Raw genomic sequence first — 56,908 nt, 5'->3', positions numbered from 1 at the left:
GTGTCTGCAGCCATTGCCAGCAGGTCTGCAGTGCGGTGCGCTGCGCCGGCGAGATGGTCAGCAGCGCCGTGAGCTGTGCGGGCGCGAGCTGCGCGCGCAAGGCCGTGGGCGACTGCGCGAACAGCGCCTGCACCGAGCCCGATTGCGCCAGCAGGCGCCGGGCGAGCGTGCGGCCGACCCCGGGCGTCTGCGTCAGCCTCAGCCAGGCCGACAGTTCGTCGCGGTCCAAGGCCAGGGGGTCCATGCGGGTCTGCACGGCGGGCTGCCGTTCAGTGCGGCGCGACCAGATGGTCGCCGGCCACCACGGGACGGCGCACATCGAGGATCAGCGCATACGACACGCGGTCAAACGTGCGAAACACCATCGCCAGGCCGTTGTGCTCGCGCGGCAGTTGCACGCGCTCGCGCTTGCCGCCGGTCTTGTCCACGATCACATCGCCCTGGGTCACGAGTTGCAGCACCTGGCCCGCGGTCATCGCGTCGCGCGTGCCGCGGTTGATCGCCACCACCTGGTTCTGCGCGCCGTACTTGACGGCGGAGTCTCCATAGATCGACACCACCCGCGCCTTCACGTCGGCTGGCGCCGCATGCGGCACATAGTTCGAGTAGCTGCGCCCGGGCGCGGGCAGCAGCCGGTCGCCCGCACGGATCTCGCCCTTGGCCTCGACAATGTCTATGGTCGCCGGTACCTGGGTTTCGCTGACCTTGCCCTTGGCGTCCTGTACGCTGATCAGGCTCTCGCCCTCGATCAGCTCGGCCTGGCCCAGGTACTGGGCTTCGTAGCCCAGGATCTCGCCATTGTCCGGGTCCTTGAGCGCGACGGCGTCACGGAAGATGCGCCAGGCGCGAGTCTGCGCCGAATCCGGCTGCGGCACCAGGCCGTTGCTGCCGCGCACATAGGCCCGGTCGGCGCTGGCCATGATCACGCGCTCGTCGGTGGTGGCAACGATGCGCGGCGCCTGCGCGAGCAGCTGCGCATCGACCACCAGCGGCTGGACCAGGAAAGGCTCGATCAGATGCGCGGGCAGCGTAGGCAAGGCCAGGTCGGCCAGGCTTTCGCTGCGCGTGCGCGGCGACAGGCGCACCGTGGGCATGTCCTGCCCGTCGGCGCCCATGCGCAGGCGCGCAAAGCCATTGCTCTTGTCGAGATACAGCACCTGGCCGGGGTAGATGAGGTGGGGATTGGCGATCGAGTTCAGGTTCATGCCCCAGAGCTCGGGCCAGCGCCAGGGCTGGCGCAGGAACAGGCCGGAAATGCCCCAGAGCGTGTCGCCACGCCGCACGGTGTACTGGTCGGGGGCGGTAGGCGACAGATCGCTCAGCGGCACGCCCTGCTGCGCCACCTGCTGGGCCGTGGCGCGCTGCGTGGCGGTCACCGGATAGCCGCCCTGGGCGTACACCGTGGACAGCGCGGCGAGCAGCACGGCCCCGATGCCGCAGGCCCGCGCATTGGAAAATGCCGTCATCTCAATCCCTCTTTTTGGTCAGGCCGCATGCCTGGCGTGTCGCTGTGGCTGCGCCAGCCCTGCAGGCCGCGCCGTAGTAATACGTAACAAAGCTTCACAGATTCTCGACGCAAGGCCTTGATCAGGCAATGATTATTGAACCAGCGCCCAGCGAATAAGCGCAAAAGTGGCGAAAATAGCGACATCATTTTGTTGGCTGCCATGGCAATTCTTCCCATCCTCTGCTACCCCGATCCACGCCTGCACAAGGTGGCCCAGCCGGTCACCGTGGTGGATGAACGCATCCAGACACTGGTTGCCGACATGCTCGCGACCATGTACGACGCCCAGGGCATAGGCCTGGCGGCGACGCAGATCGACGTGCACGAGCGGGTGGTGGTGATCGATGTGTCGGAAGAACGCGACCAGCCGATGGCACTGATCAACCCCGAAATCCTCTGGTCCAGCGACGACAAGCAGGTCGGCGACGAAGGCTGCCTGTCGGTGCCGGGCATCTATGACGGCGTCGAACGCTCGACAGCCGTCAAGGTGCGCGCGCTTGATGAAAAAGGCCAGTCGCGCGAGATCGACGCCGAAGGCATGCTGGCCATCTGCATCCAGCACGAGATGGACCATTTGATGGGCAAGGTGTTCGTCGAATACCTTTCGCCGCTCAAGCGCAACCGCATCAAGACCAAGCTGCTCAAGCAGCAAAAACTGGACCGGCAATGATTGCCCGCCCAGTGCTGTTCCGAGGGGCGCGCTGGGTAGTCTGGGGGGCGGCCAGCCTCTGGCTCGCCGGGTGCGCGGTACCCGAATGGCAAAAGATCGGCAGCCCACGCGCCGAAGTGCTCGAAGACATGGGCCGGCCCACGCTCACGCACGCGCTGCCCGATGGCGGCGAACGCCTGCTCTACAGCCGCCAGCCTGCGGGCCAGCAGGTCTACCACCTCGACTTCGACGCCCGCCAGCGCCTCACGCGCGTGCAGCAGGTGCTGACCATGGAACAGTTCTTTGCGCTGCGCGTCGGCATCGACACGCGCGCCAGCGTGTTGCAGCAATTCGGCCCGCCAGCGCTGGTCGAGCATGTAGCCAGCTTCAAAGGCGACATCTGGACCTACCGTTTGCTGGACAATGGGGCTGCACGCCAGGCCCATGTACACATCGACCCCTCGGACGTGGTGCGCCGCGTGATGTTCACCGACGAAGTATTCAACGACCGCGACCCCTTCGATTAAGAGGGCCGCACCCTTCCCCCCAGTGATTGCATGAACGTCATCTTTGCCGGTACGCCGGAATTCGCCAGCGTGGCCTTGCAGCGTCTGCTCGACGCGGGTTTTCGCGTGCCCCTGGTGCTGACCCAGCCCGACCGGCCCGCGGGCCGTGGCATGAAGCTGCAGGCTTCGCCCGTCAAGCAGTGCGCGCTGGCGCACGGCATTCCCGTGAGCCAGCCGCGCAGCCTGCGACTCGACGGCAAATACCCCGAGGAGGCCGCCCAGGCGCGCGCGGCCATCGAGGCCGCCCAGGCCGATGTGATGGTCGTGGCCGCCTATGGCCTGATCCTGCCCCAGTGGGTGCTGGACACGCCGGCCCAAGGCTGCCTCAACATCCACGCCAGCCTGCTGCCGCGCTGGCGCGGCGCCGCGCCCATCCACCGCGCGATCGAAGCCGGCGATGCCGAAACCGGCGTCACCATCATGCAGATGGACGCCGGGCTGGACACCGGCGACATGTGCCTGATCGAGCGCCTGCCCATAGGCCCGACCGACACCACGGCCAGCCTGCACGACCAGTTGGCCCTGCTGGGCGGCCGGCTGATCGTCGAAGCGCTCGAAATGAGCGCCTGCGGCGGCCTGCCGCGCACGCCCCAGCCCGCCGAAGGCGTGACCTACGCGCACAAGATCGAAAAAGCCGAAAGCTGGATAGACTGGCAGCTGCCGTCTGCGGCCATAGACCGGCGCGTGCGCGCGTTCACGCCGTTTCCCGGCGCCGCGGGCCTGTGGCAGGGCGAAACCATCAAGTTCTGGGAAGGCCGGCCCGAGGCGCGCAGCGCCGTGGCCGCGCCCGGCACGGTGCTCGCCGCCGATGCCGCGGGCGTGGTCGTGGCCTGCGGTGAGGGCGCGATGCGCTTCACCCAGCTGCAGCGCGCGGGCGGCAAGCGCCTGCCCGCAGGCGACTTCCTGCACGGCTTTGCGCTACCCGTGGGCGTGCAGCTCGACGCCACGCCATGAGCCCGGTTCCCGAGCCCGGCTCCGAACTGCGCGTCGTGGCGCGCCGCGCGCTGGGCATTGCACGCGAGCCGGGCTTTCGCCAGGGCATGCAGGACATGAGCGGCGTCTCGCTGGGCATTGCCGCCTGGGCGCTGGTCACGGGCGTGGCCATGGTCAAGAGCGGCATGACCGTGTCCATGGCCTTGTTCATGTCGTTCGTGGTCTATGCGGGCAGCGCCCAGCTGGCCGTGCTGCCGCTGATGATCGCCGGCGCGCCGCTGTGGGTGGTGTGGTTCACCGCGATCTGCGTGAACCTGCGCTTCGTGATCCTGAGCAGCATGTGGCGTGCGTACTTCGCCCACCTTGCGCGCCGCCACCGGCTGGCCCTGAGCTATTTCAGCGGCGACGTCATCTTTGTCGCGTTTCTCAAGCGCTACCCCGAGGGCCAGCGCAGCCCCGAACAGCTGCCCTACTTCTGGGGCGCGGCGGCGACCAACTGGATGGTCTGGCAAGGCTTCTCGGTCGCCGGCATCTTTCTCGCCGACCAGGTGCCTCTGTCCTGGGGCCTGGGATTCGCGGGCGTGCTGGCGCTGCTGGGCGTGCTGTATTCGATGCTCACCGACCGCACCACCTGGGCCGCGACCGGCGTGGCCGCGGCCGTGGCGGTCGCCGCGTTCGCGCTGCCGCTCAAGCTCAACATCCTGGCCGCGATCGCCGCCGCGGTGGCCGTGGGCCTGATGATGGAAAACACCGAACGCCGGCTGCGCGAGTGGCGCGCCGGCCCCGCCGCGCTGCGCGCGCCCGACCCCGAGCGCGGCGAACGCCACCCGGTGCTGCCGCTCGATGAGGAAAAACGGCCATGATGGACTCCTGGTGGCTTTTTGCCTTGAACTGCCTGGGCCTGGGCGCGATCACCCTGCTGACGCGCGCGTTCTTCATGGTCCCCGCGCGCGAAGTGCCCATGCCGCACTGGCTCAAGCGCGGACTCAAGTACGCGCCGCTGGCCGCGCTCGCGGCGGTGATAGCGCCCGAGCTGGTCATCACCCAGGGCGCGCTGATCCAGACCCTGCTTGACGCCCGGCTGCCGGCCGTGGCCTGCGCCAGCGTCTACTATTACTGGCGGCGCGGGATTCTGGGGACCATTGTCGTGGGCATGGCGGTTTACTTGCCGTTGCATATTGGGTGGGGTTGGTAGTACGGATCGCACGCTGCGCCCTGAAACGCCCTTCGACGGGCTCAGGGCGAACGGAGTGGAAGCACTGGAAGACAGCGTTTTCCGGACATGGCATTCATGCCTCTTTCACCAGTGCACCCTACAATAGCGGCGCTCTTTTAATCCACCGCCACCACTGCCTCCTGGCGAGGCTGATCCGCTGCCATGAACATTCTTCGCTTCTCCGATCTGTGTGCCCAGGGCAAAGCCCAGGGCCAACGCGTTTTCATCCGTGCCGACCTGAACGTTCCGCTGAGCGACACCGGTGAGATCACCGAAGACACGCGCGTGCGCGCTTCGGTGCCATGCATTGAAATGGCGCTCAAGGCCGGTGCGGCGGTGATGGTCACCAGCCACCTGGGCCGTCCGACCGAAGGCCAGTTCCAGCCCGCCGACTCGCTCGCTCCCGTGGCCAGGCGCCTGGCTGAGCTGCTGGGCCGTGAGGTGCCGCTGGTCGCGGACTGGGTCGACGGCGTGCAGGTCCAGCCCGGCCAGGTCGTGCTGCTGGAAAACTGCCGCGTCAACGTCGGCGAGAAGAAGAACCAGGAAGCGCTGGCCAGAAAGCTCGCCGCGCTGTGCGATATCTTCGTCAACGATGCGTTCGGCACGGCCCACCGCGCCGAAGGCACGACCTACGGCATCGCCCAGTTCGCGCCCGTGGCCTGCGCCGGCCCGCTGCTGTCGGCCGAGATCGACGCGCTGCAAAAGGCGCTGGCCGCGCCCGCCCAGCCGCTGGTGGCCATCGTCGCCGGCTCCAAGGTCTCGACCAAGCTGACCATCCTCGAAGCGCTGGCGCACAAGGTCGACCAGCTGATCGTCGGCGGCGGCATCGCCAACACGTTCATGCTGGCCGCGGGCCTGAAGATCGGCAAGTCGCTGGCCGAGCCCGACCTCGTCGACAAAGCCAAGGCGGTGATCGATGCCATGGCCGCGCGCGGCGCGCAGGTGCCGATTCCCACCGACGTGGTCGTCGCCAAGACGTTTGCCGCCGATGCGCCCGCGACCATCAAGGCCGCGACCGATGTCGCCGATGACGACCTGATCCTCGACATCGGCCCCGAGACCGCCGCCCGCCTGGCCGCGCAGCTCAAGGCCGCGGGCACCATTGTCTGGAACGGCCCCGTGGGCGTGTTCGAGTTCGCGGCCTTTGAAAACGGCACGCGCACCATTGCCCAGGCCATCGCCGAGTCGTCGGCGTTCAGCATTGCCGGTGGTGGCGACACCCTCGCGGCGATTGCCAAGTACGGCATCGAAGACCGGGTCGGCTATATCTCGACCGGCGGCGGCGCGTTCCTCGAAGTGCTTGAAGGCAAAACGCTTCCTGCATTTGAAATCCTCGAGAAACGCGCCAACGGCTGATTGCCATGTAACGCCCTGCCCTAAGCCCCGGTCCGCCGGGGCTTTTTGCTTGCCGTGCCTTAAAATCGCGCCCCATGACTTTCCTCGACATGCTGCGCAACGCCGGCTCGCAAAACCAATCCATGCTGTGTGTGGGGCTCGATCCCGAGCCCAACCGCTTTCCTGCCGCGATGCAGGGCGATGCCTCGAAGATCTTTGACTTCTGCGCCGCCATCGTCGATGCCACCGCCGATCTGGTGAACTCGTTCAAGCCGCAGATCGCCTATTTCGCGGCCCACCGCGCGGAAGACCAGCTCGAGCGGCTGATGGCCCACATGCGCGCCGTCGCGCCCCATGTGCCGGTGATTCTCGACGCCAAGCGCGGCGACATCGGCTCCACGGCCGAGCAGTACGCCAAGGAGGCGTTCGAGCGCTACGGCGCCGATGCCGTGACCCTGTCGCCGTTCATGGGCTTCGACTCGGTCGCGCCCTATCTGAAGTACGAAGGCAAGGGCGCGTTCCTGCTGTGCCGCACCTCCAACCCCGGTGGCGACGACCTGCAGGCGCGCACGCTGGCCGATGTGCCGGGCAACCCCAAGGTGTTCGAACATGTGGCCGCGCTCGCGCAAGGCCCCTGGAACCTCAACGGCCAGCTGGGCCTGGTGGTCGGCGCGACGCGCCCGCATGAAATCGAGCGCGTGCGCGAGATTGCCCCGACGCTGCCGCTGCTGATCCCCGGTGTCGGCGCCCAGGGCGGCGACGCCGTGGCCACGGTCAAGGCCGGGCTGCGCGAACACGGCAGCATCATCGTCAACTCGTCGCGCGCCATCCTGTACGCGTCGTCGGGCACCGATTTCGCCCAGGCCGCGCGCGCCCAGGCGCAAGCCACGCGCGAAACCCTGCAGCAAGCCGCTCGCGAAGCGCGCGGCTGACCGGGGGCCCGGCCATGCAGATCAAGTGGCTGGAAGACTTCATCATGCTGGCCCAGGAGCGCAGCTTCACGCGCGCGGCCGAACTGCGCCATGTGACCCACCCGGCGTTCGGGCGGCGCATACGCGCGCTCGAAGCCTGGACGGGCACGCCGCTGGTCACGCCGGGCAGCAGCCCCGTGCGCCTCACGCCCGCGGGCGAAGCCTTTCTCGAGACCTGCGGGCTGATGACGCGCACGCTCGCGCAGTCGCACGAGGAACTGCAGGCCATTGCGGGCCTGCAGGCGCAGACCATCACGCTGGCCACGGGCCGCACGCTGGCGCGCACCATCGTCGCCGACTGGCTGCTGCGCCTGGGCCCGCTGCTGCAGACCAGCCCGCTGACGGTGTTCACGCGCACGCTGCATGAAACCGTGGCCATGCTGGAGCAGGACGAAATCCATTTCTCGCTGATCTACCACCACCCGGCCATCGCCGTGCGGCTCGATGCACGCCAGTTCAGCCATGTGCATATCGCCAGCGACCGGCTGGTGCCGGTGTCGCGCGCCAACGCCGCGGGCCAGGCGCTGCACAGCTTTGCCGCGCCCGGCAGCGTGCCCTATCTGGCCTATCCCCACCGCATGGCGCTGGGCCGCCTGGTCGAAGACCATCTGTCGCAGAACCCCGATGCGCCGCGGCTGCACCGCATTCTCGAATGCGATTCGGCCGATGCGCAGTACGAATACGTGCACAAGGGCCTGGGCGTGGCCTGGCTGCCCTGGTCCATGGCGCACGCGGATTGCAAGGCCAGGCGGCTGGCGCTGGCCGGAAGCCGCAACATGGAAGTGCGCTTCGACGTGCGCATGTACCGGCCCAAGCGGCGCCTGACGCCCGCCGCCGAGGAATTCTGGCGCCGCGTCACTGAGCGATAAGCCCCCCGAGCGGGCGGGCCCCTGCATGGGCGGCCCTTCCTCGGTGCCCCTGAAATGGGACATGCCTGTGTTACGGCTTGAAGACAACACAAGCGGGCAGACTTTTTTCGTGCCACAACAGCACGGCATGGTGCCGTTATGGCACCAAATCGGGCACTGGGTCTTTTGACAATCGAGGTTATCCAAATAAGGAATCACCCCATGCAAAATCGTTCTATCCTGCGCCGCACTGCCCTGGCCTGCGGTATCGCCCTTCTGGCCGCTGGTTCCGCTTTCGCCGACGCTTCGTACCCCAGCAAGCCCATCACCATGGTCATCGGCTATCCGCCGGGCGGCAGCACCGATCTGATCGGCCGCATGGTCGGCACCGAACTCTCCACACGCCTGGGCCAGCCCGTGGTGATCGAGAACCTGGGTGGCGCCGGTGGCGCGATCGGCGCGCAGAAAGTCGCCAAGGCTGCACCTGATGGCTACACCATCATGGTCGGCGCGAACAACGAACTGGCCATTGCCCGCCTGATCAACAAGAGCGTGAAGTACACCATCCAGGACTTCACCCCCATTGGCCTGGTGGCTTCGCAGCCCATGGTGCTGGTCGCTTCGCAAAAGGCCGGTGTCAAGAACACCGCCGAATTCATCGCCTCCGTCGCGAAGAACCCCGGCAAGTTCAGCTACGGCAGCTCGGGCGTGGGCACGGCACTGCACCTCGCCGGTGAAACGGTCCAGGAACAGGGCAACCTGAAGATGACCCACATCCCCTACCGCGGTGTGGCGCCCCTGACCACCGACCTGGTCGGCAACAACATCGAATACGGTGTGTTCGTTCTGTCCAGCGGCCTGCCCCACATCCAGTCGGGCAAGGTGATCGCCCTGGGCACGACCGAAGCCAAGCGTTCGGCCATCACGCCCGACATCCCGGCCCTGTCCGAAAACCCGGCATTCAAGAACGTGGACCTCGGTTCCTGGTTCGCGATGATGGCCCCGGCCAACCTGCCCAAGCCCATCCAGGACAAGCTCAAGAAGGCCTTGAGCGACACGCTGGCGTCGGCCGAATTCCGCAAGAAGCTCGCCGCGACGGGCTCGACGGTCATGGACCAGAAGGTCGACCCCGCCAAGTTCATCGACGCCGAAATCGCCAAGTACGCCAAGATTGTCGAGTTCGCCAAGATCGAAGAGTGAGCGATGAGCGCACTGCACTTTGAACTGCCGGCGCCCGACATCAGCGCCTGGCGCGCGGGCAACACCGGCACCGAAGGCGTCTGGCATTTCGACTCGGGCCTGCCGGGCCGTCAGGTGATGATCTCCGCGCTGGTCCACGGCAACGAGCTGTGCGGCGCCTGGGCGCTCAAGGGCCTGCTCGAAGCCGGCCTGCGCCCGCTGCAGGGCACGCTGACGCTGGTGTTCGCCAACCTCGAGGCGTTCGATCGTTTCGATGCGAACGCCCACGATGCCTCGCGCTTCACCGATGAAGACCTCAACCGCCAGTGGAGCGACGCGCGCATAGACGCCGGCGACACCAACGAGCGCCGGCGCGCCGCGGCGCTGCGCCCGTTCGTGCGCCAGACCGACTGGCTGCTCGACCTGCACTCTATGCACGAGCCTTCGGCGCCGCTGCTGCTGACCGGCGTGCAGCCGCGCAACCTGGTGCTGGCCAAGCAGATGGGCGCGCCCGCGCACATCGTCGTCGACGCCGGCCACAAGGACGGTACGCGCCTGCGCGACTACGGCCGCTTTGGCCTGCCCGACGATGCAGCCGGCGACTCGCGCTCGCTGCTGGTCGAATGCGGCTTCCACGGCGACCCGGCCAGCCGCGCCGTGGCCCAGGACCAGTGCCTGCGCTTCCTGCTCGCGTCCGAAGTCATCGATGACGCCGAAGCCCTGCGCCTGCTGCCCGGCTGGCGCCTGCCCGCGCCGGCCGAGCAGTTCGCGCTGACCGTGACCGGCCCGGTGGTCGCCAAGAGCCAGGGCTTTCGCTTCAACGCACCGTTCACGGGCCTGGAGCGCTTCGCGCAGGCCGGCACCGTGATCGGCGACAACGACGGCGAAGCCGTGTGCACGCCCTACGACGATTGCGTGCTGGTCATGCCCTCGGTGCGCCAGGCGCGCGCGGGCGTGACCGTCGTGCGCTTTGCGCGCTGCGCGCCGCTCTGATTCCAGGGTTTCATCCCCATTCCTTGCCGCCGGCGCCGGCGGCAAGGAACTGTGGATAAAAATGTGGATAACTTTGGAATTTGTGCGCACCGGGCAGGCCTCAGGGCCGCATCCTGCGGAGAAAAGGCCCCCACGCTCCCCTAGCTTCGCAAGGTCCGCTGCCCCCCAAGGGGGCTGCTTTCATCTTGGGGCGGCCCGGCGATGAAAAATGGCCCCCATGCCCAAAGCGTGGGGGCCTTTTTGCTTTCGGCGTGTCTTATTTCACCGTCACGGTCATCGGCCTGGCGAAGATCGTATAGCTGTAGGTGCCGTCCCCCATCTTGTAGGTATGACCGGGCAGCACGGTGGCCGTACCGGGTGCGGTGAAAGTCACGCTGCCGTTGGCTGCGATGGTGTGCGCGGGCGCGCCGTCGAGCACCACCAGCGGGTTGCTCGTGCCGGCGCTGACAGCGCCGACCTGCGAAGTCAGCGAGACCGGAACGCTGAACGCCGTTCCCACCGCGGCCGTGGACGCGCTTGCCGCCGAGATTGCCACAGGGAAGTCTTTCGCCCAATGCGCGTAATCGGTCGTGATGCCGTGCGTGCCATAGCTGTAGAGGCGGTAGAAGTCGTTCTGGTTGTTGATGGTCCAGGGCCAGAACGTGATGCCGCGGTGCTTGGCGGCTTCCATCGTCGCCTGCGTCGGGCCGCTGCCGTACGACGGGTTGTAGGTCGACGAGTAGAGCTGCGTGGCGTTGAGGATGTTGCGCAGGCTCACGCCCACGTCACCGGTGTCGACATTGCTGTTGAGAAAGCCGGTGCTGATCTCGGGCAGCGTCGCGCCCATGCGGTTGAGCTGGTCGCCGCTGAACGAGATCGCGACCACCTGGTCCTTGACGCCGGCCTTCTCGAGTTCCTGCTTGAGCAGCGGGACGATGCCCGCGGTGGTGCTCTTGATCTCGATGAAATGGCTGACGTTGCGGCCCTTGAACGCCTCGAAGAACTCCTGCAGCGTCGGCACGGCGTAGCCGCCGGTCTTGGTCCTGAGCGCCTTGACTTCGGCCAGCGTCATGGTCTCTATGCGCCCCGTGCCGTCGGTGGTGCGGTTGACGGTGTCGTCATGCATGATGACCAGGTGGTTGTCCGTGGTCATGTAGATGTCGTTCTCGACCGCATCCGCGCCCGCGGCGACGGCCGCCTGCGCGCCTTCGAGCGTGTTCTCGTCGGTGGTCGAGGGCATGCCGCGGTGGCCCGTGACCAGCGGCTTGCGCAGCAGCGTATGGGCCGGCAGCTTCTTGAGCACCGCGGTGTAGACGCCGGCATCGGCCGCGATCACGCCATTGACACCCGTGGTCAGCACTTCGGCCGCTTCGGCGGGCGTTGCCGCGCTCGACTTCGCCCAGGGCGTGAGCAGCAGGCGCTGCAGATGCGCGACCGTCGTGCGGTTGGTCATGGCCGGGGGCAGCACCGCGATCTTGGCCTTGGCGCGGTTGGTCGCGCTGACCACCTGCAGGATGTCCTGTGAACTGTTGCCGAGGAAAGCCGAAGCCGAGAAATCGACGGCCGTGCGCACCGACGGCAGCGCGGCGCGGGCGCGTGCGAGCAGCTCGACGTTGTCCGACAGCAGGGTCACGTCGCCCAGGTCGTTCTCGACCGCAAAGGCCGCGAGCGCGGTCACGGTCGCGGTGTCGGCAATGCGCAGCACGGGAATCGTGGCGCGATCGGCCTGGGCGAAATAGTGGGCCAGCGAGGCCAGGCTTTCGCCGCCGTCGCTGCGCAGGTTCAGGCTGGCGTCGATATGGAACAGCGCGTTGCTAGCGCCACTGCCCGCGAGCTGCGTCTGCGCCGTCATCGGCTGCACCAGCGTCGGCGCCATCGCCGCGCGCGTGCCCGTGTCCTGCACGGCGATCACCTTGCTCACGTCGGGCAGTGCGCTCAACTGCTCGGTCACCTTGATGCTGTCGACGCGCATGACGGTGCCGGCCGCCTGCAGGCCGATGCCACCCTTGGCCATCGCCGCGTCGAGCGTCATGTCGTGCGTCAGCGTGTTGTCCAGGTATTGGCGCACGCGGTTGCCGTGGACGATCACGGTCGCGGTATAGGTCTTCGCGGGATCGATGGCTTCGGTGAAGGCCTTGGTGCCCGCGACCATCCAGCCGCCGTTCTTGCGCAGTGCGAACTCGGTGCCGTTGGCGGCCGTGGCATTGGCGCGGATCGCGAACTGGTAGTACGGGTCGTAGGGAATGGCGCCGTCCACGGCCGAGGTGCGGTACATCACGCTGCCCCAGCGCCCGGTGTTGTTGGGCGACTCGAGCGTGAACACCACGTCGATGCGGTAGTTGGTCAGTTCCTGCAGCGACGCGGGCAGGGCCACCGAGGTCATGGCCGTGTCATGGGCACGCGCGTCGATGTAGAGGCTGCCGTCGCGCACGGCCACCGTGCCGCGGTTGGCGGCCAGCGTCGACCAGCCTGCCGGCAGCGCCGTCAGGCCCTCGAAGCTCTCGTCGATGTAGACCTCGGCGACGGCCTCGGGCGTCTCGGGCTCGGGTTGTTCCGGAGTTTCCGGTTGTTCCGGCGCTGGCGTTTCGGGCGTGGGCAGCGTGGGCGTGGTGGGGTCGACAGGGCTGCTGCCCTCGTTGTCACCACCGCAGGCTGCCAGACTGATCGCCAGAAAGGCCGCTACCACTGTCTTCGACGTGTTCATCTCATCCCCGTTTACAGAAAAGGATGAATCTAGAGGCTGCGGATGACAGGCGTATGGCTTGTGTGTGACGGCATCAGCCCTGCGCTCTCCGCCGCGCCCAGAAACCTGTGGATAAAAATGTGGATAAGTTCAATGGTCGTCAGCGCAACCGGGCCGGCGACAGTCTTTCGGGCAGCACGCCCTGGGCCTGCAGGTGCGCGTCGAGCGCTTCGCCGAGCAACAGGTTGCGCGCCAGCAGTCCGGCCGCATAAGCGGTCTGTATGCCATAGCCGCCCTGTGCGGCCAGCCAGAAAAAGCCGGGCTGGCCCGCTGCGGGCGGCGCGTCCCAGCCGATGACCAGCTCGCCGTCGGCAACGAACGAGCGCAGGCCGGCCCAGGTATGCGTGGGCCGGCGGATCTGCAGCGTGGTGTTTTCCTCGATGTGGAAAATTCCCGTGGCCACGTCGATTTCCTCGGGCACCACGTCGTGCGGGGTGGTCGGATCGGCGTTGGCCGGCGAGCCCAGCAGCTGGCCCGCATCGGGCTTGAAGTAGAAGCTGTCATCGACGCCCATGACGGCGGGCCAGTGGCGCGTTTCCACGCCCTCGGGCGGCGCAAACGTGAACGCGCTGCGGCGCTTGGGCACCAGGCCCAGCGGCGCCACGCCGGCCAGGGCCGCAAGCGCATCGGCCCAGGCGCCCGCGGCATTGACCACCTGGCGCGCCGCGATCCGGCTGCCATCGGCCAGATCGATCTGCCAGCAGGCGTTGGCCGCATCGCGGGTCAGCGAGACCACTTCGGCGCCGCAGCGCAGTTGCGCGCCCTCTGAACCAGCCGTTCTCAGTCGCATCCCACGTAAAAAGGCCTGGTGCAGGCCATGCACGTCGATATCGCGTGCGTTCTCGTCGAGAAAGCCGCAGGCGATGACTTCGGCGCGCAGACTGGGCACGAGCGCCAGCAACTGCGCCTGGTCGAGCCGGCGCACGGCCTGCGAATGCCGCCGCGCTTCGGCATAGGCAGCATCGAGCTGCGCGCGCTGGTCGGCGCGCGCCACGTAAAGCGCTCCGCGCGGGCCCAGCACCGGCTCGGGCATGAAGTCCGCGGGCGGCGCGGTGTAGAACGCGCGGCTGGCGCGCGTCAGCGCCTGGACCTGGGGCGGCCCGTAGTGCTCGAGAAACAAGGCCGCTGAGCGGCCCGTGGAGTGGTAGCCCGGCTGGGTTTCGCGCTCGAGCACCAGCACCGAAGCGCGCCCGGCGAGCTGCCAGGCCACGGATGCGCCCGCAATGCCGGCGCCGACGACGACAAAATCAACAGCAGACATCGCAATTTCCTCACTGGAAAAAACCGGCCGGGCCGCTATGGTTGCCTGCGGCGCCCCGCTCGCCTGTCAGCGCGCAGGCACAAGCCAAGCCAGCGGGGGCCGGATCAGCCCAGATATCGCCGCAAATAATGCCCCGTATGGCTGCCCTCGTGCGCGGCAAGCTGCTCGGGCGTGCCCGTGGCGACCACGTTGCCGCCGCCGGCGCCGCCTTCGGGGCCCATGTCGATCAGCCAGTCGGCGGTCTTGATCACATCGAGATTGTGCTCGATGACGACAATGGTGTTGCCCGCGTCGCGCAACTGGTGCAGCACCTTGAGCAGCAGGGCTATGTCGGCGAAATGCAGCCCCGTGGTCGGCTCGTCGAGGATGTAGAGCGTGCGCCCGGTGTCGCGCTTGCTCAGCTCCTGCGCGAGCTTGACGCGCTGCGCCTCGCCGCCCGACAGCGTGGTCGCGCTCTGGCCCAGGCGGATGTACGACAGGCCCACGGCCAGCAGCGTCTGCAGCTTGCGCGCGATGCTGGGCACGTCCTGGAAGAACGCATGCGCGTCCTCGACGGTCATCTGCAGGATCTGCGCGACGTTCCTGCCCTTCCACAGCACTTCCAGGGTTTCGCGGTTGTAGCGCTGGCCGTGGCAGATGTCGCAGGGCACGTAGACGTCGGGCAGGAAGTGCATCTCGACCTTGACCACGCCGTCGCCCTGGCAGGCTTCGCAGCGGCCCCCGGCGACGTTGAAGCTGAAGCGCCCCGGGCCGTAGCCGCGTTCCTTGGCGGTCGACGTCTCGGCCATCAGGTCGCGGATAGGCGTGAACAGGCCGGTATAGGTCGCGGGATTGCTGCGCGGCGTGCGCCCGATCGGCGACTGGTCGACATTGATGACCTTGTCGAAATACTCCATGCCCACGACTTCGTCGTGCGGCGCGGGCTCGTCGCTGGCGCGATAGAGCTGGCGCGCGACTTCGGCGTACAGCGTGTCGTTGACCAGCGTGCTCTTGCCCGAGCCCGAGACGCCGGTCACGCAGGTGAACAGGCCCACGGGGAATTCCACCGTGACGTTCTTCAGGTTGTGGCCGCGCGCGCCGACCACGGTGATCGCCTGCAGCGCGCCCTGGCGCGCAATATGCTCGGCCTGGCGCTCGGCGCGGCGCAGCGCCGCGGCCGAGACCGGAAAGCGCGACTTGGCCGGCGCGGCTGCAGGTTCGGCGGACTTGACCACCGGCAGCCAGGGCGTGCGCCGCGCGGGCACGGCAATCGACTGCGTGCCCGCGAGATAGCGCCCGGTGGGTGAATCGGGGTTGGCGCGCACCTGCTCGAACGTGCCCTGGGCCATCACGCGCCCGCCGTGCAGGCCCGCGCCCGGGCCCATGTCGATGATCTGGTCGGCGGCGCGCATCATGTCCTCGTCGTGCTCGACGACGATCACGCTGTTGCCGATGTTGCGCAGGTGCTGCAGCGTCGCGATCAGCCTGTCGTTGTCGCGCTGGTGCAGGCCGATGCTGGGCTCGTCGAGCACGTACATCACGCCCGTGAGGCCGCTGCCGATCTGGCTGGCCAGGCGTATGCGCTGGGCCTCGCCGCCCGACAGCGTCTCGGCGCTGCGGTCCAGGCTCAGGTAGCTCAGGCCCACGTCGTTGAGGAACATCAGCCGCGAAGTGATTTCGCGCACCACCTTGTCGGCAATGTCGGCCTTGGCGCCCTGCAGCTTGAGCTGGGCGAACCAGGCGTGGGCCTCGGCCAGCGTTGCGCGGCTGACCTCGTAGATCGCGCGCTGCTGCTCGCCGTCACCTATGCGCACCCAGCGCGCTTCGCGCCGCAGCCGCGTACCTTCGCAGTCGGGGCAGCAGCGCGTGCTGCGCAGGCGCGCGAGGTCGTCGCGCACCACGCTGGAATCGGTCTCGCGGTAGCGCCGCGTGATGTTGGGAATGATGCCTTCGAACGGGTGGTGCTTGATCAGTGGCTGGGTCTTGTTCTTGCCGCTGTCGGTGAAGTAGGCAAAGGCAATGGCTTCCTCGCCCGAGCCCCAGAGCACGGCCTGGCGCACATGCTCGGGCAGCTCCTCGAAAGGCGCCTCGATGTCCGCGCCGTAATGCGCGGCCACGCTTTCGAGCATGGTGAAGTAATAGGCATTGCGCCGGTCCCAGCCCTTGATCGCGCCGCTGGCCAGGCTCAGCGACGGAAACGCCACGACGCGCTCGGGGTCGAAGGTCTCGCTCTGGCCCAGGCCGTCGCAGGTCGGGCAGGCGCCCTGGGGCGAATTGAACGAGAACAGCCGCGGCTCGAGTTCAGGCAGCGAATAGCTGCAGATGGGGCAGGCGAACTTGGCGCTGAACCAGTGCTCGACGCCGGTGTCCATTTCCAGCGCGACCACGCGCCCGCCGGCCTCGCCGCCGCCCGCGCGCAGCGCGGCTTCAAAGCTTTCCGCCAGGCGCTGCATCGCGTCGGGGCGCACCTTGAGGCGGTCGATGACCACGTCGATCGAGTGCTTCTCGTTCTTGTGCAGCTGCGGCAGCGACTCGACTTCATGAATCTGGCCGTCGATGCGAAAGCGCACATAGCCCTGGGCCTGCAGCTGCGCGAACAGTTCGGTGAACTCGCCTTTCTTGTCGCGCGCCAGCGGGCCGAGCACCATCAGCTTGGTGTCCTCGGGCAGCGCCAGCGCCGCATCGACCATCTGGCTGATGGTCTGCGACTGCAGCGGCAACTGGTGGTCGGGGCAATAGGGCGTGCCGGCGCGCGCATAGAGCAGGCGCAGGTAGTCGTTGATCTCGGTGACCGTGCCCACGGTGGAGCGCGGGTTGTGGCTGGTGGCCTTCTGCTCGATGCTGATCGCCGGCGACAGGCCTTCGATCAGGTCCACATCGGGCTTGTCGAGCCGGCCCAGGAACTGGCGCGCGTAGGCCGACAGGCTTTCGACATAGCGCCGCTGCCCCTCGGCATAGAGCGTGTCGAACGCCAGGCTGGACTTGCCCGAGCCCGACAGGCCCGTGATCACCACCAGCTGGTTGCGCGGAATATCGAGATCGATATTCTTCAGGTTGTGCGTGCGCGCTCCGCGGATGCTGATGCGCGACTGTGCCAGGGCGTGGCCCAGATAGCGGCCGGAATCTGCGGCGTTTACCTGCTCGAAAGAGGGATGAGTGGGGTCGTTCACGGGCGCAGGCGCTCCATGCGGGGAAACCTAGCATGATAGTGGGGCAGGCCCCGAAAATGCGGCGGCCTGGCAGATCACGGACAATCGAGGTTGTTATTGCGCAGCCCGCGCGTGGAATTTCCCCTGCGCGCCACGCCCGCCCCCTTCCAATCACTTGCATTTTTGCGCGTGCCACAAACGACCACCTCCCTTTCGGCTGCCTCAACCGCCCCTGCCCAGGACTCGTCCACCATGACGCCGCTCGAGCGCCGCGCGAGTGGCGGCCTGGCGCTGATCTTCGCCCTGCGCATGCTCGGGCTGTTCCTGGTCCTGCCGGTCTTCGCCCTCGAAGCGCGCAAATACCCGGGCGGCGACGACCCGGCGATGGTCGGCCTGGCGATGGGCCTTTACGGCCTGACCCAGGCGCTGTTCCAGTTGCCGCTGGGCCTGGCTTCGGACCGCTTCGGGCGCAAGCGCGTGATCGTGCTGGGCCTGCTGGTGTTTGCCGCCGGCAGCCTGCTCGCGGCGCTGGCCGATTCGCTGACCGGCCTGATGGTCGGCCGCGCCCTGCAGGGCGCGGGCGCGGTCTCGGCCGCCGTCACCGCGCTGCTCGCCGACCAGACGCGCGACGCCGTGCGCACCAAGGCCATGGCCATCATCGGCGGCTCCATCGGCCTGATGTTCGCGCTGGCGCTGGTCGCCGGCCCCATGCTCGCCGCCTGGGCCGGCCTGTCGGGCGTGTTCGCGCTGACCTTTGCGCTGGCGCTGGCCGGCGTTGCCGTGGTGCTGTGGGTCGTTCCGCCCGAGCCGCTCAAGCACAAGGACGCGCCGCGCGGCCGCCTGCTCGAACTGCTGCGCCACCCCGATCTGCTGCGCCTGAACCTGGGCGTGTTCGTGCTGCACACCGTGCAGATGGCGATGTGGGTCGCCGTGCCCGCGCTGCTGCTACAGGCCGGTCTGCCGAAGGGCGTGCACTGGCATATCTACCTGCCCGCCGTGCTGCTGTCGTTCATCGCCATGGGCGGCATGTTCTCGCTAGAGCGCAAGGGCAAGCTGCGCATGGCGCTGCTGGGCGCGATCGCGCTGGTGCTGGTCGTCCAGCTGGGCCTGGGCGCCGTGGCCGCGAGCGCCAGCACGCCTTCGCTGTGGCTCATGGGCCTGCTGATGCTGGTGTTCTTCTGCGGCTTCAATATTCTCGAAGCCAGCCAGCCCAGCCTGGTGTCGCGCATGGCGCCCACGCCGCTGCGCGGCGCGGCGCTGGGCACCTACAACACCCTGCAGTCGCTGGGCCTGTTCGCGGGCGGCGCGATCGGCGGCGCGATCGCCAAATGGGCCGGCATGCCGGGCCTGTTCGCGGTCACCGCCGTGCTCACCGCCCTCTGGCTGCTCGTGACCTGGCCGCTGAAGCCGGTGGGCAAGACCGGCACCGGCCACTGAGGCATCGCGCCACGCCCATGCCAATATCACGGGTTTGCCCGTAGTCTTGGGCAAACGGATATGCTCCCGTCTGCGGCGTCTCCGAGGGGGACGCCGCAATCCAAGCATCTGGCACGGGCCCCCTCATCTACTGGCCCGCGCTATCCATTTTTCGAGGTTATTCATGGCATCCGTCAACAAAGTCATCATCGTCGGCAATCTGGGCCGCGATCCTGAAATGCGCGCCTTCCCCAGTGGTGACCAGGTGGCCAACGTGACCATCGCCACCACCGACCGCTGGCGCGACAAGAACACCGGCGAAAACAAGGAAGCGACCGAATGGCACCGCGTGGTGTTCAACGGCCGCCTCGCCGAAATCGTCGGCCAGTACCTGCGCAAGGGTTCGCAGGTCTATGTCGAAGGTTCGCTGCGCACCCGCAAGTGGACCGACCAGGCCACGGGCCAGGAACGCTACGCGACCGAAATCCGCGCCGACACCATGCAGATGCTGGGCAGCCGCCAGGGCATGGGCGGTGGCGGCCAGCAAGGCGGCGGCTACGGCGACGACAGCGGCTACGGTGACAGCAATGCCGGCAATGGCGGCGGCAACAACGGCGGTGGCTACGAAGCCGCGCCACGCCGCCCCGCGCCCGCACCCCGCGCCGCAGCACCCGCACCGCGCATGGCGCCTCCCGCGCCCGCACCGATGGCCCCAGCGCCCCAGCGCGCGGCTTCGGGCTTTGACGATATGGATGACGACATCCCGTTCTGATCCGAAAGCAGAAATCTTCTGCCGGCAAAGGCCTGCATCTCCCTGGGATGCAGGCCTTTTTCTTTGCCGCGACCCGGCTTTCCGTTCTGGCGGTTGCATAGGGACGGCCGATGCACGAGGCCGCCCTCCTACCTGGACGCGCTCCAAAAGAAAGACCGGGCGGCAAGCACCCCGGCCCTTGCCTGGCGCGAACTCGATCGCGTTCAGCTGCGCATGGCGTCAACCTGACTGTCAGGTTGACGCGCAAGGACCACGGCGTCCAGCGTCTGCCGTATGCCTTGCGCATAAGGCGTCTTGCGCACAGGCCCTATCAGCCGCTGCAGCGCCGAGTCGTCCATGATCAGCGGGTCGGTCATCAGGTAGTGCATCTCCACCATTTCGCGCATGAACGGGTTGAACAGGCCGATCAGGCGCAGCATCGCCTTGCCCGCCACGCGCAGCTTGACCTTCGCACCGGTCTGGCGCCCCATCTCGGCCACCAGTTCACGCTGCGTCGTGACACCCGCGCCGGCGAGGTTCCAGATCTTTCCGAACGCGGCGGGAGTGTCGGCCAACCTGGCAACCACCGGGCCGACATCCGGCACGAAGACGAATTCGTGCGGGCGGTCGATAGGCCCGACCATGTCCGCCCTGCCGCCGTTGACGGCAGCCAGCGCCGCGCGGTGCAGCAGGCTGGCCTCGACGCCGGGACCGTAGAAGTCCGGCAGGCGCAGCACGGTCGCGTTGATCCGGCCGGCGGCATGCGCCTGCATCAGCAGATCCTCCTGCGCCTTGCGCATGCGCCCCTTGAAGGTGTGCGGTTCGCGCGGGTGATCCTCACGCACCGGCTGGGTTCTTGCCATGCCGTAGGGGTACACGGTACCGATCAGGATGATGTTCTTCACCCCGGCAGCGATCGCACCGGCAAGCGCCTTGCGCATCAGCTCGGGGTGCAGCTCGAACTGCCAGTAGTTCACGCCGACCATGTAGATCAGCGTCTCGATACCCGTGGCCGCGGCCTGCACGCAGGCCGGCGAGTCGGGGTTCCAGGTGACGATCTCGGCGAGCGGGTCCGCGCCGAAGGCCTGGCGCAGGCGCGCCTGCGTGCGCCCCACCACGCGATAGGCCTGGCCTTGGCCGCTGAACGCGGCGGCGATGCTTTGACCGAGGGCGCCGGTCGCGCCGAACAGGGCTACCGTGGGCATGAGGGCTCTCCTGCGGTGGGGCGGGGCGAAAGACCGCTGCCGCGATCGATGTCTGGGTGGTTCATGGTCGGCTCCGTGGATTCCTGTGCGCCTTTGCGGCGGGGTGACTGCAGTTTGCAGAATCGACGGGCAAATGAGAATTACCTAGAATCGGATTGGATCTATAAATAAATGCATACCATGACTGCGCCTGAGCCGAACTGGGAGTGGTACCGAACCTTCCTGAAGGTCCTGGAGACAGGCTCGCTGTCGGCGGCCGGGCGCGCGATGGGCCTGACACAGCCGACCGTCGGGCGCCACATCGACAGCCTGGAGACTGCGTTGGCGCTCAAGCTCTTCACGCGCTCGTTCGATGGCTTCGCCCCGACGGATGCGGCGCTCGAGCTGCAGCCCTATGCCGCTGGAATTGCCACGACCGCGGCGGCGCTTCGCAGGGTGGCCAGCAGCCACGGATCAGGCGTCCGCGGAACGGTGCGTTTGACGGCCAGCGAGATCATCGGCGTCGAGGTGCTGCCGCCTATCCTCGCCGCGCTGCGCGCCGAGCATCCCGAGCTGGTCATCGAGCTGGTGCTATCGAACAAGGTGGACAACCTCCTGCACCGCGAGGCGGACATCGCGGTGCGCGGGCTCAGGCCGACCCAGGAAGCCCTGGTCGCCCAACGCGTAGGCGGCATCGAACTGGGGTTGCACGCGCACCAGCGCTATCTGGCGGCCCACGGCACGCCCGCATCCATGGAAGCGCTGACCGGCCACGCGCTCATTGGCTTCGATCACGAGAGCGCGTACATCCGGAAGTTCCAGGCCCGGTTCCCTACGTTGACACGGGCCGCGCTGGCGTTTCGCGCCGACAGCGACCTGGCCCAACTGGGCGCCATCCGGGCGGGCTTCGGCATTGGCGTGTGCCAGGCGGCACTCGCGGCGAAGGACAAGACGCTGGTCCGCGTATTGCCGACCGAGTTTTCGCTGACGATGGACACCTGGGTGGCCATGCACGAGGACCTGCGCGCGAGCCCGCGCTGCGCGGCGACCTTCGCGGCGCTCGCGGCGGGGCTGAGCGCGTACATACAACACCGATAAAGCCGCATTTCCTGTTGGACGCCTGCCCCGCGCCGCTTGCCTGGCGCAAGGACGGTTCCCAGCCTGATGCGGTTTCTTACAACCTGCGGCGGCCGGCCATGCCAGCATGGGCGTCCCTTTGCAAAGGAGACTGCCCGTGAAATACGTTGATGGATTCGTGGTCGCCGTACCGGCCGCCAACAAGCAGCAGTATCTTGAGGTCGCCACCCGCGCCGCCCAGGTCTTCAAGGACTATGGCGCCACGCGCGTCGTCGAATGCTGGGGCGACGATGTGCCGGACGGCAAGCTGACCGACTTTCGCGGTGCGGTGAAAGCCGAGGACGGCGAGATCGTGGTCTTCTCCTGGATCGAATACCCGTCGCGCGAAGTGCGCGACCGGGTCAACCAGGAAGCCATGAAGGACCCGCGCCTGGCAGGCATGGAAACGCAGATGCCGTTTGACGGCAAGCGCATGATCTTTGGCGGTTTCGTTCCCCTGCTTGACGACTGAGCCGCGCGCCGCCTGCGGCGTCAGCCGGCCCGCACGCGATGCATGTCGGGCACCGCCGCAATCAGTCCGCGCGTGTACGCATGCCCGGGCGCGGTCAGCACGCGCTGCGCATCGCCCGCCTCTACGAGCCGCCCCTGCTGCATCACCCCGACTTCGCTGCACATAAAGCGCACCACGGCCAGGTTGTGGCTGATCAGCAGGTAGGTCAGGCCGAACTCGTCCTGCAGGTCCTTCATGAGGTTGAGCACCTGGGCCTGCACGGACACGTCTAGCGATGACGTGGGCTCGTCGCAGACGATGAATTCGGGGCGGCTCACCAGCGCGCGCGCAATCGCGATGCGCTGGCGCTGGCCGCCCGAAAACTGGTGCGGATAGCGGCGCAGGTCATCGGGCGACAGCCGCACGCGGCGCAGCGCTTCCTGGACTTTGTGCGCGGTCTCGTCGGGCCCGCTGCTCAATCCCAGCACTTCGAGCGGTTCCGCAATGATTCGGCCCACGCGCCAGCGCGGATTGAGGCTGGCATACGGGTCCTGGAAGATCATCTGGAAGCGCCGGCGCAGCGTCGCGGCCGATGCCGGGTCGGCCCAGCGGTCCTTGCCGTCGATCACGATGCTGCCCGCGGTCGGCCGGGTCAAGCCGGCAATCATGCGCGCCACCGTGGACTTGCCCGAGCCCGACTCGCCGACCAGGCCGAAGCTGCTGCCGCGCGCAATCGTGAAGCTCACATCCTGCACAGCATGCAGCACGCGCCTGGGCTGGCGTGCAATGGTGCGCGCCAGCCAGCTGCCCGAGAGATCGAAATCGCGCGACAGGCCGCTGATCTGCACCAGCGCCGGCCCCTCGGCCTGCGCCCTGGCCACGGGCGCGGCGCCCTGCGGCAGGGCTTGGGCGACCGGCGCGCCGATCTCGGGCACGGGCAGCCGGTGCGTGGGTGCGCTCAGCGAAGGAATCGCGGCCATCAGCGCGCGCGTATAGGGCGCCGCCGGCGCATCGAGCACCTGGCGCACGGCGCCGGTCTCCAGCACCCGGCCCTGGTACATGACCATCACGCGGTCGGCGGCCTCGGCGATCACGCCCATGTCGTGCGTGATCAGCATCGCGGCCGTGCCGTGCTCCTTGCAGACCCGGCGCAGCACGCGAATCACCTGGGCCTGGACCGAGACGTCGAGTGCCGTGGTCGGCTCGTCGGCGATCAGCAGCGCGGGCTCGGCGCACAGCGCCAGCGCAATCGCCACGCGCTGGCGCATGCCGCCCGAGAACTGGTGCGGGAACTGGCCCAGCCGGCCCGCAGGGTCGGCAATCTCGACTTCGGCCAGCAGATCGATCGCGCGCTGGCGCGCCTGGCGCTCGCTCAGCGGCAGATGCTGGCGTATGGTCTCGACCAGGTGCTGGCCAATGGTGAGCACCGGGTTGAGGCTGGTCAGCGGATCCTGGAACACCATGGCGATGTGCTTGCCGCGCAGCCGGCGCAGGTCTTCACCGTGCAGCGTGTCTATGCGCTCGTCGCGCAGAAAGATCCGGCCGCTGCTCAGGCGCCCGGGCGGGGCAATCAGCCCGATGACGGCGTTGCCCGTCATCGACTTGCCCGCGCCCGACTCGCCGACCACGCCCAGGATTTCACCGGGACGTATCTCGAACGACACGTCCTCCAGCACCGTGACCGGGCCGCGGTGGGTATCGAAAGTCACGCCCAGGTTCTGCACGCGCAGCACGGGTTCCCGCAGCAGGCTCTCGGCGGAGGTTTTCATGAAAGCGTCGCGGGCGGTCATTGCAGTTTGGGGTTGAGCGCGTCGCGAAGCCAGTCGCCGACCAGGTTGACGGAAAGTGCGAGGGCCAGCAGCACCAGGCCGGGGAACAGCAAGATCCACCATTCACCGGAAAACAAAAAGCCCTGGCCCACGCGGATCAGCGTTCCGAGCGAAGGCTGGGTCGGCGGCAGGCCGACACCCAGATACGACAGCGTCGACTCGGCGACAATGGCCAGCGCGAAGCTGATGGTCGCGATCACCAGCACGGGCGCGAGCAGGTTGGGCAGGATGTGGCGCACCAGAATACCCGCGCGCGAGCGGCCTATGACCTGCGCGGCCAGCACATAGTCCTTGTGCTTCTCGACCATGACGGCGCCGCGCACGGTGCGTGCGTACTGCACCCACTCGGACAGACCGATCGCCAGGATGATCACGTACAGCGCCATGTCGTCGCGGTAGCTCTCGGGCAGGATGCCGCGCGCAATGCCGAACACCAGCAGCGCGACCAGCAGCACCGGGAACGTGAGCTGCACGTCGGCGATGCGCATCACCAGCGTGTCGAACCAGCCGCCGGTATAGCCCGCGATCAGGCCCAGCGGCACGCCAATCGCCAGCGACAGCGCGACGGACGCACCGCCGACGAACAGCGACATGCGCAGGCCGTAGAGAATCGCCGAGAACACGTCGCGGCCCTGCTCGTCGGAGCCCAGCGGATAGGTGGCGCCGGAGATGCCGGCCTGGCCTGGCGCGGTGAACGCGTCGAGCAGCTCGAGCCCTGCGGGATCGAAGGGATTTTGCAGCGCCAGCCAGGGCGTCAGCAGCGCCGCGCCGCCCAGCAGCAGCAGCACGACCACGGCGGCCTGCACCGTGATCGAGGCCGCGAGCGCGCGCACCACGGCGGAGTCCGACTGGCGCAGCCGCCACCAGGGGAAATGCGCCGGCGCAGGCGTAATGGAAGGGGGTGTTTCAGCCATGTCGTTGGTGTTCTCTGGAATTCGGTCTCAGGCGCGGCGCAGCCGCGGGTCGACCAGCAGATAGGCGCCGTCGACAAGGAAGTTGATGACGATGTACAGCGCGGCGATCAGCATCAGATAGGCGGCGATCACGGGCACATCGACGGCCTGTATCGAGGTGATGAACAGCAGCCCCACGCCCGGCCACTGGAAGACGGTTTCGGTCACGATGGCAAACGCGATCAGCGAGCCGATCTGCAGGCCGGTGATCGTGACCACGGGAATCAGCGTGTTGCGCAGCGCATGGCCGTAATGGATGCGCTTTTCGGGCAGGCCGCGCGCACGCGCAAAGCGCACATAGTCGGTGCGCAGCGCTTCGAGCATCTCGGCGCGCACCAGGCGCATGATCAGCGTGAGCTTGAACATCGCCAGCGTGCACACCGGCAGCACCAGCGACGCCCAGCCCGAGGCCGTGAGAAAGCCCGTGGTCCAGCCGCCGATCTGCACCGTGTCGCCCCGGCCGAACGAGGGCAGCCACTGCAGCTCGACGGCAAAGACGTAGATCAGGCCTATGCCGATCAGGAAGGTCGGCAGCGACACGCCGACCAGTGACACCGTCATCAGCGCGCGGCTCAGCAACGTGTCGCGGCGGATCGCGGTGTAGACCCCGAGAATCACGCCGCCGCTGACGGCCAGCAGCGCCGCGATCAGCGCCAGCTCGAGCGTCGCGGGCAGGCGCTCGGCGATGACATCGACGACCGGGCGCTTGAGCCGGTAGGAAACGCCGAACTCGCCTTGCAGCACATTGCCCATGTAGCGCAGGTACTGCACGGCCACGGGCTGATCGAAGCCCAGCTCGGCAATCACCGCCTCGCGGTCGGCCAGCGAGGCGTCCTCGCCCAGCAGGCTGATCGTCGGGTCGCCGATATGGCGAAAGACCAGGAAGGAAATGAAGGACACGGCCAGCAGCACCAGCACGGACTGGCCCAGGCGACGCGCAAACAATAGGGGCATGCAGGCTTCTCTCGGGTTCTTGCAAAGGAAATGCGAGCGCACAGGGGCATGGAGCCCCTGTGCGCGACAGGTGCCGCGGCTGGCGCGGCGCGGATCACTTCGCGGCAGCGACCGAGGTGTCGACAGGCAGCTGGAACAGCTTGAAGTACGGCGTGTTCGACGGGTTCACCGGAATGTCGAACTTGCGCTTCATCGCATAGGTCTGGATCTGGTCGTGCAGCGGCAGATAGATCAGCTCCTTTTGCACCGTGGTCCAGATGGTCTTGATCGTCGCATCGCGCTTCTTGCTGTCGCCTTCCGACGCGAGCGAGACGATCTGGCGATCGATCTCGTCGTTGCTGTAGCGCGTGGCATTGGTCGCGCCGCGCGCGTTCTTGCCGCGCGTGTGCACCAGGTAGTCGAAGACATAGGCCGAGTCATAGGTCGGCACGCCCCAGCCGTAGAGGTAGAAGTCGGTGTCCTGGCTGTTGATCGCGGCCGTCTGTATCGCCAGCGGTCGCGACACCACGGTGGTCTTCACACCGGCGCGGCCCAGGAAGCCGGCCACGGCCTGGCAGATGGCTTCGTCGTTGAGATAACGGTCGTTGGTGCAATGCAGCGTGATGCCGAAACCGTTGGGGTAGCCGGCGTCGGCCAGCAGCTTCTTCGCCTGGGCCACGTCGGCCTTGCCAACCGCGCCAAAGGCTTTCTCGTAGCCATGCACGAACGGCGGCGCGATGATGTTGGTCGGCACCGACAGGCCGCGCATCACGGCTTTCTGGATCGCGCTGCGGTCGATGGCCAGCTGGAAGGCCTGGCGCACGCGCACATCGGCCAGCGGGTTCCTGTCCTTGACGTCCGAATAGGTCAGCGGCGCCGCGCCCACGTTCAGGCCCAGGAAGATGGTGCGGTTTTCCGCGGCCTGGTTGACGCGCAGCTTGGGGTCGGCGTGCAGGCGGGCGATGTCCTGGATGGGCAGGTCCTGCACGAAGTCGACTTCGCCCGAGAGCAGCGCGGCCACGCGGGTCGCGGGCGCCTTGATCGGCAGGTAGATCAGCTCATCGATCTGCAGCGGGAACAGCCCGCGCCCCCAGTAGCCGGGGAACTGCTTGAGCACGGTGCGCGCATCGGGCTCGCGCGACACCAGGGTGTAGGGGCCCGTGCCGTTGACATTGCGCGTCGCGTAGGTCTCTTCCTTGGCCGTGGGCTTTTGCGGCGTTTCCACGCCGTGCTTTTTGGCCCAGGCCGCGCTCAGGATCTGGATATTGATCAGGTTGTCGGGCAGCAGCGGCGTCGTGCCCGAAGTCTTGATGTGCACGGTGAACGGGTCGACCTTCACCACGTCGGTGATGGACACCAGCAGCGAGCGCATGTCGGACGACGGCGAGCGCGCGCGCTGCAGCGAGAACAGCACGTCGTCGGCGGTGAACAGGCTGCCGTCATGGAACTTCACTCCCTTGCGCAGCCTGAATTCCCAGACCGAGGGGTCGCTGGTCAGTGCCCAGGACGTGGCCAGCGTGGGCTGGAGCTTGCCGTCGGCGGTGCGGATGATCAGCGGCTCATAGACCTGGTGCAGCAGGTTGTGGTTGGGGCCATTGTTGAGCGCGTGCGGATCGAGCGTCGATGCGTCCGTGGAGCGCGCCCAGCGCAGCGTTTCGGCCTGTGCCGAAGCAGCGCCCATCAAGGCCGCCAGCAGAACGCAGGCCATGGCGCTGGCGCGAAAAGGGGCGCAGAAACGGGGGGAAAGGAGTCGTTGGTTCATGGGGCGAAAGCGCTGGAAGCGGTGCGAAAGACAGACGTGCGGTGCACGCGGTGAGCAGCCGATTCTCGGCAGCCCCCGGCGCGCGCACAACGCATGAATCCGCATAACCAAATGCGCTTTCTCGCCCGGAAAAACGCCGTGGCTAGCGCGGCGCGAAGCGCTCGGACAGCAGGCTGAACAGCGCGCGCAGACCCTGGGCTTCGCCGCCCTTGGGGCGCCCCGGGCGGCCCTCCTGATTCCAGGCGTAGAGGTCCAGATGCAGCCAGGAAACATGGGCCGGCACGAAGTCCTCGAGGAACAGCGCCGCGGTGATCGCGCCCGCCAGCGGCGTGTTCGCGGCATTCATCGTGTCGGCGCTGTCGGATTGGAGCAGCCGGCGGTACGGTGCCCACAGCGGCATGCGCCACAGCGGGTCGTGGGCGCGCCGGGCATGGGCCAGCAGATCGGCGGCCCAGCCCTCGTGGTTGCTGAACAGCGCGGGCAGTTCGGGGCCCAGCGCCACGCGCGCCGCGCCCGTGAGCGTCGCCAGGTCGATGACCAGCGCGGGCGCCCGGGCGGGATCTTCAGCGCCATGCTGCAAGGCATGGTGCAGCGCATCGGCCAGCACCAGCCGGCCTTCGGCATCGGTGTTCTCGATTTCAATCAGGCGGCCGTTGCCCGCGCGAAGGATGTCGCCGGGTCGCAGCGCCAGCGGCCCGACGCCGTTCTCCACCGCGGGCACCAGCAGCGTCAGATGCACGCGCAGCCCCGCCTGCATGATCAGCCCGGCCAGCGCGATCGCATGCGCCGCGCCGCCCATGTCCTTCTTCATCCAGCGCATGCCTGCCGGGGGCTTGAGATCAAGCCCGCCGGTGTCGAAGCACACACCCTTGCCGACCAGCACGATGCGCGGCGCCGCGGGGTCCCCCCATTCCAGCTTCGCCACGCGCGGCGCTTCGGCGCCCGAGCGGCCGACCGCGTGCACCAGCGCGAAACCCGCGGCGGGCAGCGCCTCGCCGACCCACTCGCTGTACTTCGCGCCGTGGTCTGTGGCAAGGGTCTGCACGGCCGCCGCGAGGGCTTGCGGCCCCAGCTGGTTCGCCGGCAGGTTCACCAGGCTGCGCACCTGCGCAATCGCTGCTGCCAGGCGCGCGATCGCCTGCGCTTCATCTTTGCTCACGCGCAACTGCGCTGCCTGCCGGCCGGGCGCCAGCGCCCCCAGCGCCCAGCCAAGCTGGCGAAAGGCGTCGCGCTCGGCGTCGGCCTCACCCTCGTGCGTCGCCACGGCATATACGCCCGCGGGCAGCAGTGGCGGCAGCCCGGCCAGTTGCCACAGAGGCTCGTTTGGATCGATGCCCACGAGCACGCCCGCGAGCGCGCCGTTGGCGCCCGGCAGCAGCAGAACGCGGCCCGGTTGCGCATCGAAGCCCGTCGACGCTATCCATTGCCGCTGCAGCGGCGCCAGGCTGCCGAGCAAGGCCGGCAACTGCGTGGACGAGCTCAGGTGCAGGGGCGTTGCCGGCGCAGGTGGCAAGGCAAAGGCGTAGGCGAGGGGCTCACTGGCGCTCATGCGCCACTCCCGTACAGGCGAATGCGCGGGTGAAGGCCGGGGCGGGAAGGCAGACAGCAGTGGATCATGGTCAGGGCAACGCGAAAGAGCCGGCCAAGGTAGCGGCTTTGCCCCGCCTCTCCAAGCCGGATTTCCAACTAAGCATATGCAGCGCATCGCCGCCATGCCTGGAACCCGCGCCCGCAGACTGTTACCAACGTCCACAGGCGTATTTTCTTTCACCGGGGGCTGCCATGGAGTTTTCATCTTTTCTGCAGGAAATCGGTGCCGCCACCCGGCTCGATACCAGCGCCGCCACAGACGCCGGCGGCTGCACCATTGTGTTCAGCGAGACCATGGAAGTCACATTCGAGCACGATGCCCGGACCCGGATGGTGCAGGTGTTTGCCCCGGTCATTGCGGTCGGCCAATGGCCGACCGAGCTGCGCGCGCGCATGCTGGCCAGCGTGCTGCAGCTGCATCTGTTTGGCATGGGCACGGACGGCAGCTATTTCGGCTTCGACCCCGAATCCGAGCGCATCGTTTTCTTCCGCAGCATCGCGCTGGCCGAACTCACGCCGGCGCAGGCGGTGCAGGCCGTCGAATCCTTCGTCAACCAGCTTGACCGCTGGCAGGCGCATCTGGTGCGCGCCGCCACGGCGCCAGGTGATGCGGCCAACCAGGCAGCGCAGTCGCGCGAACTGCCGATGCAGCGCGCCTAGCGACGAGGGTACGACAAATGCAGATCGGCACCGGGGTCAAGGCTCTGACTTTCGCGGCTCTGAACCGCTTCGATACCCTGAACTCGGTGGTCGACCGCATGACCGGCGGCAGAATCAACCGCGACACCCTCGCGCACAAGGTGCTGCGCGACGCCTTGCACATGGGCCTGGAGATGCACCTGGGGGACCGCAGCGCGACCCTGGTGCCGCTGGTCAGCAAGTTGGTGTTCGACAACAGCGCGCAGGAGATATCCGTGTCCATCAGGACTCTCGCGCGCGAACTGGTCCCGCTCGACACCGACTACGGCTCGGGCATGGTGGCGAGCGCCAAGCGCCTGGGTGCGGCCGGCGCGGGTTTCGGCGCCGCAGGGCTGGCGGAGCTGCTGGCCAGCACCGCCATGGAAACCCAGTTCAGCGAGAAGCTGCTGGCGACCATGCTCAAGCAGCATTCCTTTCAGACGCTGCAAGCCTATATGGAAAGTTCGCTGGCGGGCATGCCGTTCAAGGGCTTCGCGAGCAACCTGGCCAAGAACGTGCTGCAGCGGGCCGTGGTCGACCAAGCCGGGCTGGACCAGAGCGAGCGTCCCGTGTATCGTCTGCTGGCCGGTCTGGGCAATGCCTTCCTCAGCGACGGCAATTACCAGCGGCCGCTGGGCGACTATTTCACGCAGGCGGCCACAGCGGCGCCGCTCAATGCGCTGGAAGCCACACTGCTGGGCGCGGGGCAGACCGCCATCGACGTAGCCAGCACCACGTTCGACACCATTGAAATCCTGGCGCATGGCTATTCGGACGCCAAGAACCACCTGGCCAGCGGGGAGTACATGCAGGGCGGCCTCCAGGCCGCCACTGCGATGACCCGCGCGGCGATCAATGCGGCCACGGGCGTTGCGACCACCGCAGTGCCCACGGTGGCCAGGACCGCGGCGACGCTGAGCGGCATCACTGTCAGGGCGGCCGTCGGCACCGTGGTGTTCACCGCACCCACGGTCCAGGCCGGCGCCACCAGCCTCTACCAGGGCGCGCTGTCCGAGGCCGGCCGCATCTACCATGCCGCCGCGGGCCTGCCCGCCTACAAAGACGCCTCGGAGGTCTACAGCCAGGCCATCGACCAGGCCGCTCAGGACGATAAACTGCCGGCACTGCCCGCGCCGGACGCACGCACCAGCGACAGCCAATGGGTCGACGCCCTGGTCAAGCAGCAAAGCGCCGTCCAGTTCGCGCAGCCGGACACGCCGCTGACCCGTGCGCAGCATGCGGACGAAGTGGATCAGGCGTTCGAAAAGGGGCGGATCGACTCCGACCGTCGCCATGCGCTGCTCGATCTCGCGGACAGGTTCTCTCCCGAACAGCTGGCCCCGCTGGGGACGTTCAGCGCCACCCACCAGGTCGCACACAACACCGTTTCCGGCAACCTGGCGCGCCTGGCGTCGCAAAGCCGGGCCGGTCTGCCCCTTGCGCAGCACACATCCCTGGCCACGGCGCAGGCGCTGGAGCCTTCTGCGCCCAAGCCCGCCGACAAGGCCGGCTACCAGCTTGCCGACACCTACGCGCCGCATGTAGGCAAGCTGGCGCTGGACTTCCCCGAAGGCGTCTACAGCTATGCCGATGCCGGCAGGGACAACCTGCAGGGCGCCGGCAACCTCTGGTGGGGCGAGAACATCACCCTTGCAGAACGCGCAGAGCTGCGCAAGCTCTACAACACCTGTAGCGGCAATGAGCCGCAGATGCTCGCGGTCAGCCGCTACCTTGACCCGGAAATCGCCCACCAGGCGCTGTCCGCACCGGTACTGTCCGAACTAGATCCCCAAGGCACCGGGCGGCTGCAGCTGCGCCAGCCGGAGCCCGCAGGCCTGCAACTGCAATTGGCCGACAGCACGCCCCGATACCGCTACCAGCTGCGCCGCGAGGGCGAGAACGTGCAGGTGACGGTCAGCGCCACCTGGGACATCGCGCAGTACGGCGCCGATGCGCAGCAGCTGCGCCGCCCTCAAGGCGCGCAGGCCAGCCAGCTCAGCGCGTCGGTCACCATCACCGTGCCTGCGACCGGCCCGGCATCCCATTCGGCGCCCTCGTTGCAATGCGCGATACGCAACGAAGTCCAGTTCACGGCCCATGGCCAGCTCGAGACCCTCGCCACGCCGGCGTGACCGCGCGCGGGCGTTGCCGCGCTTTTGTCCACAAGAACCGCCACCATGAGCACACATCTTTCCCTACCGACCAACGCCGCGCTGACGCTGAGCAGCTCGCGCATCGCCAAGCTGATGGACGGCGACGCCAAGGAGGCCACCAAACTCGGTTACCTTGACAGCTTTCTCGACCTGTTCCGGTCCAACAGCAAGGAAGCCGCACTCAAGCACCTGCATGAGATGCTGCATGACGGCGGCACAAGCAACTTCGCCCGCTTCAACATGTTGTCGGAGTTGGCCGCTCCCGGCAACAAGGCACTCTTCACGCTGAGCATCACCGACCACTCCGGCGATCCAGACCATTACATGGTGGAGTACAGCATCAACGGCCAGCCGATCAAGACAGATACCATCGATGCACAGGAGAGGGAGTTGATCCTCTTGCTCATGGGCAAGCCCCTGGACACCGCACTGCTGCAGGAGCAGGTTGCCACCATTGACCAATATCGGCTCAAAACCGAGGAGGCCGTGGCAAAAGTGGTGGACGAAAATTTCAAGGGCGGCGGCGTCAACAAGAAGTTCGATGCCGGCAGTGGCCTGCTGCGCGCCGACACCAAGACCGGCGAAGAGGACTTCGAGCGCGAGCTGGCGCTGGCGGAATATGCCAAGGACAGGCCCGAACTGGCCAGCTATATCTCGACGCAAAAGAAGGTCACCGACCTCAGCACCCTGCACCCCGACCTCAGCAAGGACCACACCTATGCCTTGGTCGACATCTATGACCCGAAACATGTCGCCAGCACGGAAATGGACAACTGCATCGCCACGCTGTCACGCGGGCAGGCCGGCAGCCTGCTGCCGCAACTCGTGGACATGACCCGGGTGCTCTACAAGAACCAGGTCGCGCACCGCGATCTGCACATGCACAACCTGGTGGTGCACAAGATCGCCGAAACCGGCAGCGTGCACCTCAAGGCGATTGATTTCGGCCGCCTGGCCATGGGCGAGGATTTCGAGGCCAGGAAGTTCGAGGACATCGACTACCTGTTCGACAAGCAGGGCGCCACGCTGCTCGAAACCATTGGCCGCAACTATCTGGCGCCCGCAGGCTCCGAAGTCGACAAGAAGCACTACCCCATCCACAAGCTGTGCGAGCAATTCAACGAACGCGGCATCGATCTGGACCCTGTGCTATCGGGCATAGGCGAGCGACTCAAGCACGATCTGACGCATGCGGGCGCGGACGAGGTGCTGGTGGACAGGGCTTTTCACAAGGCCTCGCAGGAGTTGCAGCTGTGCTTTGCCCAGTTGCAAGCCGACAACCAGGGAATCCAGTTTGCCTAGGCTCAAGCGCCTGCAGGCACTGAATACGGGGCCACGGCGGAGATCATGCCCCCGCCCAGGCAGACATCGCCGTCATACAGCACGGCCGACTGGCCCGGCGTGACCGCCCATTGCGGCTCGGGAAAATCCAGGCGGAAGGTGTCGCCCACGGCCTGGCTGATCACAGCCGGCGAATCGGGCTGGCGGTAGCGCGTCTTGGAGCCATAGAGGCCGGGCGCCGGCGGCTCGCCCGCGACCCAGCTGGCGTTGTCGGCATCGAGCTGCGGCGACAGCAGCCAGGGGTGGTCGTGGCCCTGCACCACGCGCAGCACGTTGCGGTCGAGCTCCTTGCGCGCGACAAACCAGGGGTGGTGCTCGCCGCCGCCGCGCTGCGCGCCTTTTTCCTTGATGCCGCCGATTCCCAGGCCCTGGCGCTGGCCCAGCGTGTAGAACGACAGGCCCTGATGGCGGCCCAGCTTGCGGTCGCGGTCGTCGAGGATCCAGCCCGGTTCCTTGTTGATGTAGCGGTTGAGAAAATCACGGAACGGCCGCTCGCCGATGAAGCAGATGCCGGTCGAGTCCTTCTTCTTGGCGTTGGGCAGGCCGATTTCCTCGGCGATGCGCCGCACTTCGGTCTTGTGCAGCTCGCCCACGGGAAACAGCGTCTTCGACAGCTGGGCCTGGTTCAGGCGGTGCAGGAAATAGCTCTGGTCCTTGGCCGGGTCCAGCCCCTTGAGCAGCTCGAAGCGCTGCGTCTGCGGGTTCTGGCGCACGCGCGCGTAGTGGCCCGTGGCGATCTTCTCGGCGCCCAGGCGCATCGCGTGGTCGAGAAAGGCCTTGAACTTGATTTCGGCATTGCACAGCACGTCGGGATTGGGCGTGCGGCCCGCCTGGTACTCGCGCAGGAACTCGGCGAACACCCGGTCCTTGTACTCGGCCGCGAAGTTTACATGCTCGATCTCTATGCCGATCACGTCGGCCACGGCCGCGGCGTCGACGAAGTCGACGTTGGACGAACAGAATTCGCTGTCGTCGTCATCTTCCCAGTTCTTCATGAAGATGCCGACCACGTCATGGCCTTGCTGCTTGAGCAAATAGGCGGTCACCGCCGAATCCACGCCGCCTGAAAGGCCCACCACCACCCGATGCTTTGTCATAGGTGTGCGATTATCCCAGCCACCCGCCCAGAACGGGTGTGGTGGGGACAAATACAGGACAAGCAATGGAATTGCGGCAGCTGCGCTACTTTGTGCGCATTGTGGAAATGGGCTCTATGAGCCGCGCGGCGCGCGAACTCGACGTCGTGCAGTCAGCGCTGAGCCAGCAGATCACGCGGCTCGAGAGCGAGCTTGCCGTGCGCCTGCTGCAGCGCACGCCGCGCGGCGTGGTGCCCACCGAAGCCGGCGTGGCGTTCTTTCGCGAAGCCCAGCTCGCGCTGCGCCACGCCGACCAGGCCGTGCGCAGCGCCCAGCAGTCGCGGCTGTCGGGCTCGGTCAGCCTGGGCCTGGCGCCGACCACGGCCACCATTCTCGCGCTGCCGCTGATGCAGGCCATGCGCAGGCGCTACCCCGATGTGCGGCTGCACATGGTGGAAAGCATGTCGGGCCATCTGGCCGAAATGCTCAATGCGCGTGCGCTCGACATGGCGGTGCTGTTCGACGCGCGCCTGCACGGCGGGCAGGCCGGCCAGGCGCGTCCCGGCGGCAGGCGCTGGCAGGTGCACCCGCTGATCGAGGAGCGGCTGTTCCTGATACGCTCGCGCCGCCACCCGCAGGTCGGCGTTCTGCCCGCGTCCATGGCGCTGGCCGATCTCGCGCTCGAGCCCTTGATACTGCCCACGGGCCAGCACGGCCTGCGCAGCACGCTGGATACGGCGTTTGCACAGGCGCGTTTCACGCCGCATGTGGTGCTGGAAGTCGACTCGCTGTCCATGGTCATGGCGGCCGTGGACGCGGGCCTGGGTTCGTCGCTGCAGCCCTGGGCGGCAATGGGCCGCTTCGAGGACGCGGCCCAGCGCTTCGAATCGGCGCTGATCACCGACAAGGACGCGCAGCGCACCAACTTGCTGTGCAGCCTGTCCGAAGACGAGCTGTCTCCGGCCGCGCTGGCCGCGCGCGTGGTGCTGGTCGACTGCGTGCGCGAGCTGGTGCAGTCGGGCGCCTGGAGCGGCACCTCGCCTATCCATCACGATAACTGATACCCCCATGCACTGAGCCCCCTGCACCGGGGCCGGGTTGATTCCTACAGTTGAGCTCCCCACGAGAGAGACTGCAAGGAGAATTCCCATGGACACCGATGTTCTGGTCATCGGTGGTGGCAACGCTGCCCTTTGCGCCGCCCTGATGGCGCGCGAAGCAGGTGCGCGCGTGCTGCTGCTGGAGTCCGCACCCCGCGAATGGCGCGGCGGCAACTCCGCCCACACGCGCAACCTGCGCTGCATGCACGACGCGCCGCAGGACGTGCTCGTCGAAGCCTACCCCGAGGAAGAGTTCTGGCAGGACCTGCTCAAGGTCACGGGCGGAATCACCGACGAACACCTCGCGCGCCTGGTGATACGCGCCTCGTCCACCTGCCGCGACTGGATGCGCCGCCACGGCGTGCACTTCCAGCCGCCGCTGTCGGGCGCGCTGCACGTCGCGCGCACCAATGCCTTCTTCATGGGCGGCGGCAAGGCCCTGGTCAACGCCTACTTCCGCAGCGCCGAGGCGCTGGGCGTGGAAATCCGCTACGAAGCGCCCGTGGACAGGCTCGAGATCGACAACGGCCGCTTTGTCGCCGCCTGGTGCCACGGCCAGCGCATCACCGCCAAAAGCTGCGTGCTCGCGGCCGGCGGCTTCGAATCCAACCGCGAATGGCTGCGCGAGGCCTGGGGCCAGAACGCGCGCGGCGAATGGCCTTCGGACAACTTCCTGATACGCGGCACGGCCTACAACAAGGGCGTGCTGCTGCGCCACATGCTCGACGCGCACCAGGCCGACCGCATAGGCGACCCGACGCAGGCCCACATGGTGGCCATCGACGCGCGCGCGCCGCTGTACGACGGCGGCATCTGCACGCGCATCGACTGCGTCTCGCTGGGCGTGGTGGTCAACCGTGACGCCGAACGCTTCTACGACGAAGGCGAGGATTTCTGGCCCAAGCGCTATGCGATCTGGGGCCGGCTCGTGGCCCAGCAGCCGGGCCAGGTCGCGTACTCGATCATCGACGCCAAGGCCATAGGCCGCTTCATGCCGCCGGTGTTCCCCGGCATCACGGCCAACAGCCTGCCCGAGCTCGCCGAGAAGCTGGGCCTGGACGCCGCGACCTTCACGCGCACGCTGGACGCCTACAACGCGGCCTGCCGCGTAGGCCGGTTCGACCATACGGCGCTCGACGACTGCCACACCGAAGGCCTTGCGCCCGCCAAGACCCACTGGGCCCGGCCCATAGACACCGCACCGTTCTACGGCTATGCGCTGCGCCCGGGCGTGACCTTCACCTATCTGGGCCTCAAGGTCGACGACACCGCGGCCGTGCGCTTCGCGGGCCAGGCCAGCGCCAACCTGTTCGTCGCCGGCGAAATGATGGCCGGCAACGTGCTGGGCAAGGGCTACACGGCGGGCGTGGGCATGTCCATAGGCACGGCCTTCGGCCGCATCGCCGGGCGCAACGCGGCCCTGGCCGCACAAGGTCTGCCAGCCGTCGCTGGCGCCGTCAACGACTAGGAACCGCCCCATGCAAACCCTGCAATCCCTGACCGAAGACGCCAAGGCGCTGGCCAACGGCCTGCCCGTCCATACCGCCAAATCGAGCGCCAAGGTGATTCCCATTCTTGCGCTCTCGCCCGAAGACGAAGTCGCGCGCGCACTGCAGATCTGCAATGCCTGCCGCTACTGCGAAGGCTTTTGCGCGGTGTTCCCGGCGATGACGCGCCGGCTCGAATTCGGCAGCGCCGACGTGCACTATCTGGCCAACCTGTGCCACAACTGCGGCGCCTGCCTGCACGCCTGCCAGTACGCGCCGCCGCACGAGTTCGCCGTCAACATCCCCAAGGCCATGGCCGAAGTGCGCGGCAAGACCTATGCGGACTACGCCTGGCCGAGCGCGCTGGGCAGCCTCTACCAGCGCAACGGCCTGACGCTGTCGCTGGCCCTGGTCGCGGCGCTGACGCTGTTCCTGGTGCTGGCCGTGGTGCTGCAGGGCAACGGCCTGGCCGCGCTCTGGGGGGCCGATCTGGGCGGCAACTTCTACCGCCTGTTCCCGCACAACCTGCTGGTGGGCATGTTCGCGCCGGTGTTCCTGTTCGTGGTGTTCGCGCTGTCCATGGGCGTGCGCCGCTTCTGGAAGGAGATCAAGCCCGCGACCAGCGGCGTCGACGTCGGCAGTTCGGCCGCCGCCGAAGCCACGTCGGACGTGCTGCGCCTCAAATACCTCGACGGCGGCCATGGCCAGGGCTGCAACAACGAGGACGACGCCTACACCCTGCAGCGCCGCCGCTGCCACCACCTGACCTTCTACGGCTTCATGCTGTGCTTTGCCGCAACCAGCCTGGCCACGGTCTACCACTATGTATTCGGCTGGGCCGCGCCCTACGACCTGCCCAGCCTGCCCAAGGTCCTCGGTGCCGTGGGCGGCGTGGGCCTGATGCTGGGCACGGCCGGCCTGTGGCGGCTGAACTTCAAGCGCCATCCGCAGCATGGCGACGCCCGGCAGAAACCCATGGACCTGGGCTTCATCGCCTTGCTGTTCGTGGTCAGCGCCAGCGGACTGGCGCTGTGGCTGGGACGCGGCACGCCCGCGCTGGCGCTGCTGCTGTGCCTGCACCTGGGCGCGGTGATGGCGCTGTTCGCCACGCTGCCCTACGGCAAGTTCGCGCACGGCGTGTTCCGCACCGCCGCGCTGCTGCGCCACAACACCGAAAAACGCCAGCCCAACCCCATAGGACTGGGCGCGGACTGACGCACCGGCCCTTCGGGGCCACCCCTGTGTATTTCCACAATAACGATTACGAGACCTCCCACATGCAACGTCGCACGCTTCTTCACACCGCCTTGCTCGCCTCCTCGGCGCTGACCTTCAGCGGCCTGTCCCAGGCCCAGGACTTTCCGCCCAAAAAGGCCGTCACCATGGTCGTGGGCTTTGCGGCCGGCGGCGCCGCCGACGCGGCCGCGCGCCTGATCGCCAAGAAGCTCGGCGAAAACATAGGCCAGTCGGTGGTGGTCGAAAACAAGGGCGGCGCGGGCGGCAACATCGCCCACGGCCAGGTCGCGAATGCCGCAGCCGATGGCTCGGTCATCCTGTTCGGCTCGGTCGGCCCGCTGACCATCGCGCCCCACCTGATGAAGCTCAACTACGACCCGTTCAAGGACCTCGCGCCGATCTCGGGCGGCGTGAACTTCCCCAACGTGCTGGTCGTGCACAAGGGCGCGGGCGTGAAGACGCTGCAGGAATTCGTTGCGCTGGCGAAGAAAAGCCCGGGCAGCGTCGACTATGCGTCATCCGGCGCGGCCTCGGCCTCGCACCTCGCGGGCGAGCTGTTCAACCAGCGCGCGGGCGTGGAAATGGTGCATGTGCCCTACAAGGGCGGCGCGCCCGCGCTGCAGGATCTGCTGGGCGAACGCGTGACCAGCTACTTCGCCGCCCCGCCCACGGCCCTGCCCCATGTCGAAACCGGCAAGCTGATTCCGCTGGCCACGACCGGCCTCGTGCGCCCGGCCTACATGCCCCACATCCCTACCGTGGCCGAGGCCGGCTATCCCGGCTTTGAAGCCCTCAACTGGTACGCCTTCGTCGGCCCGGCGAAGACGCCTGCGGCCATTCTCGAGCGCTGGAACCGCGAAATCGTCAAGGTGCTGGGCGACGACGAAGTCAAGAACGCGCTGCAACTGCATGGCCTCACGCCCCAGCCGACAACGCGCCAGGAACTCGCGGCCTTCATGCAAAAGGAATACACGCAGTGGGGCAAGGTGGTGCGCGAGCGCAGGCTCACGATGAACTGAAGCCAGGCCGGACTTGACCGGCCCCAACAAGAACGAACGCTGTGGATAACTTATCCACAGCCCACGCTCCAGGCTTCAAAGGCTGGGATCGTCCGGCAGCTGGTCGGCAGGCAGCATGCCTGCTGGACGCCGGCCGCCGGAGCGTGTGTCGGGCCCGCGACTGGACGGGTTGCGGCTGGTCGGCCCCCGTTCGGCCGGCCCCGGCACTTCATAGACGCTGGCGTCGACATGCAGCAGGCCCAGATCGAAGCGCTGGCCCGCGAGATAGTCCTGCACGGACTGCAGTACGACCGGGCTGCGGTGGCGCGCCGCGCTCGCCTGCAACTCGGCCAGCGTCATCCAGACCGTGCGCAGGACGCCATCATCGAGCGAACGCTCGGGATGGTGGGTTCCGAGGTCACCCGTGAAGGCAAAGCGCACGTAGGTGATGTCGGCTCCGGTGCGCGTGCGCGTGAAGCGGTTCATGTAGATCCCCACCAGCGCCCGGGGCGTGAAGCTGAAGGCGGTTTCTTCCAGCACTTCGCGCGCGCAGGCCTCGATGGGCGACTCCGCAGGGTCGAGATGGCCCGCGGGCACGTTCAGCTTCAGCCCATCGGCCGTCTCTTCTTCGACCAAGAGGAATCGCCCATCTCTTTCGATGATGGCGGACACGGTGAGATTGGGTTTCCAGCGATCAGGCATATCCCGCATTATCGCCAGACTCGCCGTGTACGGACAATGTGTGACCATCGAAGCCACGCTGCATGTAGACCGCGTGTTCTCCGTAGCTCGCGAGCCGCTGCAATTGTGCGGGGTCCTGCAGCGCCTGCAGGCGGTAGCCGTGGCGGCGCCAGTAGTCCTGCGTGCCCTGTACCGACACCAGCGACGACTGCCGTATGCCGCGCTCGCGCGCCTGCGCCCACAGCGGCGCGAGCAGGCGCCCGGCCAGGCGCTGGCCCGCATGGGCCGGGTGCACGGCCATGTCGTGCAGGTACAGCACTTCGGGCACGGCGCAGGCTTCGAAGTCGCCATGCAGGGGCGTGACCTTGCCGGCGACCGACCAGTAGGCGGCCAGATAGGCGAGCAAGGCCCCCTCACGCTCCACGACCAGCGAACACTGGGCCGGGCTCGCGATGCGGCGCGCAAAGATGCTCTCGCTTTCAGCGTACTCGGCGCCGTAGCAGGCCCGCTGAATCGCCATCAATGCCCCGAGGTCTGCAGGCTGCAAGGGCCGCACGCGGCATGGCAGTTCGTTATTCAAGCGCGGCATCGCTTCACAGGCAATCAAAGTGGTGTTCAAAGGGGCTGCAGTCCGGATCATTCCGCAAAGTCCGGCCATTATCCCAGCGGGGAAATGTGCGTGCAGCACCTGGCAAGCTGCCGATGACCATGGGCTATGGCGCTATTGCAGGCAATCAATTGGACCACGCTATTGAGAATAAATACCATTTGACTCAATCCATCGCCAAGGAATGCCACATGACCCGCTTGCTCCACCTGTTCCACGCCAATCAACCGACACTGTTGAAGACCGGCAGCTATTACCTGATCCATATCGTGGTCGCGGCCTGCGTCGCCTACGCGGTCACGCGCAACTTCTGGGCCTCGCTGACCTTGAGCCTGCTCGAGCCCACGGTGCAGGCCGTGGCCTATTTCTTCCATGAAAAAGCCTGGAACCGCGCGCAGACGCGCAAATCGCACCCGCCTGCGCTGGCAGCAGCGCAATGAGCACGCAGCGCAAATCCACGGCGCGGCCCGATGCCGTGCCCGGCTTTACCGCCTGGGCCGCGCAGCGGCTCGCGGCCTGGGCACGCGTGGCCTAGCTTACTTGCTGCCGTCGAGCTCGTGCTTGCTGCCATCGCCCCGGGCGTCGGTGATGCCGCCGGCATAGCCCGCGGCCGGACTCGAGCCGCCATCGGGCTGGTGATCGTCCTTGGCACCGTCGGGCGCGATCACGGCACGCGGGGGCACAGGCACGGCTGCCGGCAGCGACTGCGCTGCGGCGATCCGCACCGGATAGTGCGGCGTGGGCTGGGGGTTGGAGTCGGCAAGCAAGGGCGCGCGTGGCGCCGGCTGGTCGAACACCGGCAGCTGGGCCATGGGCATGGCGGCCGGGCCGGAAGACTGGCCACAGCCGGCCAGCGCGGCCGCGGCCAGCAAGGCGGCAAATGGAAAAGTCAAAGAGCGCATGAAGGTTCCTCCATTGGACAGGGCCTGCGGCAGCGCTCGCCACCGCCTGCAGGCCAAGCCTCCATCATGTACTCAACCGTCAACGCGGTCTGCAGGACAAATGCCCCGCCCGCCGCGCCCGGGCTCAATCGAGGGTGATGTTGGCGTTCCGGATCACTTCGCGCCACTTGGCGACTTCCACCTTGAGGAAATCGGCCGATGCGGCGGGCTTGAGCGCCGAAGGCAGCACGCCCATGGCATCGAGCCTGGGCTTGACCTGCGGATCGGGCAGCGCCTTGGCGATCTCGGCATACAGGCGCTCGACGATGGGCTGGGGCGTGCCTGCGGGCACGGCGGCCATGAACCAGGCGTCGGCCTGGAAGCCCTTGAGGCCTTGCTCGTCCATGGTCGGCACGTCGGGCAGCGACGCCAGGCGCTCGTTGTGCGCCACGGCCAGCGCGCGCAGCTTGCCGGCCTTGAGCTGGGAATCGATGGTCACGGCCGTCAGGAAGCCGAAGTCGGTTTCGCCGGCAACCAAGGACACCACCGAAGGCGCGCTGCCCTTGTAGGGAATGTGGCTGGTCTTGACCTTGGCCTGCATCGCATACAGCTCGCCGCCCAGGTGGTTGGGGCCGCCCGTGCCCGACGAAGGGTAGTTGAGCCGGCCCGGCTGGGCGCGTGCGGCGGCCGTGAGTTCGGCCATGGACTTGAACGGGCTTTGCGCGCCCACGGTCAGCACCAGCGGGCTGCGCGCCACCAGGCTCACTGCCGTCAGATCCTTCAACGGGTCGTAAGGCAGCTTGGTGTAGAGGCCCGGCGCCATGGCCATGCAGCCCACGTCGCCGAGCACGATGGTGTAGCCGTCGGCGGGCGCCTTGGCTACCTGATCGCAGCCTAGCGTGCCGTTGGCGCCGGGCTTGTTTTCCACCACCACGGTGGCGTTCATGTTCTCGCCCATCTTCTGCGCCAGCAGGCGGCCCAGGATGTCCGTCGAGCCGCCGGCCGAATATGGTACGACCAGGCGGATGGTCTTTGTGGGATAGGCCGCCGCGGGACCCGCTGCCTGCGCCCAGGGGCCGATGAGCGCTGCGGCGGTCACAGCACCGCCCAGCACCATGCGCAAGGTCGCGCGACGGGTTGCAGTGAGGGCGAAAGAAGGGCGGAAGGTGGGCAGCGACATGAATTCCTCTTAATGCGGATTAGCGTTATTACCGACATGAAGCATAACGCCGTTTGCCGCCCGAAAAGTCCCTTACAAGGTGCGTGCCGGCCGCCGTTTTGCCCCAGCTTGGTGCACCCCTTCTGTCCACTTGCCGACAGTCTGCATTTGACCTTGTCCCAGCGTCCGATCGTGTTCTGTTTTTGATAGCGCTGAGCCTACAATGAGGCCGATACGGAGTGATTCATACAACCGGGCAGGTCGGGCAACGGCATTGCACACGCAGCCAGTACACAAGTACAGCAACCGCGGCTCGACGGTGTGGGCCACTCACATAAAAGAACGGCTAACACGACCCGGCAAATCGAAGATTTGCGGTTGAGACTAGGCGCGTTGCCGCAGACAGTGCAAGCAGCACGGCAAGGCAACGCAACGGCGTCTCGAGGGTGGTGTTCGCCGCACTAAAAGCGATCCGCTGGCCTGCCGCCCCAGCTGCGGATTGGATTCACCCTCGAGCTGGAGACGCTTGATGTCCGACAATACGGTCCCCCCTACCCCCCTCGACAAACGTGCATTGCTGCGCCGCGCAGCACTGGAATACCACGAGTTTCCCAAGCCCGGCAAAGTCGCCATCGCGGCCACCAAGCCCATGGCCAATCAGCACGACCTCGCTCTGGCCTACTCGCCAGGCGTGGCCGCCCCCTGCGAGGAAATCGTCAAGGATCCGAACGCCGCGTTCAAATACACCAGCCGGGGCAATCTGGTCGGCGTGATCTCCAACGGCACGGCCGTGCTGGGCCTGGGCGACATCGGTGCGCTGGCCTCCAAGCCGGTCATGGAAGGCAAGGGCGTGCTGTTCAAGAAGTTCGCCGGTGTCGATGTCTTTGACATCGAGATCGACGAAAAGGACCCGAAAAAGCTGGTCGAAGTGATCGCCGCGCTCGAGCCCACCTTCGGCGCCATCAACCTCGAGGACATCAAGGCCCCCGAGTGCTTCTACGTCGAACGCGAACTGCGCAAGCGCCTGAAGATTCCGGTGTTCCATGACGACCAGCACGGCACGGCAATCACCGTGGCCGCGGCCATGATCAATGCGCTCAAGGTCGCGGGCAAGAAGATCGAGGAAGTCCAGTTGGTGGCCTCGGGCGCGGGCGCCGCGGCCCTGGCCTGCCTGAACCTGCTGCTCAAGGTCGGCCTGCGGCGCGAGAACGTGTTCGTGACCGACCTCGCCGGCGTGGTCTATACCGGCCGTACCGAGCTGATGGACGAAGACAAGGCGCTTTTCGCGCGCGATACCGACAAACGCAAGCTGGCCGAAGTGATCGTCGGCGCCGATGTGTTTCTCGGCCTGTCGGCCGGCGGCGTGCTCAAGCCGGAAATGGTCGCCAGCATGGCCGCGCGCCCGGTGATTTTTGCGCTGGCCAACCCGAATCCGGAAATCGCACCCGAAGACGTCAAAGCCGTGCGTGATGACGCCATCATGGCGACCGGACGCACCGATTACCCGAACCAGGTCAACAACGTCCTGTGCTTCCCATACATCTTCCGCGGCGCCCTCGATTGCGGCGCGACCACCATCACCCTCGAAATGGAAATCGCGGCGGTGCATGCCATCGCCGACCTGGCCCAGGCCGAGCAAAGCGAGGAAGTCGCCGCGGCCTATGCGGGCGAGCCGCTGGTCTTCGGCCCCGAATACCTTATCCCCAAGCCCTTCGATCCGCGCCTGATGATGAAGATCGCGCCCGCGGTGGCGCAGGCCGCGGCCGACTCGGGCGTGGCCCAGCGTCCGATCCAGGACATGGACGCCTACCGCGAGCACCTGCAGACTTTTGTCTACGCTTCGGGCACGGCCATGAAGCCGATCTTCATGGCGGCCAAGAAAGCCTTGCGCAAGCGCGTGGCCTATGCCGAAGGCGAGGAAGAGCGCGTGCTGCGCGCCGCGCAGATCGTGGTCGACGAGCGTATCGCCCGCCCGACGCTGATCGGTCGCCCGGCGATCATCGCCCAGCGCATCGTCAAGTTCGGCCTGCGCCTCGAGCAGGGGCGCGACTACGACGTGGTCAACGTCGAGGACGACCACCGCTACCGCGACTTCTGGCAGACCTACCACCGCATGACCGAGCGCAAGGGCATCACCGCCCCCATCGCCAAGATCGAAATGCGTCGCCGTCTGTCGCTGATCGGCGCGATGCTGCTGCACAAGGGCGAAGTCGACGGCCTGATCTGCGGCACCTGGGGCCAGGTCACGCACCACCTGAACTACATCGAGCAGGTGCTGGGCAAGCGCGCCGGCGTGCAGACCTTTGCCTGCATGAACGGCCTGCTGCTGCCCGACCGCCAGGTGTTCCTGGTCGACACCCATGTGAACTACGACCCCACGGCCGAGCAGCTGTGCGAGATCACCATCATGGCGGCCGAGGAAATGATGCGCTTCGGCATCAAGCCCAAGTGCGCGCTGCTGAGCCATTCGAACTTCGGCTCGAGCGTGCAGCCCAGCGCAGTGAAGATGCGCGCCACGCTGGAGCTGCTGCGCGTGCAGGCGCCCTGGCTCGAAGTCGATGGCGAAATGCACGGCGACGTGGCCCTCAACGGCAAGGCGCGCGCGGCGCTGATGCCCCACAGCACGCTGGTCGGCGACGCCAACCTGTTGGTGCTGCCCAACATCGACGCGGCCAACATTTCCTACAACTTGCTCAAGACCGCGGCCGGTGGCGGCATCGCCATCGGCCCGGTGCTGCTGGGCGCGGCCCAGCCGGTGCATGTGCTCACGCCAAGCGCCACGGTGCGCCGCCTGGTCAACATGACGGCACTGACCGTGGCCGACGCCAACGCTGCGCGTTAAACCCCACGTCTGTCCAAGCGCAGCGCGGCCGGACGCGGCCTGGCGCAAATGTAGGCGCCTGCCCATTTTTTGGGCAGGCGCTTGCTTTTTGGGGGGTGATGCGGCACACTAGCAGGTCGAAATTTCAGGCATGACCTGGGTTTCTGAAAGGTGTTTTTGATGCTGAAGGCTGTCGCCGCCCGTTGTTTGCAGACAGGTTTTGCGATCGTTTTAGGGACAGCCTGCGCCGTTGCGCCACTGATGGCTTCAGCGCGCGGTGCCGAACCGTCTGACCTGTCCACCATTGCGCTGTCCGAATTGCCTCCCCAGGGGCGCGCGACGCATGGGTTGATCCGCGCAGGCGGGCCTTTTCCCTATGCCAAGGACGGCAGCGTCTTTGGCAATCGCGAACGCATCCTGCCCAATCGCACGCGGGGCTATTACCGGGAATACACCGTCAAGACGCCGCGCTCGCAAGACCGCGGTGCACGGCGCATCGTGTGCGGCGGCCAGCCCCAGACGCCCGATGCCTGTTATTACACCCGCGACCATTACGCCAGTTTTTACTACATCATCGAATGAAGCCGCAACCGACACCCGCCGCCGTTGGCCGCGAAGGGTGCCTTGAGGGCCCCTTCGCCCCGTCCTATTTTTCGCAACCGGGCGAGAGCCTGTTTGCCACCCCTGTGGACAGCACCGTCAAAGAAAGAACCACGGAGATGGAAACGCCACTTCGTAAGAACCCTGACCTCCCATTGCGCAATGTGCGCCAGAACATCGTGCAGTCCATCCGCGCCTATCGCGTGCAGGACCTGCAGGATGCCGCCAGGGTTCTGGGCAACCACTTCCTGTATGCCAATCTGGCCCATGCCCAAACCAAGCAGGACATCCTGGACCTGATCGCCACCCAGTTCATCTTCCCGGCCCACTTCGGCAAGAACTTCGACGCCCTCTACGATTGCCTGACCGATCCGCTGCACAGGGCGGGGCCGCAACCGGGCTTCATTCTGGTGCTCGACCAGATCCCGACCACCACCAAGTTCGACAAGGAAGTGCGCGAGCAGTTGCTCGACAGCTTCCGCGATGCGGCCGACTACTGGGCCGAGCGCAAGATCGCGTTTCGCTGCTTCTACTCGTTCCTCTGAGTGCCATGTAGAAGCAGAAAAGCCCCTCGCGGGGCTTTTCTGCGTTATCGAGCGAGAGCCGTGGCTCAGCTGGTCGCAGCAACTTCCGCTGCCAAGGCCACATACTCGTCGACAGAAACCTCCTCGGCACGGCGCTTGATGTCGAAATCGCCGCCGTAGGCCTTGGTTTCCAGCCAGCGGCCCAGCGTATGGCGCAGCAGCTTGCGGCGCTGGCTGAAGGCCACCTGCACCAGCTCCTCGAGCAGGCGCTTGTCCACGGGCGCGGGCGCCGCGCGCGGCACCATGCGCACCACGGCGCTGTTGACCTTGGGCGGCGGGTCGAAGCTCTCGGGCGGCACGAACAGCACTTCCTGCATCGCATAGCGCCATTGCAGCAGCACCGACAGCCGGCCATAGGCGGCCGTCGAAGGCTTGCCCACCATGCGGTCTATGACTTCCTTTTGCAGCATGAAATGCTGGTCCTGGATCACGTCCACATATTCGAGCAGATGGAACAGGATGGGCGTCGAGATGTTGTAGGGCAGGTTGCCGACCACGCGCAGCTGCTGCGTCTGCAACTGCTGCGCGACGGCTGCGAAATCGACCTTGAGCACATCGGACTCGATGACATCGAGCTGCTGGTGCAGGCGCAGGCGAAATGCCAGGTCGCGGTCGAGCTCGATCACGGTGATGCGGCCCAGGCGCTCGACCAGCGGCTGGGTCAGGGCCATCAGGCCCGGACCGATCTCGACCATGGGGTCGCCGGCTTTTGGATCGATCGCGTCGACAATGGAATCGATGATGCCGCCATCGGTCAGGAAATTCTGACCGAAGCGTTTGCGGGGAATATGTTTCAAACCAAGAACCTTAGAGGGGCTGACGCTTATTGCGGGGGATCGCGGTATTCCACATACGCACGCCCGCGCACTTCCTGGATCCAGGTGGCATAGGCCTTGTCCAGCTTCTGCTCGCGCACGACATTGCGCAGCATGTCGCGCTGCTCGCGCGCGGACAGCGTCGCCTGGCGGCGCTCGATCAGCTGGATCAGGTGCACGCCAAACCGGGACACGACAGGCGCGCTGACTTCGCCGGGCTGGAGCTGGTTCAGGACTTCCTCGAACTCGGGCACATAGGCACCCGGACCGGCCCATCCCAGGTCGCCGCCTTCCTTGGCGCTGCCGTCCTGCGAATATTCGCGCGCCAGGTCCTCGAAGCGCGCCTGGCCCGCCTGCACGCGGCGGCGGTAATCGGCCAGGCGTTCGGCTGCCTGGCCTTCGTTGAGCTGCTCCGAAGGGCGCAGCAGGATGTGTCGCGCATGGTTCTGCGTGACCACGGTGGCCATGCCCTGCTGCGAGCGGTCAATCACCTTGAGCAGGTGAAAGCCCGCGCCCGAGCGCACGGGCCCGACCACGGTGTTCCTGGGCGACGAGGCGACGGCGCGCGTGAACAGCTCCGGGTAGCGGTCCGCGGGGCGCAGACCGAGCACGCCGCCTTCGCTGGCCTCGGGGGCATCCGAATATTCGCGCACCACGGCCGTGAAATCCTGGCCGGCACCCAGCTTCTCGAGCGCTTCGCGCGCGCGCGCCTCGCGCTCGGCCACGACCGCGGGCGGCGCATTTTCGGGCACGGCAATGAACACATGGCCCAAGTTCAGCGTCATGTTGGAGGTGTCTCCGGCCGTGCGCTGTTCCTTGAGGTACTGGTCGATGTCGAGCTCGCTCACGCGCACCCGGCCGTCGACTTCACGCTCGCGCAGGCGCTGCAGCAGCAACTGGTTGCGCAATTCCTCGCGAAAACGCGTGGCACTGATGCCGTCCGCCGCGAGCCGCTCCATCATCTGTTCGAGCGACAGGCTGTTCTGGCGGGCGACGTTCTGCGCGGCCTGCTCGACTGCGTAGTCGTCGACCTTGAGGCCCTGTTCGTGCGCGCTTTGCAACTGGGCCTTCTCGAGGATCAGCCGCTCGAGCACTTCGCGCGCCAGCACGCTTTCGGCGGGCAGTTGCCCGCCCTGGCCCGCAATCGACTGGGCGACGCGCGCCATCCGGTCACGCACTTCGGTATTGGTCACCGGCTCGGAATTGACCACGGCCACGATGAAGTCCGCCGAGCGCACGCCGGTGTTGCCGGGCACGGCGCGGGCGCTGCCGTCCAGCGCCTGCGACAGGGATGCGGCCGGTCCGCCGGACAGGCGCAGGCCCTGGGCCTGCACGCCGACGGCGGCAAAAGTGGCCAGGCACACAAGGCCCATGGCAAAGGTGCGAGGGGTCATGGAAGAAAGACGCATGGAGCTGTGCTTTGTTTAATCGTAATTGCTGAAGCGGCTGGGCGCAGTGCTGGTCTGACGCAAGGCCTGGTAGCGAGGGATATTGTCCTTCAAGCTTTGCAAGGGGTTGGCGCCGAGGCTCAACCGCGAGAAGCCGACGAACTCGACCTGGAACAACAGCCGGGTATTCGAGGTGGTCACACTGCTTTGCAGGCGCTCGAGCACGACCCGGCCGACCCAGCAGCAGCTGTCGTATTCGAAGCCCACCACGGTGTCGACGAGCTTGCGATCCTGCAGACTGTAGTTCAACCGGCCCACAGAGTACCAGCGCCCGCCATTGCGGCCTTTGTCCTCGGTCGCCCAAGGGTTACGGATGGGCCATTGCCAGCCCATGTCGACCTGCTCGCTGGTGCCGCGCAGCAGGCGGTAGGCCGCGCTGATGGTCCGGTAATTGCCCGGACTGTAGCGCGCGCCCACGGTGGTGCGCTCGGAATGGCCGGTCTCGCGGTTGTATTGCACGGCCGCGTCGAGCGCCCACTGGGGCGTCCAGTTGATCGAGGCGCCGAACAGGATGTCCGACAGCCGGTCGGTCGCGGGCACTTCGCCGGGCAGATTCACGCGCTGGTCGGAAAAGCGCACGCGCTGGGCCACGCCCAGCCGCGCGGACTCGGCGCCGGTGTCGGCATCGATGAAGCGCGTGGTCAGGCCCAGGGTCAGCAGGTTGTTGTCCGCCAGGCGGTCATGTCCGCTGTAGCTGTTGTCGCTGTAGATCGTCGCCAGGTTGAAATCATTGAGCGCGGTGTCGTACACCGGCAGCATGTTCTGGTTGCGGTAGGGCGTATAGGTGTAGAAGGCGCGCGGCTCCAGCGTCTGCAGCAGGCTGCGCCCGAACATATTCGTCTCGCGCTCGAACACCAGGCCGCTGTCCAGGCTCACCGTGGGCAGCGTGCGCCCGGCCGACGTCATGCCGTTGCTCAGCGGGTCGTCGAACTGGTATTGGGTCGCGTGCAGCTTGAGCTTGGGCGTGAAGAACGCGCCCGGCGACAGGAACGGGCGGCTGATTTCGGCCATCAGGTAGCTGCGCTGGGCATTCGCCTGGCGGGTCAGCAGCGGATCGGCTTGGAAGCGCGTGGTGTCGGCCTCGACCGTCAGGTCCAGGCCATGGCCCAGGTTCAGCGGCGTGTAGCGCCATTGCAGCTGCGGCATGCGGTCATAGGGCGGCGTGATCGGCGAGGCCACATCCTGCAGCGTCTGCCACTTGAGCGTGCGCAGCATCAGCGTGCTGTCCTGGCCGTACCAGCCCAGGGTGGCGTCGCTGGCCAGCAGGCGCGAGTTGAGCGCCCGGTTGCTGTCGCGCCGCGTGAAGTCGCGCCAGTAATTGTTGTCGCTCACGCGGTTGAGATTCATGTTCAGGCCCAGCCCGCCCCAGGGCGAGGCAATCTGGCCCTGGTGCTGCAGGCCATAGGACCAGCGGTCACGGTCGCGCAAACGGTCGCCGGGCATGTACTCGAGTTGCAGCTTGCCCTGGTAGCTCGGCTCGAGGTAGCGGAACTCCGCGCCGAGGTTCACGCCGCGCTTGGTCATCAGCGTGCTCGACAGCGTGGCGTCGCGGTTGGGCGCGATGTTCCAGTAATACGGCTGGGTGTATTCAAAGCCGCTGACGTTGTCCAGACCGATGGTCAGCGGCAGCAGGCCCGACTTGCGCTGGTCCGACAGCGGAAAGCTCACCACCGGAATGGGCAGCACCGTCACGCCCTTGAACTGCAGCTTGGCCCCGCGCGCGTAGCCGACCTGCTCGCCCTGATCCAGATGGATGGAGCTGGCCTTGAGCACCCAATCGGGCTCCCAGCTGGCCTCGTTGTCGCGCTGGCAGGTGGTGTAGGTGGCGTTGTGGACAATGGAGCGCTCGCGGTCCAGGAACTCCACCCTGGAAGCGTCGCCATGCGCCTGCGTGGCCAGGAAGCGGTAGTTCGCATCGAGGAAATTGCCGCGGAAGGCCTCGACTTCGAGATCGAGCCGGCTGCCGTCGAAGACATTGCCCGCGCGGTTGACATGCACCTGGCCCTCGGCCTGAAGCCGGTCGTCGGCGACGGTGTATTCCATGCGATTGGCACGGACGATGGTGTCGCTGCGGCGCAGCTCGGCATGGCCTTCGATCACGGCACGCACGTCGGCCTGGCCGGCAATCGAATCCCCGCGCACGAACACCGGCTGCAGCGCACGCGCGGCCTCGGGAATCCTTTCCTGCAGCATGGGGCTGGCGCGCAGCACCGGGGCCGGCAGCGGCTGTGCCACTTCAGGCTGCGGCTGTACCGCTTCGGGCTGCGGCTGGGCCAGCGCAGGCAGGCCGGCCCAGGCCAGGGCCATCCACCACACCAGGGGGCGAACGGACGGCAGCTGCCGCCGGGGAAGCGGGCAGGACGTGGGCGCGGCGATGGATTGCTGGCGAAAAGGCACGGTGGACGAAAAGATGGAAAGCCCAGGGGCCGGGGCCAATGCTTGCACGCGGGCAAACAGGCGAGTTTGTAGAATCCGATTATCCATGAGCCACCCCATCTCCCCCATTGCCAGCGTTGAATGGCCCAGTGCCGTTCGCCAAGCCGCTTTTGCGGCCTGGCTCGCCCCCCTCGTCAGTTTGCACCAGCTCCAGCCCGAGAGCCTGCGCCCCGCCTCGGCCGATGCGAGCTTTCGCCGCTACCTGCGGCTGGACTGCGCCGGCGGCGCCAGCCTGATCGTGATGGATGCGCCGCCCGACAAGGAAGACTGCGCGCCCTTCGTCAAGGTGCAGGCCCTGCTCGCGGCCGCGGGCCTGACCGTGCCGGACATCCTCGCCTGGGACCAGGCCCAGGGCTTCATGCTGCTGAGCGACCTGGGCAGCCAGACACTGATCGAGCGCCTGGACCCGGCCTCGCCGGGCGAAGCCGAGCCCTGGTACCGCGAAGCCGCAGACCTGCTGCTGACCTGGCAACTGGCCTCGCGCCCCGGCGTGCTGCCGGTGTATGACGAAGCCCTGCTGCGCCGCGAGCTCGCGCTGTTCCCCGACTGGTATCTCGCGCAGCACAAGGGCGTGACGCTGGCCGGCAAGCCACTCGAAACGCTGTCCAAGGCCTTCGACACCATCGTCGCGCACAACCTCGCCGTGCCCAGCGTCTACGTGCACCGCGACTTCATGACGCGCAACCTGATGCTGCCGCAAAGCGCAGGCGGCCCGCTGGGCGTGCTCGACTTCCAGGATGCGGTCTACGGCCCCATCACCTATGACATCGCGAGCCTGCTGCGCGACGCCTTCATCAGCTGGGAAGAGGAGTTCATCATCGACATCTGCGTGCGCTACTGGGAAAAGGCACGCAAGGCCGGCCTCGTGGGCGCGACCAGCGCCTCCGGCTGGGGCGATGATTTCGGCGAGTTCTACCGCGCCGTCGAGTGGATGGGCCTGCAGCGCCACTTCAAGGTGGCCGGCATCTTCGCGCGCCTGACGCTGCGCGACGGCAAGCCCAGGTACCTGGCCGACACGCCGCGCTTCATCCACTACATTCGCGCCACGGCCCACCGCTACCGCCAGCTCGGGCCCCTGCTCAAGGTGATCGACGAAATCGAGAACATCCAGGCCGTCGAAGGCTACGCGTACGGAAGAATGTAAGCCAATGGCAGCATTTGCTTGCTGCTATTGCCGTTCCACACATAAAAGTTGCATGCCCAGCGCCCATCTTTCGCCCGTTTACCCATTTTTGACCGCCCATGCCCCGTTTTCACTGCCCTCTTCCGCTGCACACCGGCGACACGCTTGAGCTGCCCGCCGGCGCCGCGCGCCATGTGCAGGTGCTGCGCATGCAGCCCGGCGACAGCATCACCCTGTTCGAAGGCCAGGCCGGCGACGGCTTTGCGGGCGGCGAGTTCGAGGCCACGGTGCTGCGCATGGGCCGCAGCGACGTGCTGGTGCAGGTCGGCGCGCACCGCGCCGTGGAACGCGAAACCGCGCGCGAAGTGCATCTGCTCGCCGGCATCACGGCCAACGAGCGCATGGACTGGCTGGTCGAAAAGGCCACCGAGCTCGGCGCCACCAGCATCACGCCACTGCTGGCCGAGCGCAGCGTGCTCAAGCTCAAGGGCGAGCGCGGCGACAAGAAGCGCGCCCACTGGCAGGCCGTCGCGGTCGCGGCCTGCGAGCAAAGCGGGCGCAACCGCGTTCCCGTGATCCATCCCGCGACCGCCCTCGAAGACTGGCTGAAAAGCGCAGCCCCCGCGGACCAGCAGGCGCGCCTGCTGCTGTCGCTGGGCGAAGGCACGCAGCCGCTGCGCGCGGCCGCAGCCCAGCATGCACCCGAACAGAAATCCGTGGTCTTCCTTTCAGGCCCCGAAGGCGGCCTGAGCCCCCAGGAAGAAGCGCTGGCCCGCGCCAACGGCTTTGCCCCCGTCACCCTGGGCGCACGCGTGCTGCGCGCCGAGACCGCGCCATTGGCGGCGCTGGCGACGTTGACGCTGGATTGAGGGCGGGCCAAGGCGCAGCTTCTAAAACGGGCATGTCCCAGCAAGGGGGCAGCGAGGAAGGGCCGTCCCCTCCACCGAAGGTTGAGAGGGGGAAGACGGCTCGGCGCCTGCCGCGAAGCGTCTCAGGGGGTGCTGGGAAGGTTTGCAATCACCTGCGCCACCGCCGCCGTGATCTTCTTCGCATAGGGCACATGCAGGAACTCGTTGGGCCCGTGCGCATTGCTCTTGGGCCCCAGCACGCCGCAGACCATCATCTGCGCCTTGGGAAAGCCCGCGCTGAGCATGTTCATCAAGGGTATCGTGCCGCCCTGGCCGATATAGCCGCAGGCCGCGCCGAAATGCGCCTGGCTGGCGCTTTGCAGCGCCTGCTCGAACCAGGTATCCATGGCCGGGGCATTCCAGCCGCTGGCCGAGCTCAGCCCTTCCCAGGTGACCTTGGCCTTGTAGGGCGCGTTGTCTTCGAGCAAGGCCTTCATTTCCTGCACGCAGGCCGCGGAATCGACCAGCGGCGGCAGGCGCAGGCTCAGCTTGAAGGCCGTATACGGGCGCAGCACATTGCCCGCGTTCTGCAGCGTGGGGAAGCCTTCGGCGCCGGTCACGCTCAGCGTGGGCTCCCAGGTGCGCTTGAGCAGCGACTCGACCGGATCGGACGTGGTCGGCAGCGCGAACGTGGTGGCGCCGCCGCAGTCGTAGTGCGCCCAGGGAAAGCGCTTGGTGACTTCCTCGCCCAGGATGGCCGCCGTGGCGCGTGCCTGGGCCAGCCGCTCGGCCGGCACTTCGCAGTGGAAGCTCGCGGGCAGCAGCCGGCCAGTGGCGCTGTCCTCGAGCCGGTCGAGTACCTGGCGCATGATGCGAAACGATGAGGGCACGGCGCCCGAGGCATCGCCCGAGTGGATGCCTTCGGTCAGGATCTCGACCTTGAGGGTGCCGGTGGCCATGCCGCGCAGGCTGGTGGTGAGCCACAGCTGGTCGTAGTTGCCCGCGCCGCTGTCCAGGCAGATCACCAGCGCGACTTCGCCCAGGCGCGGGCGCAGCGCGTCGACATAGGGCAGCAGGTCGCGCGAGCCGCTTTCCTCGCAGGTCTCGATCAGCCCGCAGATGCGCGGATGCGGCACGTTCTGGCGCTTGAGTTCCTGCACCGCGGCAATGCTCGCGTAGACCGCGTAGCCGTCATCGGCGCCGCCACGGCCATAGAGCTTGCCGTCCTCGTACTTGGGCGTCCACGGGCCCAGATCCTTGCGCCAGCCTTCGAATTCGGGCTGCTTGTCGAGGTGGCCGTACATCAGCACCGTGCCCTGGCCCTGCGACTGCGACTGGGTTGCCGCGACCTCGAAGAACAGCACCGGCGTGCGGCCCGGCAGGCGCACGATCTCCAGCGTCAGGCCCGCGACCTTCTGCGCCTCGACCCAGGTGGCCGCGTTGCGCAGCACGGTGTCGAGATAGCCCTGCTGCTCCCAGTCGGGCGCGAACATAGGCGACTTCGCGGGAATCTGGATGTATTCGGACAGCTGCCCGACGATATCGCTGTCCCACTGGGCGCTGACACGCTCCAGTGCAAGAGCCGGATCGAGGGCGGTGGCGGGGATGCGTGCATTCATGGCTAAAGCTCCTTCGTCGGTGCCACGGAGGGCCGCGGCGATGCTCTATTGTCCTGCAGAGTGGCGTTCAGGGTTTGCGTTGCATGGCGTCTAGGGCTGCGCGGCCAATGGCCGGGTCATCGGTGAACACGCCGTCGATGCCGCTGCGCAGGAAAGCGTCCATGTCGGCGCGCGCATCGCCGCGCTGGGCGCCGTTGCTCGCCGGTGCGCTCCTGAGCCGGGCCGGCAGGAAGGCGTTTTCGGGGCGCAGCGTCCAGACATGCACCAGCAGGCCCGCGGCATGCGCGTCCTGGACCAGAGACGTGGGACGGCCATGGCCGCCGTTGGCGACCGGAATCACCATCGCCCGGCCCGGGCCCACGCCCTGGGCATAGGTCGCGATCTCGGCCAGGCCCGCGGGCGTGGCCATCTGCGCATAGGTCCTGCCCTGCGCGCCCTTGAGCGTCTGGTCGAACGGGCTGCCGTTCGGGGCCAGCAGCTGCACCAGGCGCACGGGCGTGAGCGCACGCAACGCGCGCAGGTTGCCGACTTCGAACGACTGGATGAAGACCGGCGCGTCCGCGCGATTCAGGCCGTGTTTCGCCAGCATGTCGAGCAGCGGCTTTTCCAGCGGCTGGCCCATCGCCTGGAAGTAGCTCGGGTGCTTGGTCTCGAGATACAGGCCTATGGTGCGCCCCGTGCGCTCGCTTTGCGTGCGCGCCAGCGCGATCATCTCTTCCAGCGTAGCCACCTCGAACTGGCCGTCATAGGCGGCGCTGCCCGGGCGCAGCAGCGGTATGCGCTCGCGCGCGCGCAGCGTCTTGAGTTCGGCGAGCGTGAAATCCTCGACGAACCAGCCGGTGATGGCCTTGCCGTCTATGGTTCTGGTGGTGCGGCGCGCGGCGAACTCCGGGCGATCGGCGACATCGGTGGTTGCCTCCTGCAGCGCGCCATCGGCCTTGAGAATGGCAATTGCATTTTCATGGCGCGACACCAGCACGCCGTCGCGGGTGATGACCAGATCGGCCTCGATCAGGTCGGCGCCGTCATCGATGGCCTTTTGATAGGCCGCGAGCGTATGCTCGGGCCGCAGCGCCGAGGCGCCGCGGTGGGCGATCAGCGCGGGCTGGGGCGGCCAGCTCGCAGCGGGCGCGGGCGCCGCCGGCTGGGCCTGGGCCGTCGCCGCGAGACCCATCCACGCCAGCGCAAGCATCGCTTTCTTGCACGTCTGCAGCAATTCCATGATCAACCTTTGCTTCATTGATAAGTCATTGCACCGCGCGCAGCCCTTGAAACCGGCGTGACCCAGCTCAGAGGCAGCGAGCAAGCGCCGCCGCGCAGCGAGGCTGCCGTCCCTAGCCGGGCGCCCCCCTCCACCGAAGGTTGAGAGGGGGAAGACGGGGCCGGCCAACCGGCGTCAGCGGCTCAGGGGGTGCTTCCTCACTCATGTTCGAGGCAGAAGACTGCCGTGCCGGCGCGCAGATTGGGCAAAAAGCGCACCGTCTCGCCGCCCTGCAGGCCGAAGGCATCGCGCACCTGCAGCCGGTTCTTGTGCGCCAGCACCTCGAAATCCTTGAACGTGCCAACGCGGATATTGGGCGTGTCATACCACTGGTAGGGCAGGCGGCGCGTGACCGGCATGCGCCCGCGCAGCACCGACAGGCGGTTGGGCCAGTGCGCGAAATTGGGGAAGGCGACGATGCCCAGGCGGCCTATGCGCGCGGTCTCGCGCAGCATGACCTCGGCATTGCGCAGATGCTGCAGCGTGTCGATCTGCAGCACCACGTCGAAGCTGTTGTCGCCGAACATCGCCAGGCCGTCCTCGAGATTGAGCTGCAGCACGTCGACGCCGCGGCGCACGCAGGCCAGCACATTGGCGTCATCGAGCTCCACGCCATAGCCGCTGCAGCCGCGCTCGCGCTGCAGATAGGACAGCAGTCCGCCG

Annotated in this window: 49 protein-coding genes and 2 pseudogenes (1 of these 51 cut by a window edge); 27 read left to right on the top strand and 24 right to left on the bottom strand. The window is 67.1% G+C overall.

Annotated elements, in window-relative coordinates; all coding sequences use genetic code 11:
- The 3 genes in view from dprA to GVL12_RS14715 are tightly spaced (at most 13 nt apart) and all read right to left on the bottom strand, a layout consistent with a single transcriptional unit that may run on beyond the window.
- Positions 1-256: the 5' portion of a DNA-processing protein DprA gene (gene dprA, locus GVL12_RS14725; RefSeq protein ID WP_200843768.1), read on the bottom strand. It extends 935 nt beyond the left edge of the window; 256 of the gene's 1,191 nt are visible here — the first part of the coding sequence; the start codon lies at positions 254-256; the stop codon falls past the left edge of the window.
- Positions 257-269: 13 nt separating this feature from the next.
- Positions 270-1,466, bottom strand: a complete 1,197-nt coding sequence (locus tag GVL12_RS14720; protein ID WP_159915272.1) for a LysM peptidoglycan-binding domain-containing protein — start codon at positions 1,464-1,466, stop codon at positions 270-272.
- Positions 1,463-1,669 (bottom strand): hypothetical protein, encoded by a 207-nt coding sequence (locus GVL12_RS14715; RefSeq protein WP_159915270.1) that lies wholly within the window; start codon positions 1,667-1,669, stop codon positions 1,463-1,465. Before GVL12_RS14715 ends, GVL12_RS14720 begins: the two co-directional genes overlap by 4 nt.
- On the opposite strand from GVL12_RS14715, the gene def reads away from it, so the two are divergent.
- From def to GVL12_RS14665, 10 genes are all read left to right on the top strand, one after another.
- On the top strand, positions 1,668-2,177 hold the full coding sequence (gene def, locus GVL12_RS14710) for a peptide deformylase (RefSeq protein WP_159915268.1): 510 nt from the start codon (positions 1,668-1,670) through the stop codon (positions 2,175-2,177). The two genes, GVL12_RS14715 and def, sit on opposite strands and share 2 nt — an antisense overlap.
- A complete protein-coding gene (locus GVL12_RS14705) occupies positions 2,174-2,683 on the top strand; it encodes a hypothetical protein (protein WP_159915266.1) in 510 nt (169 codons plus the stop codon). The genes def and GVL12_RS14705 overlap by 4 nt, the downstream gene beginning before the upstream one ends.
- Positions 2,684-2,713: 30 nt before the next feature.
- A complete protein-coding gene (gene fmt, locus GVL12_RS14700) occupies positions 2,714-3,676 on the top strand; it encodes a methionyl-tRNA formyltransferase (protein ID WP_159915264.1) in 963 nt (320 codons plus the stop codon).
- Positions 3,673-4,518 (top strand): AzlC family ABC transporter permease, encoded by an 846-nt coding sequence (locus GVL12_RS14695; protein WP_159915262.1) that lies wholly within the window; start codon positions 3,673-3,675, stop codon positions 4,516-4,518. The genes fmt and GVL12_RS14695 overlap by 4 nt, the downstream gene beginning before the upstream one ends.
- Positions 4,515-4,850 (top strand): AzlD domain-containing protein, encoded by a 336-nt coding sequence (locus GVL12_RS14690; RefSeq protein ID WP_200843767.1) that lies wholly within the window; start codon positions 4,515-4,517, stop codon positions 4,848-4,850. The genes GVL12_RS14695 and GVL12_RS14690 overlap by 4 nt, the downstream gene beginning before the upstream one ends.
- 183 nt (positions 4,851-5,033) lie before the next feature.
- Positions 5,034-6,227 carry a phosphoglycerate kinase gene (locus GVL12_RS14685; protein WP_159915260.1) on the top strand — a complete coding sequence of 398 codons (1,194 nt, stop codon included), beginning with the start codon at positions 5,034-5,036 and terminating at the stop codon, positions 6,225-6,227.
- A 74-nt stretch (positions 6,228-6,301) separates the two neighbouring features.
- Positions 6,302-7,138 carry an orotidine-5'-phosphate decarboxylase gene (gene pyrF, locus GVL12_RS14680; protein ID WP_159915258.1) on the top strand — a complete coding sequence of 279 codons (837 nt, stop codon included), beginning with the start codon at positions 6,302-6,304 and terminating at the stop codon, positions 7,136-7,138.
- A 14-nt stretch (positions 7,139-7,152) separates the two neighbouring features.
- Complete coding sequence (locus GVL12_RS14675; protein WP_159915256.1) at positions 7,153-8,046, top strand: LysR family transcriptional regulator; 894 nt, start codon at positions 7,153-7,155, stop codon at positions 8,044-8,046.
- Between the two features lie 201 nt (positions 8,047-8,247).
- On the top strand, positions 8,248-9,225 hold the full coding sequence (locus GVL12_RS14670; protein WP_159915254.1) for a tripartite tricarboxylate transporter substrate binding protein: 978 nt from the start codon (positions 8,248-8,250) through the stop codon (positions 9,223-9,225).
- Between the two features lie 3 nt (positions 9,226-9,228).
- Positions 9,229-10,197: a succinylglutamate desuccinylase/aspartoacylase family protein gene (locus GVL12_RS14665; protein ID WP_159915252.1), complete on the top strand. Its 969-nt coding sequence runs from the start codon at positions 9,229-9,231 to the stop codon at positions 10,195-10,197.
- 256 nt (positions 10,198-10,453) lie between these two features.
- On the opposite strand, the gene GVL12_RS14660 is transcribed toward GVL12_RS14665, so the two are convergent.
- From GVL12_RS14660 to uvrA, 4 genes and pseudogenes are all read right to left on the bottom strand, one after another.
- Positions 10,454-12,880, bottom strand: coding sequence for a glycerophosphodiester phosphodiesterase family protein (locus tag GVL12_RS14660; RefSeq protein WP_159915250.1), 2,427 nt, complete (start codon positions 12,878-12,880; stop codon positions 10,454-10,456).
- A gap of 139 nt (positions 12,881-13,019) precedes the next feature.
- On the bottom strand, positions 13,020-14,180 hold the full coding sequence (locus GVL12_RS14655) for an FAD-binding oxidoreductase (RefSeq protein ID WP_159915248.1): 1,161 nt from the start codon (positions 14,178-14,180) through the stop codon (positions 13,020-13,022).
- Between the two features lie 104 nt (positions 14,181-14,284).
- A pseudogene (locus GVL12_RS26905) lies at positions 14,285-15,277 on the bottom strand (excinuclease ABC subunit UvrA); the annotation flags it as partial.
- A gap of 132 nt (positions 15,278-15,409) precedes the next feature.
- Positions 15,410-17,257, bottom strand: a pseudogene (gene uvrA, locus GVL12_RS26900) (excinuclease ABC subunit UvrA); the annotation flags it as partial.
- 303 nt (positions 17,258-17,560) lie between these two features.
- Between uvrA and GVL12_RS14645 the strand changes: the two are divergent.
- On the top strand, positions 17,561-18,745 hold the full coding sequence (locus GVL12_RS14645; protein ID WP_159915244.1) for an MFS transporter: 1,185 nt from the start codon (positions 17,561-17,563) through the stop codon (positions 18,743-18,745).
- 163 nt (positions 18,746-18,908) lie between these two features.
- Positions 18,909-19,496 (top strand): single-stranded DNA-binding protein, encoded by a 588-nt coding sequence (ssb, locus tag GVL12_RS14640; RefSeq protein ID WP_159915242.1) that lies wholly within the window; start codon positions 18,909-18,911, stop codon positions 19,494-19,496.
- 203 nt (positions 19,497-19,699) lie between these two features.
- Here ssb and GVL12_RS14635 read toward each other — a convergent pair whose 3' ends face one another.
- The gene (locus tag GVL12_RS14635) at positions 19,700-20,680 is read right to left on the bottom strand and encodes an NAD-dependent epimerase/dehydratase family protein (protein ID WP_159915240.1); all 981 of its coding nucleotides are present in this window, start codon (positions 20,678-20,680) and stop codon (positions 19,700-19,702) included.
- 180 nt (positions 20,681-20,860) lie between these two features.
- On the opposite strand from GVL12_RS14635, the gene GVL12_RS14630 reads away from it, so the two are divergent.
- Both GVL12_RS14630 and GVL12_RS14625 read left to right on the top strand, forming a co-directional pair.
- On the top strand, positions 20,861-21,757 hold the full coding sequence (locus tag GVL12_RS14630; protein ID WP_159915238.1) for a LysR family transcriptional regulator: 897 nt from the start codon (positions 20,861-20,863) through the stop codon (positions 21,755-21,757).
- Positions 21,758-21,893: 136 nt separating this feature from the next.
- Entirely contained in the window at positions 21,894-22,247 is a 354-nt protein-coding gene (locus GVL12_RS14625) for a DUF1428 domain-containing protein (RefSeq protein WP_159915236.1), read from the top strand.
- A gap of 20 nt (positions 22,248-22,267) precedes the next feature.
- Here GVL12_RS14625 and GVL12_RS14620 read toward each other — a convergent pair whose 3' ends face one another.
- From GVL12_RS14620 to GVL12_RS14600, 5 genes are all read right to left on the bottom strand, one after another.
- The gene (locus tag GVL12_RS14620) at positions 22,268-23,995 is read right to left on the bottom strand and encodes an ABC transporter ATP-binding protein (RefSeq protein WP_159915234.1); all 1,728 of its coding nucleotides are present in this window, start codon (positions 23,993-23,995) and stop codon (positions 22,268-22,270) included.
- 17 nt (positions 23,996-24,012) lie between these two features.
- On the bottom strand, positions 24,013-24,969 hold the full coding sequence (locus GVL12_RS14615) for an ABC transporter permease (RefSeq protein ID WP_159915232.1): 957 nt from the start codon (positions 24,967-24,969) through the stop codon (positions 24,013-24,015).
- A 27-nt stretch (positions 24,970-24,996) separates the two neighbouring features.
- On the bottom strand, positions 24,997-25,962 hold the full coding sequence (locus GVL12_RS14610; protein WP_159915230.1) for an ABC transporter permease: 966 nt from the start codon (positions 25,960-25,962) through the stop codon (positions 24,997-24,999).
- A gap of 94 nt (positions 25,963-26,056) precedes the next feature.
- Positions 26,057-27,703: an ABC transporter substrate-binding protein gene (locus tag GVL12_RS14605; RefSeq protein WP_159915228.1), complete on the bottom strand. Its 1,647-nt coding sequence runs from the start codon at positions 27,701-27,703 to the stop codon at positions 26,057-26,059.
- Positions 27,704-27,845: 142 nt separating this feature from the next.
- Positions 27,846-29,252 (bottom strand): M17 family metallopeptidase, encoded by a 1,407-nt coding sequence (locus tag GVL12_RS14600; protein ID WP_159915226.1) that lies wholly within the window; start codon positions 29,250-29,252, stop codon positions 27,846-27,848.
- Between the two features lie 233 nt (positions 29,253-29,485).
- Between GVL12_RS14600 and GVL12_RS14595 the strand changes: the two genes are divergently transcribed.
- The 3 genes from GVL12_RS14595 to GVL12_RS14585 are packed head-to-tail and all read left to right on the top strand — an operon-like array spanning position 29,486 to position 33,426.
- Entirely contained in the window at positions 29,486-29,953 is a 468-nt protein-coding gene (locus GVL12_RS14595; RefSeq protein WP_159915224.1) for a type III secretion system chaperone, read from the top strand.
- A gap of 17 nt (positions 29,954-29,970) precedes the next feature.
- Entirely contained in the window at positions 29,971-32,103 is a 2,133-nt protein-coding gene (locus GVL12_RS14590; protein WP_159915222.1) for a hypothetical protein, read from the top strand.
- 45 nt (positions 32,104-32,148) lie between these two features.
- Positions 32,149-33,426 carry a hypothetical protein gene (locus tag GVL12_RS14585; protein WP_159915220.1) on the top strand — a complete coding sequence of 426 codons (1,278 nt, stop codon included), beginning with the start codon at positions 32,149-32,151 and terminating at the stop codon, positions 33,424-33,426.
- A gap of 2 nt (positions 33,427-33,428) precedes the next feature.
- On the opposite strand, the gene mnmA is transcribed toward GVL12_RS14585, so the two are convergent.
- Positions 33,429-34,562, bottom strand: a complete 1,134-nt coding sequence (gene mnmA / locus GVL12_RS14580; RefSeq protein ID WP_159915218.1) for a tRNA 2-thiouridine(34) synthase MnmA — start codon at positions 34,560-34,562, stop codon at positions 33,429-33,431.
- Positions 34,563-34,627: 65 nt separating this feature from the next.
- On the opposite strand from mnmA, the gene GVL12_RS14575 reads away from it, so the two are divergent.
- The 4 genes from GVL12_RS14575 (at position 34,628) to GVL12_RS14560 (ending at position 39,383) form a co-directional block, all read left to right on the top strand.
- Entirely contained in the window at positions 34,628-35,602 is a 975-nt protein-coding gene (locus tag GVL12_RS14575) for a LysR substrate-binding domain-containing protein (protein ID WP_159915216.1), read from the top strand.
- 88 nt (positions 35,603-35,690) lie between these two features.
- Complete coding sequence (tcuA, locus tag GVL12_RS14570; protein ID WP_159915214.1) at positions 35,691-37,109, top strand: FAD-dependent tricarballylate dehydrogenase TcuA; 1,419 nt, start codon at positions 35,691-35,693, stop codon at positions 37,107-37,109.
- Between the two features lie 10 nt (positions 37,110-37,119).
- The gene (gene tcuB / locus GVL12_RS14565) at positions 37,120-38,343 is read left to right on the top strand and encodes a tricarballylate utilization 4Fe-4S protein TcuB (protein ID WP_159915212.1); all 1,224 of its coding nucleotides are present in this window, start codon (positions 37,120-37,122) and stop codon (positions 38,341-38,343) included.
- 62 nt (positions 38,344-38,405) lie between these two features.
- Positions 38,406-39,383 carry a tripartite tricarboxylate transporter substrate binding protein gene (locus tag GVL12_RS14560; RefSeq protein WP_159915210.1) on the top strand — a complete coding sequence of 326 codons (978 nt, stop codon included), beginning with the start codon at positions 38,406-38,408 and terminating at the stop codon, positions 39,381-39,383.
- Between the two features lie 75 nt (positions 39,384-39,458).
- Here GVL12_RS14560 and GVL12_RS14555 read toward each other — a convergent pair whose 3' ends face one another.
- Entirely contained in the window at positions 39,459-40,034 is a 576-nt protein-coding gene (locus GVL12_RS14555; protein WP_235033869.1) for an NUDIX hydrolase, read from the bottom strand.
- Between the two features lie 22 nt (positions 40,035-40,056).
- Complete coding sequence (locus GVL12_RS14550; RefSeq protein WP_200843765.1) at positions 40,057-40,662, bottom strand: GNAT family N-acetyltransferase; 606 nt, start codon at positions 40,660-40,662, stop codon at positions 40,057-40,059.
- 179 nt (positions 40,663-40,841) lie between these two features.
- Between GVL12_RS14550 and GVL12_RS14545 the strand changes: the two genes are divergently transcribed.
- Positions 40,842-41,090: a DUF2061 domain-containing protein gene (locus GVL12_RS14545; RefSeq protein WP_159915206.1), complete on the top strand. Its 249-nt coding sequence runs from the start codon at positions 40,842-40,844 to the stop codon at positions 41,088-41,090.
- Between the two features lie 96 nt (positions 41,091-41,186).
- Here the strand turns inward: GVL12_RS14545 and GVL12_RS14540 are convergent, their stop codons facing one another.
- Together GVL12_RS14540 and GVL12_RS14535 are read right to left on the bottom strand one after the other, a co-directional pair.
- On the bottom strand, positions 41,187-41,552 hold the full coding sequence (locus GVL12_RS14540; RefSeq protein ID WP_159915204.1) for a hypothetical protein: 366 nt from the start codon (positions 41,550-41,552) through the stop codon (positions 41,187-41,189).
- Between the two features lie 124 nt (positions 41,553-41,676).
- Positions 41,677-42,711 carry a tripartite tricarboxylate transporter substrate binding protein gene (locus tag GVL12_RS14535; RefSeq protein ID WP_200843764.1) on the bottom strand — a complete coding sequence of 345 codons (1,035 nt, stop codon included), beginning with the start codon at positions 42,709-42,711 and terminating at the stop codon, positions 41,677-41,679.
- A 508-nt stretch (positions 42,712-43,219) separates the two neighbouring features.
- Here GVL12_RS14535 and GVL12_RS14530 point away from each other — a divergent pair.
- The 3 genes from GVL12_RS14530 (at position 43,220) to GVL12_RS14520 (ending at position 46,656) form a co-directional block, all read left to right on the top strand.
- Positions 43,220-45,532: an NADP-dependent malic enzyme gene (locus GVL12_RS14530; RefSeq protein WP_159915202.1), complete on the top strand. Its 2,313-nt coding sequence runs from the start codon at positions 43,220-43,222 to the stop codon at positions 45,530-45,532.
- A 159-nt stretch (positions 45,533-45,691) separates the two neighbouring features.
- Positions 45,692-46,093: a ribonuclease domain-containing protein gene (locus GVL12_RS14525; RefSeq protein ID WP_159915200.1), complete on the top strand. Its 402-nt coding sequence runs from the start codon at positions 45,692-45,694 to the stop codon at positions 46,091-46,093.
- A gap of 137 nt (positions 46,094-46,230) precedes the next feature.
- Positions 46,231-46,656, top strand: a complete 426-nt coding sequence (locus tag GVL12_RS14520; protein ID WP_159915198.1) for a barstar family protein — start codon at positions 46,231-46,233, stop codon at positions 46,654-46,656.
- Between the two features lie 65 nt (positions 46,657-46,721).
- Here the strand turns inward: GVL12_RS14520 and rsmA are convergent, their stop codons facing one another.
- Genes rsmA through GVL12_RS14505 form a run of 3 tightly spaced genes read right to left on the bottom strand, consistent with a single transcriptional unit; the run spans position 46,722 to position 51,355 of the window.
- Positions 46,722-47,492 carry a 16S rRNA (adenine(1518)-N(6)/adenine(1519)-N(6))-dimethyltransferase RsmA gene (gene rsmA / locus GVL12_RS14515; protein ID WP_159915196.1) on the bottom strand — a complete coding sequence of 257 codons (771 nt, stop codon included), beginning with the start codon at positions 47,490-47,492 and terminating at the stop codon, positions 46,722-46,724.
- Positions 47,493-47,518: 26 nt separating this feature from the next.
- On the bottom strand, positions 47,519-48,904 hold the full coding sequence (locus tag GVL12_RS14510) for a peptidylprolyl isomerase (RefSeq protein WP_159915194.1): 1,386 nt from the start codon (positions 48,902-48,904) through the stop codon (positions 47,519-47,521).
- A gap of 30 nt (positions 48,905-48,934) precedes the next feature.
- Positions 48,935-51,355, bottom strand: a complete 2,421-nt coding sequence (locus GVL12_RS14505) for an LPS-assembly protein LptD (RefSeq protein ID WP_200843763.1) — start codon at positions 51,353-51,355, stop codon at positions 48,935-48,937.
- An 85-nt stretch (positions 51,356-51,440) separates the two neighbouring features.
- Here GVL12_RS14505 and GVL12_RS14500 point away from each other — a divergent pair, with 85 nt between their 5' ends.
- Both GVL12_RS14500 and GVL12_RS14495 read left to right on the top strand, forming a co-directional pair.
- The gene (locus GVL12_RS14500) at positions 51,441-52,538 is read left to right on the top strand and encodes an aminoglycoside phosphotransferase family protein (RefSeq protein WP_159915192.1); all 1,098 of its coding nucleotides are present in this window, start codon (positions 51,441-51,443) and stop codon (positions 52,536-52,538) included.
- A gap of 98 nt (positions 52,539-52,636) precedes the next feature.
- A complete protein-coding gene (locus GVL12_RS14495; protein ID WP_159915190.1) occupies positions 52,637-53,386 on the top strand; it encodes a 16S rRNA (uracil(1498)-N(3))-methyltransferase in 750 nt (249 codons plus the stop codon).
- A 122-nt stretch (positions 53,387-53,508) separates the two neighbouring features.
- On the opposite strand, the gene GVL12_RS14490 is transcribed toward GVL12_RS14495, so the two are convergent.
- The 3 genes from GVL12_RS14490 to metW form a co-directional block, all read right to left on the bottom strand.
- The gene (locus GVL12_RS14490) at positions 53,509-54,984 is read right to left on the bottom strand and encodes a M20 family metallopeptidase (protein WP_159915188.1); all 1,476 of its coding nucleotides are present in this window, start codon (positions 54,982-54,984) and stop codon (positions 53,509-53,511) included.
- A gap of 67 nt (positions 54,985-55,051) precedes the next feature.
- The gene (locus GVL12_RS14485; RefSeq protein ID WP_200843762.1) at positions 55,052-56,224 is read right to left on the bottom strand and encodes a glycerophosphodiester phosphodiesterase; all 1,173 of its coding nucleotides are present in this window, start codon (positions 56,222-56,224) and stop codon (positions 55,052-55,054) included.
- Positions 56,225-56,403: 179 nt separating this feature from the next.
- A partial coding sequence (metW, locus tag GVL12_RS14480) for a methionine biosynthesis protein MetW (protein ID WP_159915186.1) occupies positions 56,404-56,908 on the bottom strand: 505 nt, incomplete at its 5' end.

Source organism: Pantoea sp. 18069 (assembly GCF_902706035.1).
In the GTDB taxonomy this organism is placed as follows: Bacteria; Pseudomonadota; Gammaproteobacteria; order Burkholderiales; family Burkholderiaceae_C; genus Comamonas.
This window is presented reverse-complemented; position numbering and strand designations above follow the sequence as displayed.

Bases quoted from the DNA above. Each gene is read 5' to 3' on its own strand.
- GVL12_RS14720 (WP_159915272.1), bottom strand. From the start codon at position 1,466: ATGACGGCATTTTCCAATGCGCGGGCCTGCGGCATCGGGGCCGTGCTG.
- def (WP_159915268.1), top strand. From the start codon at position 1,668: ATGGCAATTCTTCCCATCCTCTGCTACCCCGATCCACGCCTGCACAAG.
- GVL12_RS14715 (WP_159915270.1), bottom strand. From the start codon at position 1,669: ATGGCAGCCAACAAAATGATGTCGCTATTTTCGCCACTTTTGCGCTTA.
- GVL12_RS14705 (WP_159915266.1), top strand. From the start codon at position 2,174: ATGATTGCCCGCCCAGTGCTGTTCCGAGGGGCGCGCTGGGTAGTCTGG.
- fmt (WP_159915264.1), top strand. From the start codon at position 2,714: ATGAACGTCATCTTTGCCGGTACGCCGGAATTCGCCAGCGTGGCCTTG.
- GVL12_RS14695 (WP_159915262.1), top strand. From the start codon at position 3,673: ATGAGCCCGGTTCCCGAGCCCGGCTCCGAACTGCGCGTCGTGGCGCGC.
- GVL12_RS14690 (WP_200843767.1), top strand. From the start codon at position 4,515: ATGATGGACTCCTGGTGGCTTTTTGCCTTGAACTGCCTGGGCCTGGGC.
- GVL12_RS14685 (WP_159915260.1), top strand. From the start codon at position 5,034: ATGAACATTCTTCGCTTCTCCGATCTGTGTGCCCAGGGCAAAGCCCAG.
- pyrF (WP_159915258.1), top strand. From the start codon at position 6,302: ATGACTTTCCTCGACATGCTGCGCAACGCCGGCTCGCAAAACCAATCC.
- GVL12_RS14675 (WP_159915256.1), top strand. From the start codon at position 7,153: ATGCAGATCAAGTGGCTGGAAGACTTCATCATGCTGGCCCAGGAGCGC.
- GVL12_RS14670 (WP_159915254.1), top strand. From the start codon at position 8,248: ATGCAAAATCGTTCTATCCTGCGCCGCACTGCCCTGGCCTGCGGTATC.
- GVL12_RS14665 (WP_159915252.1), top strand. From the start codon at position 9,229: ATGAGCGCACTGCACTTTGAACTGCCGGCGCCCGACATCAGCGCCTGG.
- GVL12_RS14660 (WP_159915250.1), bottom strand. From the start codon at position 12,880: ATGAACACGTCGAAGACAGTGGTAGCGGCCTTTCTGGCGATCAGTCTG.
- GVL12_RS14655 (WP_159915248.1), bottom strand. From the start codon at position 14,180: ATGTCTGCTGTTGATTTTGTCGTCGTCGGCGCCGGCATTGCGGGCGCA.
- GVL12_RS14645 (WP_159915244.1), top strand. From the start codon at position 17,561: ATGACGCCGCTCGAGCGCCGCGCGAGTGGCGGCCTGGCGCTGATCTTC.
- ssb (WP_159915242.1), top strand. From the start codon at position 18,909: ATGGCATCCGTCAACAAAGTCATCATCGTCGGCAATCTGGGCCGCGAT.
- GVL12_RS14635 (WP_159915240.1), bottom strand. From the start codon at position 20,680: ATGCCCACGGTAGCCCTGTTCGGCGCGACCGGCGCCCTCGGTCAAAGC.
- GVL12_RS14630 (WP_159915238.1), top strand. From the start codon at position 20,861: ATGACTGCGCCTGAGCCGAACTGGGAGTGGTACCGAACCTTCCTGAAG.
- GVL12_RS14620 (WP_159915234.1), bottom strand. From the start codon at position 23,995: ATGAAAACCTCCGCCGAGAGCCTGCTGCGGGAACCCGTGCTGCGCGTG.
- GVL12_RS14615 (WP_159915232.1), bottom strand. From the start codon at position 24,969: ATGGCTGAAACACCCCCTTCCATTACGCCTGCGCCGGCGCATTTCCCC.
- GVL12_RS14610 (WP_159915230.1), bottom strand. From the start codon at position 25,962: ATGCCCCTATTGTTTGCGCGTCGCCTGGGCCAGTCCGTGCTGGTGCTG.
- GVL12_RS14605 (WP_159915228.1), bottom strand. From the start codon at position 27,703: ATGAACCAACGACTCCTTTCCCCCCGTTTCTGCGCCCCTTTTCGCGCC.
- GVL12_RS14600 (WP_159915226.1), bottom strand. From the start codon at position 29,252: ATGAGCGCCAGTGAGCCCCTCGCCTACGCCTTTGCCTTGCCACCTGCG.
- GVL12_RS14595 (WP_159915224.1), top strand. From the start codon at position 29,486: ATGGAGTTTTCATCTTTTCTGCAGGAAATCGGTGCCGCCACCCGGCTC.
- GVL12_RS14590 (WP_159915222.1), top strand. From the start codon at position 29,971: ATGCAGATCGGCACCGGGGTCAAGGCTCTGACTTTCGCGGCTCTGAAC.
- GVL12_RS14585 (WP_159915220.1), top strand. From the start codon at position 32,149: ATGAGCACACATCTTTCCCTACCGACCAACGCCGCGCTGACGCTGAGC.
- mnmA (WP_159915218.1), bottom strand. From the start codon at position 34,562: ATGACAAAGCATCGGGTGGTGGTGGGCCTTTCAGGCGGCGTGGATTCG.
- GVL12_RS14575 (WP_159915216.1), top strand. From the start codon at position 34,628: ATGGAATTGCGGCAGCTGCGCTACTTTGTGCGCATTGTGGAAATGGGC.
- tcuA (WP_159915214.1), top strand. From the start codon at position 35,691: ATGGACACCGATGTTCTGGTCATCGGTGGTGGCAACGCTGCCCTTTGC.
- tcuB (WP_159915212.1), top strand. From the start codon at position 37,120: ATGCAAACCCTGCAATCCCTGACCGAAGACGCCAAGGCGCTGGCCAAC.
- GVL12_RS14560 (WP_159915210.1), top strand. From the start codon at position 38,406: ATGCAACGTCGCACGCTTCTTCACACCGCCTTGCTCGCCTCCTCGGCG.
- GVL12_RS14545 (WP_159915206.1), top strand. From the start codon at position 40,842: ATGACCCGCTTGCTCCACCTGTTCCACGCCAATCAACCGACACTGTTG.
- GVL12_RS14540 (WP_159915204.1), bottom strand. From the start codon at position 41,552: ATGCGCTCTTTGACTTTTCCATTTGCCGCCTTGCTGGCCGCGGCCGCG.
- GVL12_RS14535 (WP_200843764.1), bottom strand. From the start codon at position 42,711: ATGTCGCTGCCCACCTTCCGCCCTTCTTTCGCCCTCACTGCAACCCGT.
- GVL12_RS14530 (WP_159915202.1), top strand. From the start codon at position 43,220: ATGTCCGACAATACGGTCCCCCCTACCCCCCTCGACAAACGTGCATTG.
- GVL12_RS14525 (WP_159915200.1), top strand. From the start codon at position 45,692: ATGCTGAAGGCTGTCGCCGCCCGTTGTTTGCAGACAGGTTTTGCGATC.
- GVL12_RS14520 (WP_159915198.1), top strand. From the start codon at position 46,231: ATGGAAACGCCACTTCGTAAGAACCCTGACCTCCCATTGCGCAATGTG.
- GVL12_RS14510 (WP_159915194.1), bottom strand. From the start codon at position 48,904: ATGACCCCTCGCACCTTTGCCATGGGCCTTGTGTGCCTGGCCACTTTT.
- GVL12_RS14500 (WP_159915192.1), top strand. From the start codon at position 51,441: ATGAGCCACCCCATCTCCCCCATTGCCAGCGTTGAATGGCCCAGTGCC.
- GVL12_RS14495 (WP_159915190.1), top strand. From the start codon at position 52,637: ATGCCCCGTTTTCACTGCCCTCTTCCGCTGCACACCGGCGACACGCTT.
- GVL12_RS14490 (WP_159915188.1), bottom strand. From the start codon at position 54,984: ATGAATGCACGCATCCCCGCCACCGCCCTCGATCCGGCTCTTGCACTG.
- GVL12_RS14485 (WP_200843762.1), bottom strand. From the start codon at position 56,224: ATGAAGCAAAGGTTGATCATGGAATTGCTGCAGACGTGCAAGAAAGCG.